The organism is Salinispora oceanensis (genome assembly GCF_000383575.1).
Classification (GTDB): Bacteria; Actinomycetota; Actinomycetes; order Mycobacteriales; family Micromonosporaceae; genus Micromonospora; species Micromonospora oceanensis.
Genome location: NZ_KB911579.1, coordinates 1106985 through 1163767 on the forward strand (window position 1 = coordinate 1106985; position 56783 = coordinate 1163767).

Annotated in this window: 54 protein-coding genes (2 of these 54 cut by a window edge); 20 read left to right on the forward strand and 34 right to left on the reverse strand. The window is 70.3% G+C overall.

Annotation, left to right across the window (positions count from 1 at the left end; genetic code table 11):
- Together SALPAC4_RS0104910 and SALPAC4_RS0104915 are read right to left on the reverse strand one after the other, a co-directional pair.
- On the reverse strand, positions 1 to 31 hold the start of the coding sequence (locus tag SALPAC4_RS0104910; protein ID WP_019869395.1) for an ATP-binding protein. It extends 1235 nt beyond the left edge of the window; only the first 31 of its 1266 coding nucleotides appear in the window; its start codon is at positions 29 to 31; its stop codon lies off the left edge, out of view.
- A gap of 84 nt (positions 32 to 115) precedes the next feature.
- Positions 116 to 517: an ArsR/SmtB family transcription factor gene (locus tag SALPAC4_RS0104915; RefSeq protein WP_027644398.1), complete on the reverse strand. Its 402-nt coding sequence runs from the start codon at positions 515 to 517 to the stop codon at positions 116 to 118.
- Between the two features lie 46 nt (positions 518 to 563).
- Between SALPAC4_RS0104915 and SALPAC4_RS0104920 the strand changes: the two genes are divergently transcribed.
- On the forward strand, positions 564 to 1328 hold the full coding sequence (locus SALPAC4_RS0104920) for an SDR family NAD(P)-dependent oxidoreductase (protein WP_019869397.1): 765 nt from the start codon (positions 564 to 566) through the stop codon (positions 1326 to 1328).
- A gap of 6 nt (positions 1329 to 1334) precedes the next feature.
- On the opposite strand, the gene purH is transcribed toward SALPAC4_RS0104920, so the two are convergent.
- Entirely contained in the window at positions 1335 to 2906 is a 1572-nt protein-coding gene (purH, locus tag SALPAC4_RS0104925; protein ID WP_019869398.1) for a bifunctional phosphoribosylaminoimidazolecarboxamide formyltransferase/IMP cyclohydrolase, read from the reverse strand.
- A complete protein-coding gene (purN, locus tag SALPAC4_RS0104930) occupies positions 2903 to 3523 on the reverse strand; it encodes a phosphoribosylglycinamide formyltransferase (protein ID WP_018729209.1) in 621 nt (206 codons plus the stop codon). Before purN ends, purH begins: the two co-directional genes overlap by 4 nt.
- A 215-nt stretch (positions 3524 to 3738) precedes the next feature.
- Here purN and SALPAC4_RS25065 point away from each other — a divergent pair, with 215 nt between their 5' ends.
- Positions 3739 to 4401 carry a DUF4190 domain-containing protein gene (locus tag SALPAC4_RS25065; protein WP_019869399.1) on the forward strand — a complete coding sequence of 221 codons (663 nt, stop codon included), beginning with the start codon at positions 3739 to 3741 and terminating at the stop codon, positions 4399 to 4401.
- 14 nt (positions 4402 to 4415) lie between these two features.
- Here the strand turns inward: SALPAC4_RS25065 and SALPAC4_RS0104940 are convergent, their stop codons facing one another.
- Positions 4416 to 5684, reverse strand: coding sequence for a cell division protein PerM (locus tag SALPAC4_RS0104940; protein WP_027644396.1), 1269 nt, complete (start codon positions 5682 to 5684; stop codon positions 4416 to 4418).
- A gap of 225 nt (positions 5685 to 5909) precedes the next feature.
- On the opposite strand from SALPAC4_RS0104940, the gene SALPAC4_RS0104945 reads away from it, so the two are divergent.
- Positions 5910 to 6161, forward strand: a complete 252-nt coding sequence (locus SALPAC4_RS0104945) for a hypothetical protein (RefSeq protein ID WP_019869401.1) — start codon at positions 5910 to 5912, stop codon at positions 6159 to 6161.
- Between the two features lie 61 nt (positions 6162 to 6222).
- Here SALPAC4_RS0104945 and sucD read toward each other — a convergent pair whose 3' ends face one another.
- From sucD to SALPAC4_RS0104960, 3 genes are all read right to left on the reverse strand, one after another.
- Entirely contained in the window at positions 6223 to 7110 is an 888-nt protein-coding gene (gene sucD / locus SALPAC4_RS0104950) for a succinate--CoA ligase subunit alpha (protein WP_019869402.1), read from the reverse strand.
- A gap of 2 nt (positions 7111 to 7112) precedes the next feature.
- Positions 7113 to 8291 carry an ADP-forming succinate--CoA ligase subunit beta gene (gene sucC, locus SALPAC4_RS0104955; RefSeq protein ID WP_018817095.1) on the reverse strand — a complete coding sequence of 393 codons (1179 nt, stop codon included), beginning with the start codon at positions 8289 to 8291 and terminating at the stop codon, positions 7113 to 7115.
- A 412-nt stretch (positions 8292 to 8703) separates the two neighbouring features.
- Complete coding sequence (locus SALPAC4_RS0104960; protein WP_018729203.1) at positions 8704 to 9108, reverse strand: cobalamin B12-binding domain-containing protein; 405 nt, start codon at positions 9106 to 9108, stop codon at positions 8704 to 8706.
- A 419-nt stretch (positions 9109 to 9527) separates the two neighbouring features.
- Here SALPAC4_RS0104960 and SALPAC4_RS0104965 point away from each other — a divergent pair, with 419 nt between their 5' ends.
- Complete coding sequence (locus tag SALPAC4_RS0104965; protein WP_033663807.1) at positions 9528 to 10241, forward strand: M23 family metallopeptidase; 714 nt, start codon at positions 9528 to 9530, stop codon at positions 10239 to 10241.
- Positions 10242 to 10513: 272 nt separating this feature from the next.
- Positions 10514 to 11350 (forward strand): M23 family metallopeptidase, encoded by an 837-nt coding sequence (locus tag SALPAC4_RS0104970; protein ID WP_027644395.1) that lies wholly within the window; start codon positions 10514 to 10516, stop codon positions 11348 to 11350.
- Positions 11351 to 11395: 45 nt separating this feature from the next.
- On the opposite strand, the gene pcrA is transcribed toward SALPAC4_RS0104970, so the two are convergent.
- On the reverse strand, positions 11396 to 13783 hold the full coding sequence (gene pcrA / locus SALPAC4_RS0104975; protein ID WP_027644394.1) for a DNA helicase PcrA: 2388 nt from the start codon (positions 13781 to 13783) through the stop codon (positions 11396 to 11398).
- A gap of 328 nt (positions 13784 to 14111) precedes the next feature.
- Here pcrA and SALPAC4_RS0104980 point away from each other — a divergent pair, with 328 nt between their 5' ends.
- Entirely contained in the window at positions 14112 to 14450 is a 339-nt protein-coding gene (locus tag SALPAC4_RS0104980) for a chorismate mutase (protein ID WP_033664561.1), read from the forward strand.
- A 74-nt stretch (positions 14451 to 14524) separates the two neighbouring features.
- Here the strand turns inward: SALPAC4_RS0104980 and SALPAC4_RS0104985 are convergent, their stop codons facing one another.
- The 7 genes from SALPAC4_RS0104985 to SALPAC4_RS0105020 form a co-directional block, all read right to left on the reverse strand.
- Positions 14525 to 15535, reverse strand: coding sequence for an ABC transporter ATP-binding protein (locus SALPAC4_RS0104985; RefSeq protein WP_018744211.1), 1011 nt, complete (start codon positions 15533 to 15535; stop codon positions 14525 to 14527).
- Positions 15528 to 16565 carry an ABC transporter ATP-binding protein gene (locus SALPAC4_RS0104990; protein WP_019869407.1) on the reverse strand — a complete coding sequence of 346 codons (1038 nt, stop codon included), beginning with the start codon at positions 16563 to 16565 and terminating at the stop codon, positions 15528 to 15530. Before SALPAC4_RS0104990 ends, SALPAC4_RS0104985 begins: the two co-directional genes overlap by 8 nt.
- Positions 16566 to 16570: 5 nt before the next feature.
- Entirely contained in the window at positions 16571 to 17512 is a 942-nt protein-coding gene (locus SALPAC4_RS0104995) for an ABC transporter permease (protein ID WP_027644393.1), read from the reverse strand.
- Between the two features lie 84 nt (positions 17513 to 17596).
- Complete coding sequence (locus SALPAC4_RS0105005; RefSeq protein WP_019869409.1) at positions 17597 to 18607, reverse strand: ABC transporter permease; 1011 nt, start codon at positions 18605 to 18607, stop codon at positions 17597 to 17599.
- A gap of 107 nt (positions 18608 to 18714) precedes the next feature.
- Entirely contained in the window at positions 18715 to 20334 is a 1620-nt protein-coding gene (locus tag SALPAC4_RS0105010; protein ID WP_019869410.1) for a peptide ABC transporter substrate-binding protein, read from the reverse strand.
- A gap of 242 nt (positions 20335 to 20576) precedes the next feature.
- Positions 20577 to 21263 carry a response regulator gene (locus SALPAC4_RS0105015; RefSeq protein ID WP_018735861.1) on the reverse strand — a complete coding sequence of 229 codons (687 nt, stop codon included), beginning with the start codon at positions 21261 to 21263 and terminating at the stop codon, positions 20577 to 20579.
- Entirely contained in the window at positions 21264 to 22514 is a 1251-nt protein-coding gene (locus SALPAC4_RS0105020; protein ID WP_019869411.1) for a sensor histidine kinase, read from the reverse strand.
- 197 nt (positions 22515 to 22711) lie between these two features.
- On the opposite strand from SALPAC4_RS0105020, the gene SALPAC4_RS0105025 reads away from it, so the two are divergent.
- The 3 genes from SALPAC4_RS0105025 to SALPAC4_RS0105035 all read left to right on the forward strand — a co-directional run bounded on the left by SALPAC4_RS0105025 (position 22712) and on the right by SALPAC4_RS0105035 (position 25741).
- Complete coding sequence (locus SALPAC4_RS0105025) at positions 22712 to 24043, forward strand: PspC domain-containing protein (protein ID WP_027644392.1); 1332 nt, start codon at positions 22712 to 22714, stop codon at positions 24041 to 24043.
- Entirely contained in the window at positions 24040 to 24309 is a 270-nt protein-coding gene (locus SALPAC4_RS0105030) for a hypothetical protein (protein ID WP_019869413.1), read from the forward strand. Before SALPAC4_RS0105025 ends, SALPAC4_RS0105030 begins: the two co-directional genes overlap by 4 nt.
- Positions 24310 to 24481: 172 nt before the next feature.
- The gene (locus SALPAC4_RS0105035; RefSeq protein ID WP_019869414.1) at positions 24482 to 25741 is read left to right on the forward strand and encodes a phosphatidylserine decarboxylase; all 1260 of its coding nucleotides are present in this window, start codon (positions 24482 to 24484) and stop codon (positions 25739 to 25741) included.
- A 67-nt stretch (positions 25742 to 25808) separates the two neighbouring features.
- Here the strand turns inward: SALPAC4_RS0105035 and SALPAC4_RS0105040 are convergent, their stop codons facing one another.
- The 3 genes from SALPAC4_RS0105040 to SALPAC4_RS0105050 form a co-directional block, all read right to left on the reverse strand.
- The gene (locus tag SALPAC4_RS0105040) at positions 25809 to 26768 is read right to left on the reverse strand and encodes a CDP-alcohol phosphatidyltransferase family protein (protein ID WP_019869415.1); all 960 of its coding nucleotides are present in this window, start codon (positions 26766 to 26768) and stop codon (positions 25809 to 25811) included.
- A gap of 432 nt (positions 26769 to 27200) precedes the next feature.
- Positions 27201 to 28163: an NUDIX domain-containing protein gene (locus tag SALPAC4_RS0105045; protein ID WP_019869416.1), complete on the reverse strand. Its 963-nt coding sequence runs from the start codon at positions 28161 to 28163 to the stop codon at positions 27201 to 27203.
- An 81-nt stretch (positions 28164 to 28244) separates the two neighbouring features.
- A complete protein-coding gene (locus SALPAC4_RS0105050; RefSeq protein WP_019869417.1) occupies positions 28245 to 29192 on the reverse strand; it encodes an NUDIX hydrolase in 948 nt (315 codons plus the stop codon).
- Positions 29193 to 29336: 144 nt separating this feature from the next.
- Here SALPAC4_RS0105050 and SALPAC4_RS0105055 point away from each other — a divergent pair, with 144 nt between their 5' ends.
- Entirely contained in the window at positions 29337 to 29615 is a 279-nt protein-coding gene (locus SALPAC4_RS0105055; RefSeq protein WP_018735867.1) for a PspC domain-containing protein, read from the forward strand.
- Positions 29616 to 29663: 48 nt separating this feature from the next.
- Here the strand turns inward: SALPAC4_RS0105055 and guaA are convergent, their stop codons facing one another.
- From guaA to guaB, 5 genes are all read right to left on the reverse strand, one after another.
- On the reverse strand, positions 29664 to 31217 hold the full coding sequence (gene guaA, locus SALPAC4_RS0105060) for a glutamine-hydrolyzing GMP synthase (RefSeq protein WP_019869418.1): 1554 nt from the start codon (positions 31215 to 31217) through the stop codon (positions 29664 to 29666).
- Positions 31218 to 31316: 99 nt separating this feature from the next.
- Complete coding sequence (locus tag SALPAC4_RS0105065; protein ID WP_019869419.1) at positions 31317 to 33011, reverse strand: GMC oxidoreductase; 1695 nt, start codon at positions 33009 to 33011, stop codon at positions 31317 to 31319.
- Positions 33012 to 33054: 43 nt separating this feature from the next.
- Positions 33055 to 34473 carry a M1 family metallopeptidase gene (locus SALPAC4_RS0105070; protein WP_019869420.1) on the reverse strand — a complete coding sequence of 473 codons (1419 nt, stop codon included), beginning with the start codon at positions 34471 to 34473 and terminating at the stop codon, positions 33055 to 33057.
- 49 nt (positions 34474 to 34522) lie between these two features.
- Entirely contained in the window at positions 34523 to 35686 is a 1164-nt protein-coding gene (locus SALPAC4_RS0105075; protein WP_018729180.1) for a GuaB3 family IMP dehydrogenase-related protein, read from the reverse strand.
- A gap of 29 nt (positions 35687 to 35715) precedes the next feature.
- Positions 35716 to 37278, reverse strand: a complete 1563-nt coding sequence (guaB, locus tag SALPAC4_RS0105080) for an IMP dehydrogenase (RefSeq protein WP_018729179.1) — start codon at positions 37276 to 37278, stop codon at positions 35716 to 35718.
- A gap of 205 nt (positions 37279 to 37483) precedes the next feature.
- Here guaB and SALPAC4_RS0105085 point away from each other — a divergent pair, with 205 nt between their 5' ends.
- Positions 37484 to 37891 carry a DUF5319 domain-containing protein gene (locus SALPAC4_RS0105085; protein WP_018729178.1) on the forward strand — a complete coding sequence of 136 codons (408 nt, stop codon included), beginning with the start codon at positions 37484 to 37486 and terminating at the stop codon, positions 37889 to 37891.
- A 4-nt stretch (positions 37892 to 37895) separates the two neighbouring features.
- Here the strand turns inward: SALPAC4_RS0105085 and SALPAC4_RS0105090 are convergent, their stop codons facing one another.
- Positions 37896 to 38702, reverse strand: a complete 807-nt coding sequence (locus tag SALPAC4_RS0105090) for a response regulator transcription factor (protein ID WP_027644391.1) — start codon at positions 38700 to 38702, stop codon at positions 37896 to 37898.
- A gap of 984 nt (positions 38703 to 39686) precedes the next feature.
- Between SALPAC4_RS0105090 and SALPAC4_RS0105095 the strand changes: the two genes are divergently transcribed.
- The gene (locus SALPAC4_RS0105095) at positions 39687 to 40199 is read left to right on the forward strand and encodes a GNAT family N-acetyltransferase (RefSeq protein ID WP_019869422.1); all 513 of its coding nucleotides are present in this window, start codon (positions 39687 to 39689) and stop codon (positions 40197 to 40199) included.
- Between the two features lie 213 nt (positions 40200 to 40412).
- Positions 40413 to 41225 (forward strand): hypothetical protein, encoded by an 813-nt coding sequence (locus tag SALPAC4_RS0105100; RefSeq protein ID WP_019869423.1) that lies wholly within the window; start codon positions 40413 to 40415, stop codon positions 41223 to 41225.
- A 241-nt stretch (positions 41226 to 41466) separates the two neighbouring features.
- On the opposite strand, the gene SALPAC4_RS0105105 is transcribed toward SALPAC4_RS0105100, so the two are convergent.
- From SALPAC4_RS0105105 to groES, 3 genes are all read right to left on the reverse strand, one after another.
- On the reverse strand, positions 41467 to 43062 hold the full coding sequence (locus SALPAC4_RS0105105; RefSeq protein WP_027644390.1) for a molybdopterin-dependent oxidoreductase: 1596 nt from the start codon (positions 43060 to 43062) through the stop codon (positions 41467 to 41469).
- 127 nt (positions 43063 to 43189) lie between these two features.
- The gene (groL, locus tag SALPAC4_RS0105110) at positions 43190 to 44821 is read right to left on the reverse strand and encodes a chaperonin GroEL (RefSeq protein ID WP_019869425.1); all 1632 of its coding nucleotides are present in this window, start codon (positions 44819 to 44821) and stop codon (positions 43190 to 43192) included.
- 72 nt (positions 44822 to 44893) lie between these two features.
- Complete coding sequence (gene groES, locus SALPAC4_RS0105115; RefSeq protein ID WP_018222648.1) at positions 44894 to 45208, reverse strand: co-chaperone GroES; 315 nt, start codon at positions 45206 to 45208, stop codon at positions 44894 to 44896.
- Between the two features lie 306 nt (positions 45209 to 45514).
- Between groES and SALPAC4_RS0105120 the strand changes: the two genes are divergently transcribed.
- Both SALPAC4_RS0105120 and ybaK read left to right on the forward strand, forming a co-directional pair.
- The gene (locus SALPAC4_RS0105120) at positions 45515 to 46735 is read left to right on the forward strand and encodes a class I SAM-dependent methyltransferase (protein ID WP_019869426.1); all 1221 of its coding nucleotides are present in this window, start codon (positions 45515 to 45517) and stop codon (positions 46733 to 46735) included.
- A gap of 9 nt (positions 46736 to 46744) precedes the next feature.
- Positions 46745 to 47227 carry a Cys-tRNA(Pro) deacylase gene (ybaK, locus tag SALPAC4_RS0105125; protein WP_019869427.1) on the forward strand — a complete coding sequence of 161 codons (483 nt, stop codon included), beginning with the start codon at positions 46745 to 46747 and terminating at the stop codon, positions 47225 to 47227.
- 146 nt (positions 47228 to 47373) lie between these two features.
- Here ybaK and SALPAC4_RS0105130 read toward each other — a convergent pair whose 3' ends face one another.
- The gene (locus SALPAC4_RS0105130; RefSeq protein ID WP_019869428.1) at positions 47374 to 48111 is read right to left on the reverse strand and encodes an ABC transporter permease; all 738 of its coding nucleotides are present in this window, start codon (positions 48109 to 48111) and stop codon (positions 47374 to 47376) included.
- Complete coding sequence (locus tag SALPAC4_RS0105135) at positions 48092 to 49003, reverse strand: ABC transporter ATP-binding protein (RefSeq protein WP_019869429.1); 912 nt, start codon at positions 49001 to 49003, stop codon at positions 48092 to 48094. The genes SALPAC4_RS0105130 and SALPAC4_RS0105135 overlap by 20 nt, the downstream gene beginning before the upstream one ends.
- 85 nt (positions 49004 to 49088) lie before the next feature.
- Here SALPAC4_RS0105135 and SALPAC4_RS0105140 point away from each other — a divergent pair, with 85 nt between their 5' ends.
- The 5 genes from SALPAC4_RS0105140 to SALPAC4_RS0105160 all read left to right on the forward strand — a co-directional run bounded on the left by SALPAC4_RS0105140 (position 49089) and on the right by SALPAC4_RS0105160 (position 54392).
- Positions 49089 to 49679, forward strand: a complete 591-nt coding sequence (locus SALPAC4_RS0105140) for a TetR family transcriptional regulator (RefSeq protein ID WP_019869430.1) — start codon at positions 49089 to 49091, stop codon at positions 49677 to 49679.
- A 197-nt stretch (positions 49680 to 49876) separates the two neighbouring features.
- Entirely contained in the window at positions 49877 to 50965 is a 1089-nt protein-coding gene (locus tag SALPAC4_RS0105145) for a sugar ABC transporter substrate-binding protein (RefSeq protein WP_019869431.1), read from the forward strand.
- A 106-nt stretch (positions 50966 to 51071) separates the two neighbouring features.
- Complete coding sequence (locus SALPAC4_RS0105150) at positions 51072 to 51887, forward strand: ATP-binding cassette domain-containing protein (protein ID WP_019869432.1); 816 nt, start codon at positions 51072 to 51074, stop codon at positions 51885 to 51887.
- Positions 51884 to 53146: a sugar ABC transporter permease gene (locus SALPAC4_RS0105155; protein WP_019869433.1), complete on the forward strand. Its 1263-nt coding sequence runs from the start codon at positions 51884 to 51886 to the stop codon at positions 53144 to 53146. The genes SALPAC4_RS0105150 and SALPAC4_RS0105155 overlap by 4 nt, the downstream gene beginning before the upstream one ends.
- A gap of 64 nt (positions 53147 to 53210) precedes the next feature.
- On the forward strand, positions 53211 to 54392 hold the full coding sequence (locus SALPAC4_RS0105160) for an ROK family protein (protein ID WP_027644389.1): 1182 nt from the start codon (positions 53211 to 53213) through the stop codon (positions 54390 to 54392).
- A 32-nt stretch (positions 54393 to 54424) separates the two neighbouring features.
- Here SALPAC4_RS0105160 and SALPAC4_RS0105165 read toward each other — a convergent pair whose 3' ends face one another.
- The 4 genes in view from SALPAC4_RS0105165 to tsaB are tightly spaced (at most 2 nt apart) and all read right to left on the reverse strand, a layout consistent with a single transcriptional unit that may run on beyond the window.
- Positions 54425 to 54679, reverse strand: coding sequence for a hypothetical protein (locus SALPAC4_RS0105165; RefSeq protein ID WP_018729162.1), 255 nt, complete (start codon positions 54677 to 54679; stop codon positions 54425 to 54427).
- Positions 54680 to 54681: 2 nt separating this feature from the next.
- Entirely contained in the window at positions 54682 to 55740 is a 1059-nt protein-coding gene (tsaD, locus tag SALPAC4_RS0105170) for a tRNA (adenosine(37)-N6)-threonylcarbamoyltransferase complex transferase subunit TsaD (protein WP_018729161.1), read from the reverse strand.
- Complete coding sequence (gene rimI, locus SALPAC4_RS0105175; RefSeq protein WP_019869435.1) at positions 55733 to 56236, reverse strand: ribosomal protein S18-alanine N-acetyltransferase; 504 nt, start codon at positions 56234 to 56236, stop codon at positions 55733 to 55735. Before rimI ends, tsaD begins: the two co-directional genes overlap by 8 nt.
- Positions 56233 to 56783, reverse strand: the 3' portion of a protein-coding gene (gene tsaB / locus SALPAC4_RS0105180) for a tRNA (adenosine(37)-N6)-threonylcarbamoyltransferase complex dimerization subunit type 1 TsaB (protein ID WP_018729159.1). Its footprint extends 127 nt past the window's final position; 551 of the gene's 678 nt are visible here — the last part of the coding sequence; its start codon lies beyond the right edge, outside the window — the gene reads right to left on this strand; its stop codon occupies positions 56233 to 56235. The genes rimI and tsaB overlap by 4 nt, the downstream gene beginning before the upstream one ends.

A 56783-nucleotide genomic window follows, 5' to 3' on the forward strand; every position in this document is an offset into this window, starting at 1 on the left:
CGGCGGCGTGGCGTGGGATCAGCTGAGGCACGCCTGATGATACCCCGGGGGTTTCGATCTGCGAGGCACTCGGCTTTCGATCCGCGGGGCATCTGACTTTCGATCTGCGAGGCCCTCAGCTTTCGATCTGCGGGGCTCCAGGCTTTCGATCTGCGCGGGCCTCGGGTAGGCCGTCCACGACGCCGACGTGGCCGCCCACGTCGTCACGGTGGGCGGCGTCGAGGACGGCGCCCAGCAGCCCGGGGAAGCGAGCGTCGAGGTCACCGCCACGAAGTTCGACGAAGCAGCGGGTGCCTTCCTGCCGAGTGCGGGTGATACCCGCGTCGCGGAGCACGCGCAGGTGATGGCTGAGGGTGGACTTGGCGACCGGCACGCGAAGTTCGCCCCACCCGCGTTCACGACCATCGGCGAGCACACGTACCAGGCCGACCCGGATGGGGTCGTTGAGAGCCCCCAGCACGTCGATAAGGGAGATCTCGTCGGGGTCGGGATGTCGTGCCCTTCTCATGGCGCCCATGCTACCTTGTTCGACGTTTCACGAACATCGAACAAGGAGATGGACTGTGAACGCCGGACCCTGCACCGATCTCACCGCACGAGTCGTTGTCGTCACCGGCGCCGGATCCGGCATCGGCCGCGCCACAGCACACGCGTTCGCCCGCGCGGGCGCAGAGGTGCTGGGTGTCGGCCGCCGCAAAGACGCCCTCGCGGAGACCGCCGCCGGACACCCCGCGATCGCCGTCCACCCGGCCGACCTGAACGACCCCGGCGCCCCGCAGGAAGTGATTGCCGCCGCAGTCGACCGCTGGGGACACCTGGACGTCCTGGTCAACAACGCCGGCACTACCAGGATCATGCCGCTGGCGCACACCACGGCGGCGGGCATCGCCGCCCTGTTCGACCTCAACGTCGTCGCGCCCAGCCTGCTGGCGCACACGGCCCTACCGCACCTGCGCCGAAGCCGCGGCTCGATCGTCAACGTCTCCAGCACCTACGGCCACCGGCCCCTACCAGGTGCCGCCCACTACGCGGCCGCCAAAGCCGCCCTCGAGCAGCTCACCCGGAGCTGGGCGGCAGAACTCGCGGCGGACGGGATTCGGGTCAACGCCCTCGCTCCCGGCCCAACCGAAAGCCAGGCGTTGGCCGCCGCCGGACTCGCCGACCCGGCCATCGAGGAGATCAAACGAGCAGAGGCCGCCCGCATCCCCCTCGGTCGCCGCGGTGAACCCGGAGAGGTCGCCGCGTGGATCCTGCGCCTGGCCGACCCGGCCAGCACCTGGCTGACCGGGCAGGTCCTCACTGTCGACGGCGGGCTGGAACTGACCTGAGCTCGGTCAGTGGAAGAAGTGCCGGGTACCGGTCAGGTACATGGTCACGCCGGCCGCCTTGGCCGCGGCGATGACCTCCTCGTCCCGGATCGATCCGCCGGGCTGGACGATCGCCCGCACCCCAGCATCGAAGAGGACCTTCGGACCGTCGGCGAACGGGAAGAACGCGTCGGAGGCGCACACCGCCCCCCGCGCCCGTTCGGCACCAGCCCGCTCCACCGCCAACCGGGCCGAGTCAACCCGGTTGACCTGCCCCATGCCCACGCCGACGGTCGCGCCGTCGCGAGCGAGCAGAATCGCGTTGCTCTTCACCGCTCGGACCGCCCGCCAGGCGAAGGCCAGGTCCCGCAGGGTCGCCTCGTCGGCGGCCTCCCCGGTCGCCAGCTGCCAGGCGGTCGGGTCGTCACCCGCGGCATCCACCCGGTCCCGTACCTGTACCAGCATTCCACCGGTGACCGGTCGCCACTCCGCCGCCGCCGGGGCGTAGGCCGGGGCGCGCAGCAGGCGCACGTTCTTCTTGCCCCGCAGCACCTCGAGGGCGTCGGGTTCGAAATCCGGGGCGACAACCACCTCGGTGAACACCTCCGCCACCTGCCCGGCGAGCTCGACGCCGACCGGTCGGTTCACCGCGATCACGCCACCAAAGGCGGACACGGGATCACAGGCGTGTGCCTTACGGTGCGCCTCGGCGACGTCCGCGCCCACCGCGATGCCACACGGGTTGGCGTGCTTGATGATCGCCACCGCCGGCTGGTCGGAGAAGTCGTTGGCGGCCCGCCAGGCGGCGTCGGCGTCAACGTAGTTGTTGTACGACATCTCCTTGCCGTGCAGCTGCTCGGCCTGGGCGAGCCCGGCGGGACTCGACGGGTCGGTGTAGAGGGCAGCCGGCTGGTGCGGGTTCTCCCCATACCGCAGCACGGCGTCGCGACGCAGCGCCAAGCCGGCAAAGCCCGGCCACGGCGCGTCCTCCTCGACCAAGTCCCGCGCGCACCACTCGGCGACAGCCACGTCGTAGTCGGCGATCACCGCGAACGCGCGGGCCGCGAGCGCCCGACGCTGCGCCAGGGTGAAGCCACCCGCCCGGACCGCCGCCAGCAGCTGGGGGTAGCCCGACGGGTCGGTCACCACGGCGACCGAGGCATGGTTCTTGGCGGCGGCCCGCACCATCGCCGGCCCACCGATGTCGATCTGCTCGACGCACTCGTCCTGCCCCGCCCCGGAGGCGACGGTCGCCTGGAACGGGTACAGGTTGGACACCAGCAGGTCGATCGCCCCGATGCCATGCTCGGTGAGCTGCCCAACGTGCGACTCCTTGCGCAGGTCCGCGAGGAGACCGCCGTGGATCTTGGGGTGCAGCGTCTTGACCCGGCCGTCGAGGATCTCCGGGAACCCGGTAACCGAGTCCACCGCGGTGACCGGCACGCCGGCACCGGCGATGGCCGACGCGGTGCTTCCGGTCGAGACGATCTCCACGCCGGCGTCGTGCAACGCCTGGGCCAGCTCGGCCAGACCGGCCTTGTCGTAGACGCTGACCAGCGCCCGCCGGATCGGGCGGCGCTCGTCCTGACTGGAACTCACGGAACCGTGACCTTTCTTCCGGTGATCGTCCAACCTGCACGGACCAGGCGACCCACCTGCTCAACGAGCTGGCGTCGCTCGGCCTCTTTGATGCGCTCGGTGAGCGTCTGCTCGTCGTCGCCGTCCCGGACCGGCACCGCGACCTGGGCGACGATCGGGCCGGTGTCCGTGCCCGCGTCGACGAAGAAGAGGGTGGCCCCGGTGATCTTCACCCCGTAGGCGAGCGCGTCGCGGGGCCCATGAATGCCGGGAAAGGCCGGCAGCAGGGTGTTGTGCGTGTTCAGATAGCGGTCGCCGAACGCGGCGAGGAAATGCGGGCCGACCAGCTTCAGGAAGCCAGCGGAGACGACCAGGTCAGGGGTGTGCTCGGCGACCCGCGCGGCAAGCGCGGCGTCCCAGTCGGAGCGAGTCGGATAGTCCCTCACCCGCTCAACGAAGGTCGGCACCCCCGCCGCCGCGGCCCGGTCCAGCCCGACGATGCCGTCACGGTCCGCCCCGACCGCGACTACCCGGGCCCCGTACCCGGGATCGGTGCCGGCGTCGAGCAGCGCCTGAAGGTTACTGCCGGAACCGGATACGAGAACGACGATGCGGGCGGCAGCTGCGGGCTCAGGCACCGGACAACCCTATCGGGGTGGTCCGGCCGCCGGTCCGCTGGGCGGCAAGCCGACGCTGCGTCAGCGACCGGACCAGGTACGCTGCCGGTCGCTTCCCCGCGCACCGGTAGCGACAGTTGTCCCGGTGTCGCACCCTGGTTCAAAGGAGTAGCGAGAGATGCAGCCCGGAATCCCGCCCCAGTCCTCGAACTCCTGCTGATCGACCGGGAGGACGCATGCAGCCCGACCCATCCAATCCGCAGCACGGTCCGTCCACCCCGCACGGTCCGTCCACCCCGCCGGCCGACCCGTACGCCCGACCGGTGGAGCCCCACGCGCCAGCGGCCGAGCCGTACGCCCCACCAGCGGACCCCTACCACCCACCTGTCGACCCGTACCACCCACCAGCGGACCCCTACCACCCGCCGGTCGACCCCTACCACCCACCGGTCGACCCGTACGCCTCGCCGGCTACCCCGGTTTCCCAGCAGCCGTACCCTCCGCCGCCGGTGAACCCGTACGCCATGCCCACCCCACCGCCGAACCCACCGCCGCCGAACCCGTACGCCACACCCGCCCCTCCGCCGTACCCGGGGCCCCACGGTGGGGTGCAGATGTACCCGAACGCGGGCTACCCGTTCCCGGCGGGCAAGCAGAACACGCTCGGACTGCTCTCCATGATCCTCGGCATCGTGTCGGTCCCGCTGGCCTGTGTCTTCTCTATCGGGCTGCTGGTGGGCATCGCCGCGGTGGTAACCGGATGGTTCGGCCAACAGAAGGTCGAGCAGGGGCTCGCGGACAATCGTGGCCAGGCCCTGGCCGGCATAACCTGCGGAACGATCGGCGCGCTGCTGAACCTCGGCTGGATGCTCCTGGAAGTCGTCGGGCTCGTCCTCTAGTCGCCTCGGTGGAGTCAGCCGCGGGACAGGAACCGGGCCGCTACCACGCCACCCAGCACGCCGGTCCCGGTCACCACGGTCGCCACCGCCGCCACCTGCCACGGCACCGGTCCGACCTCCGCCAGCCGGCCCGCACCCAGCGGGCCGGCTGACACTGCCGCCGCGCCCCCCACCAGTAGGCCCGCCACCGGGCCGGCGAGCACCGCCGGACGCAGCAGCGGCCCCCACTCTTCCCGGGCTCTGTTGCTGCCGGAGCGCAGCACCCGACGGGTCAACGACCAGCCCGCCAGCATCCCGACCAGAACCGGCACCGCGAGCAGGCCCGTGCCCAGGCCGTCCACCGGCCCACCGGGGAGGCCCGCCACCAGCGGTAGGGCCGGCAGCGCCCCCACCGTCACCTCGCTGGTCTGCACCGTGGTGTCCGTGCCAACCGCGAATCCGGGGCCGAGCAGGTAGCTGGTTGACCAGATCGCCGCGTTCGGGGCGTACGCCAGGTTGACCAGGGTGATCCCGGCCTGCCCCGCCACCCCGGTGTGGTAGGCCGCGATCAGGTCGGCCGCGTCACCGCCACCGGTCGCCACCGCCAGCCCCGCCACGCCGGCCCCCGCCGCAAGCAGCAGCAGCGCCGCGACCAGACCGGTCCGAATCCCCTCCCGCAGCGGTAGCGGCGCCCGCACGGCGAGCAGGTCACCGAGCCCGGTCGTACGAACCGCCCCGACGAGGGCAGCAACTGTGGCGACCGCGGCGAGAGTCAGGCCGGTCCGTACCGGCGACACGTCCAGCTCCCCGCCGCTGACCAGCAGGGCGGCGAGCACGCCGAGGATGGTGTACGCGACCCCGACCGCCGATGCGGCGACGAACGCGCGCTGTGGCGACCTGCTGCGCCGGGCACCGATGGCCCGGGTGACGTGCACCCCGGCCCGGATGAGTCGCCAGCCGGCGAGCAGGGTCACCGCCAGCGGAGCGAGCCCGAGCGGACCGGCGTTCGTCGTCAGCGGGACGCCGTGCCCGAGCAGCCAGCCGGCCAGCCCGACCTGGACCGCCCCGGGCAGGCTCGACGCACCCGCACTGAGCTGGAAGAACCAGAGCACCACTGCCACCGGCAGCCAGGAGGTGAGCGCCGCCCCGACCGCGGCGACGCCCGCGGCGACGGCCAGCGGCGGGCGACTCGGCGGTCCACCCGCCCGTGGCGCGGGGACCCGGCGAGCCGGCCCGGGTCGCCCCGGTGGGCGGGCACCCACCCGGGTGCGCCGGCCGGGCTGATCGGGGGTGACGGAGGACATCAGGTCCACTCTGACATGCCGCGGGGGCGGTGGCAGGTCGATAAACCCCCCGGGCGGGTTCGAGTTGCGTGATCCACCGTCTCCTGCCTCCGATCCGGTCTAGCCTCGGCCACAGGACGCCACCGCGGCCGACCGGTGGGTCAAGTGGGAACCTCCACCACCGGAGGTGTTGACCGTGGCCCCCTGCACCTCGGCGGGCGCGGCACCGATGCGAGGAGGCACGCCGTGACCGCTGCATATCCGCCGCCCGAGGCGGCGGCGGGAAGGGACCGGACGACGCTCTGGGGCGTACTCGGCATCGTCGTCGGCCTGCTCTGCTGCGGCATCCTCGGGATCGTCTTCGGCTACTTCTCGATCCGTGACGCTCGGCGCTTCGGCAACTCGCCGGTGCTCGGTTGGTTGGGCATCGCCTTCGGCGTATTCAACATCATCGCTAATGGGCTTCTCTACCTTGGCGGCAGTAACCCGTTCAGCTGAGTTGACGACTGGAGGGATCAGCCCGTGGATGGCCGATCCCTCCAGCTGTCGTCGCCGGGGCTCAGCCCGCGGACATGATCTCCCGCATCAGCCGGGCCGTCTCGGTCGGAGTCTTGCCGACCTTGACGCCGACTGCTTCCAGCGCCGTCTTCTTGGCCTCCGCCGTGCCGGCCGAGCCGGAGATGATCGCACCCGCGTGCCCCATCGTCTTACCGGGCGGTGCGGTGAAGCCAGCGATGTAGCCGACCACCGGCTTGGTGACGTTCGCCTTGATGAACTCGGCAGCCCGCTCCTCAGCGTCGCCACCGATCTCACCGATCATGACGATCGCGTCCGTGTCCGGGTCGTCCTCGAAGGCGGCCAGCGCATCGATGTGCGTGGTGCCGATGATCGGGTCACCACCGATACCGACACAGGTGGAGAAGCCGATGTCGCGCAGCTCGTACATCATCTGGTAGGTCAGCGTGCCGCTCTTGCTGACCAGGCCGATCCGGCCGGCACCGGTGATGTCGGCCGGGATGATGCCGGCGTTGGAGGCGCCCGGCGACACGATCCCCGGGCAGTTCGGCCCGATGATTCGGGTCCGCTCGCCCTGCGCCACGTTGTACGCCCAGAAGGCGGCGGTGTCGTGCACCGGCACGCCCTCGGTGATCACCACGGCGAGCGGGATGCCGGCGTCGATCGCCTCGATCACCGCGCCCTTGGTGAACTGCGGCGGTACGAAGATGACCGTCACGTTGGCGCCGGTCTCCCGCATCGCCTCGGCGACGTTCGCGAAGACCGGCAGCTGGGCGCCGTCGAAATCAACGGTGGTACCCGCCTTACGCGGGTTCACCCCACCGACGATGTCGGTGCCCGCGGCGAGCATCCGCCGGGTGTGCTTGGAACCCTCGGAACCGGTCATCCCCTGCACGATGACCTTCGAGTCCTTGGTCAGCCAAATCGCCATTGTCAGACCCCCGCAGCGGCCAGCTCGGCGGCCCGCTCGGCCGCACCATCCATCGTGTCGACCCGCTGGATCAGCGGGTTGTTCGCGCCGTCGAGAATCGCTCGACCGGCCTCCGCGTTGTTGCCGTCGAGGCGGACGACCAGCGGCCTGGTGACCTTCTCACCCCGCTGCTCGAGCAGGGCCAGCGCCTGCACGATGCCGTTGGCGACCGCGTCGCAGGCGGTGATGCCGCCGAAGACATTGACGAAGACGCTCTTCACCGCAGGGTCGGAGAGCACGATCTCGAGGCCGTTGGCCATCACCGCGGCGCTCGCACCGCCCCCGATGTCGAGGAAGTTGGCCGGCTTCACGCCGCCGTGCCGCTCACCGGCGTACGCGACCACGTCGAGGGTCGACATGACCAGTCCGGCGCCGTTGCCGATGATGCCAACCTCACCGTCGAGCTTGACGTAGTTGAGGTCCTTCTCTTTGGCGGCCTGCTCGAGGGGATCCACCGCGGCCTGGTCAACCAGCGCCTCGTGGTCCGGGTGCCGGAACGCCGCGTTCTCGTCCAGGCTGACCTTGGCATCGAGGAGGAGCAGCCCACCCTCGGCGGTCTTGGCGAGCGGGTTCACCTCGACCAGCGTCGCGTCCTCGGCGACGAACGCCTGCCACAGGTCCACCGCGATCTCGACGGCCTGGTCGGTAACCTCGGCCGGGAAACCGGCCTGAGTGACGATCCGCCGGGCCGTCGCCGCGTCCACGCCGACGTTCGCGTCGATCGGCGCCTTGACGACCTTCTCCGGCGTCTCGGCGGCTACCTGCTCGATGTCCATCCCACCAGCGACACTGGCGATGCAGAGGAAGGTGCGGTTCGCCCGGTCCAACAGGTAGGAGAAGTAGTACTCCTCCGCCACGTCCGCGGTCACGGTGATCATGACCTTGTGGACAGTGTGCCCCTTGATGTCCATGCCGAGGATGTCGGTGGCCCGGGCCACCGTCTCCTCCGCGCCCTCGGTCAGCTTCACCCCGCCGGCCTTGCCCCGGCCGCCGACCTTCACCTGCGCCTTGACAACCACCCGACCGCCGAGGCGTTCGGCGATCGCGCGGGCCTCCTCCGGGGTCGTGGCGACGCCGCCGGCGAGCACGGGCAACCCGTGCCGCTCGAACAGGTCCCGCCCCTGGTACTCGTACAGGTCCACGATTGCGCGTCCCGTCCCGTCTCCGCGGCGCGCCGTCGCGCCGCCACCAGCGTATGGAAAACAGTTTGACGCCTGTCATCAGTTGTAACAGGCCATTGAAGGCAGCCTAGCGAGGTCGACACCACCAACGACCAAGCGGGTACGTGGTGTGCGGTTCTACACAGCTGACTGGCCAGCACCCGCCGTTTGGCCGAGCGTCAACCTTCCGGACGATGTTTTCCCCGACACGTAACCCCGGGGGTCAGGCTTCGTTGAGTCAGATGTCGAAGCGCTGGTCAGCGCGGCGACAAGACGGCCGATGCCCTGTCGGTCGAGGGGTGGCGGCGGGGCATCGTGCATAGAGAGGCCGGGCGTGTGAGGGGTGCGTCCGGCCTCTCCCCCTGTCCGGCCCAGGAACTTCTCGGGCCGACCGTCAGGCGACGGCCTGCGCCACGTTCTCCCGAACCCAGTCCACGATCGACCCCGTGGTGGCGCCCGGAGTGAAAATCTTGGCCACACCAATCTGCCGCAGTTCCGGGATATCAGTGTCCGGAATGATGCCCCCGCCAAAGACGACGATGTCTCGCGCGTCTCGCTCGGCAAGGAGCTCCAACACCCGCCGGAAAAGGGTCATGTGTGCCCCGGACAGAACGGAAAGTCCGACCGCGTCGGCGTCCTCCTGGATCGCGGTCTCCACGATCTGTTCCGGGGTCTGATGCAGCCCGGTGTAGATGACCTCCATCCCGGCGTCCCGGAGGGCACGCGCGACGACCTTTGCGCCGCGGTCATGGCCGTCCAGGCCCGGTTTGGCGACGACGACCCGAACACGAGAGCTCATCTGCGCATCCCTTTCACCGGCTCCGCGGCTTGACCTTAACGAACGGTAACCCGCCCGGTCCGAGCCGAGGAATCCGGGCCGTCGCACGCGCCGCGGCCTCGACACCCACCCACCCACGGGAGAGCGGGACAACACCCGGGGCCGGTCAAGTCGGACGACTCCGCCATTCGGTCACCCTACGCGACGAACGGGATGAGATTGGGGACACCTTCACCGGCTCAACCCCTGGGCAATAGTGGATAGAATCGGACAAACATCACACCAATCTAGCGATGCGGCTTGTGACGGACGTGGCGGTTGGCTACCGTGTCCAACGGTTGTCATCAGGTCCATGGACGGGTGACGACGCGACCGGCGGAGTTCACCCAGCTCCACGAACCCGCCCGATCGCCTCGATACCCCGACAACGGAGGGTGTGCGTGCGCCAGCGCCTGTCGTCTGAGCCCGATAGATATCGCGGCCGCCGCCGCGTACCCACCCCACCGCGGAGCCGCTACGCCGCGGTGGTTACCACCGCCCTCGTCGGCGCCAGCGGAGTCGCACTCTTCGCCGGCAGCGCCCTTCCCGACGCCAAGAGCGTCAGCCCGACGGTCCTGGACGAGCTGAAGACGGCCTCCGCGCTCAGCGAGGACGCCGCGGAGCGCGCCAATGCCGCCGACCGCTCGTCGCGGGATGGCGAGCGGTTCAGCTTGGAGGCGGAGACCGGAGTCTGGTGCCTCCCACTCAAGGACTACGAGTTCAACTCCCCCTACGGCGTTCAGGGCGAAGAGCTCCACACCGGGGTGGACCTGGCCGCCCCGGAGGGCACCCCCTACGTCTCCATCCATGACGGCACCGTCACCAAGGCCGGTTGGTTTGGTGGATACGGATACACAGTGATCGTCGCGAACGCCGACGGCAGCGAGGCCATCTACGGCCACTCCTCCACCCTCAGCGTGCAGGAGGGCCAACAGGTCAAGGCCGGCGACCAGCTCGGTCTGGTCGGTAACACCGGCCTCTCCTACGGCTCCCACCTGCACCTGGAGGTCCATGTCAAGGGCGAACCGCTCGACCCGGTGCCCTGGCTGATGGAGCGCGGAGTGGACATCCAACTTCAAATGGAGCCTTTCCACAGCGAGGTAACCACCCCCTGACACAGGGTCACGCCCTACTGCCGCCCGGATCAAAGGATCCGGGCGGTTTTTTCACACCTCCAGCCCGCAAAGGTGTTTGAGGTCACCTCCAGCAGTGTGACCGAGCCCACGTGCGAGCCGAACCGCTGCCGCTGCCATTCGCGACAGGGACTGACAAAGTTCCAACGAACGCGTCGGACCGCGCCCACCCGAGAGCCCCTCGTCTCCAGCCGGCTCCAGGCGGACCTCAGGATGTCGGGGTCACGTGCCCCTACGAGCAGTGAAGGTCCGTTGTGCAGAACGACAGCCCCCGCTCGCGCAGGAACACCGCGCCGGCCCGCCATCGGCGACCGACCAGCACCCGGGGCCGGGTGTTGCGGACCGCGGCTGCCGCGGTAGCCGGACTCGCCCTCACCGGAGTCGCGGTAACAGCGATCACCGGAGATGACCAGAACGCCACCCCGCACGGTGCCGTCGACATCGACCTGCGAGCCCAAGCCGAGGCCCGGGCCCAGGCCGAGGCCGCCGCCCGCGCGGAAGCGGCCGCCCAAGCCGAGGCCGCGGCCCGCGCCGAGGCGGCCGCCCGCGCCGATCGCTCCGCCCGGGCGCCGGCGAGCAGCAGTCCGACCCCCAGCGCTTCGGCGAGCCCCACCGCGCAGCCCTCGGCCAGCGGGACACCGAAGATGACAGCCAACCGGACAACCACGACGACGACCACCGCGGCAACGCCGACCTGGGTCATCCCCATGGCCGACGCCGCCATCACCTCCTGCTACGGCCCTCGGTCGGGAATCCTGCACGCCGGCATCGACTTCGCGCTGCCCGCCGGCACCCCGGTCCGCGCCGCCTTCGGCGGCACCGTGACCAAGGCCGGCGACGTCGGCGACGGATACGGCATCTCGGTCGTCATCGATCACGGCAACGGCTATCTGACCCACTACGCCCACCTGAGCACCGCTAAGGTGACCGTCGGCGACCAGGTCAACACCGGTGACACCATCGGCCTGGAGGGCTCCACCGGCGACTCCACCGGCCCGCACCTGCACTTCGAGGTACACCAGGGCCAGCTGTGGAACCAGATCGACCCCGCGCCGTTCCTCCGCGAACGCGGCATCGACGTGGCCTGCTGACCGAGTGCCTCGCGGGGCGGCGGCCGAGTGGGGCCCGCCGCCGGCTCAGAGACGATCGATCGGTGCGTGCCGGAGCACCAGCCAGAGCGTCTGGTCGCCGAAATCGATCTGGGCCCGGGCGCCCGGGCCGTGCCCTTCCACCGCGAGCACGCGACCCAGCCCGTACCGCTGGTGGTTGACCCGGTCCCCGACCGCGACCCGCGGGGGTGCCGACGGCAACTCGCTGGCCGTGGCGAGGCGGCTACCGTCAACGCCGAGCCGACGCGCGAGCTGCGTGGCCTTCGGCGTACCCCCGGTGAAGCCGCCCTGCCCCCGGTCCGCGCGGCCGCCCACGCCCCCGCCACCGCCGGCCCACGAGGTGTACGAGCCCTCGGTGCGCTCCCAGCGCACCAACTCCACGGGCAGCTCCGCGAGGAACCGGGACGGCGCGTTGTAGGCCGGCTGGCCCCACGCCGATCGAGTGACCGCCCGGGACAGGTAGAGACGCTGCCGGGCCCGGGTGATCCCCACGTACGCCAGGCGCCGCTCCTCCTCCAACTCGTGGTTGTCGCCAAAGGTACGGGCGTGCGGGAAGACCCCGTCCTCCATCCCGGTAAGGAACACCACCGGAAACTCCAGTCCTTTGGCGGTGTGCAGCGTCATCAGGGTGACCACCCCCTGGTGCTCCGGGTCGTCGGCGGGCAACTGGTCCGCGTCGGCCACCAGCGCGACCTGCTCCAGGAAGCCGGCGACGGTGGCCCGCTCGCCCTCCTCGCCCAGGCCCTCCACCCGCTCCGTGTACTCCCGGGCCACGCTGACCAGCTCCTGGAGGTTGTCGACCCGGCCGGCATCCTGCGGGTCCAGGCTCTCCTCCAGCTCGGTCAGGTACCCCGACCGGTTCAGCAACGCCTCCAGTACCTCCTCGGGCGCGCTGGTCTCCGCGACCTCCCGGGCACCGTCGAGCAGCGCGATGAACTCCGCGATACCGTTCGCCGCCCGGGTGGAGATGCCCGGCGCGTCCTTGGCCCGGCGCAGGGCCGCGCCGAAGGAGATCCGGTCCCGGCTGGCGAGCGCCTCAACACACGCCTCGGCTCGGTCCCCGATACCCCGGCGGGGGGTGTTCAGCACCCGACGAAGGCTGACCGTGTCGTCCTCGTTGACCAACGCCCGCAGGTAGGCCAGGGCGTCCCGGACCTCCTTCCGCTCGTAGAAGCGGACCCCGCCGACGACCTTGTAGGGGAGGCCGACGCGGATGAACACCTCCTCGAAGACCCGGGACTGGGCGTTGGTGCGGTAGAAGACCGCCACCTCCCCCGGGCGGGTGTCGCCGTCGTCCACGAGCCGGTCGATCTCCCGGGCCACCCAGTCGGCCTCGGTGTGCTCGGTGTCGGCGACGTAGCCGACAATCGGGTCGCCGTTCCCGGCCTCGCTCCAGAGCCGCTTGGGCTTACGGGAGGTGTTTCGGTCGATCACGGCGTTGGCCGCGTTCAGGATGGTCTGGGTGGAGCGGTAGTTCTGTTCCAGCAGGATCGTCCGGGCGTCGGTGAAGTCCCGCTCGAACTCCAGAATGTTGCGGATCGTCGCGCCCCGAAACGCGTAGATCGACTGGTCGGCGTCACCCACCACGCAGAGCTCCGCCGGGTCGAGCCCGTCGGTGCCCGACACCAGCTCCTTGATCAACACGTACTGGGCGTGGTTGGTGTCCTGATACTCGTCAACCAGCACGTGCCGGAACCGACGCCGGTAGGTCTCCGCGACGTGCGGATGCGACTGGAGCAGGTGCACCGTCGTCATGATCAGATCGTCGAAGTCCAGCGCGTGCGCCTCCCGGAGCCGCCGCTGATAGAGCGCGTATGCCTCGGCGAGCGCCCGCTCGTTCGGCCCCTTGGCCCGGGCCGCGAACTCCTCGGGGTCGACCAGCTCGTTCTTCAGATTGGAGACCTGGGCGGCCAGCCCGCGCGCCGGGTAGCGCTTCGGATCGAGATCCAGCTCCCGGGCGACCAACTGCATCAGCCGACGGGAGTCGTCGGCATCATAGATCGAGAAGGTCGACTTCAAACCGGCGTGCTCGTGCTCGGCCCGCAGGATACGGACACACGCGGAGTGGAAGGTCGAGACCCACATCAACCGAGCCCGCGACCCGACCAGCTGGGCCACCCGCTCCTTCATCTCGCCCGCGGCCTTGTTGGTGAAAGTGATCGCGATGATCTCACCCGGGTGCACCTGTCGCTCCGCGAGCAGGTAGGCGATCCGATGGGTGAGCACCCGGGTCTTGCCGGAGCCGGCCCCGGCCACGATGAGCAGCGGTGACCCGGCGTGGGTGACCGCATCCCGTTGCGGGCCGTTCAGCCCGTCCAGCAGCGCCTGTGGGTCGAGGCGCGCCGGAGTGGGCCGTCGCGGCGGAGCAGGGTCGGGCGCGGACGAGGGCACGGGAATGTCAAAGAGAGGATGCATCGCACGGCGAGTCTATGCCGTCGCCCCGACGAATCCCTCCGGCCACAGCCCGGGTGTGTGCGACGGTGCGCTCGCCCACCGCCCCCGGTCCTCCCCTCCGGTGACACCCGCCTCTCTGGAGAGCTTTTCTTGCGGCCCACGGCGGAACAGGGCATACTCGGGCCCGTGTTCGATCAGCGCGACTACTTTTACTACGGCCCGGAGAGTCCGGTAGCCGTAGGTCACAGCTGATCAACAAAGACCTACGAAAAGGCCCCGGGCTCGCGAGCCCGGGGCCTTTTCGTCTCGGGATCCGGGCACCAGCGCCCGACACCCGAAGGGGACGACGATGATGACAGGCGTGGCGGAGCAGAGCGGCAGCACGGACGGAACGAATGGCGCGGAGGGCACCGCCGGTCGCGATGCCGGCACGAAGGAGCCACTGGCCGCAGCGCAGATCGCGAATATCCGGCAACGGATCGACGAGATCGACGGCACCCTGATCGAACTCTGGCAGGAGCGGGCACGACTCTCCCAGCAGGTTGGCGTGACCCGCATGGCCTCCGGCGGCACCCGCCTGGTGCTCTCTCGGGAGCAGGAGATCCTGGAACGCTTCCGGGCCGCGCTGGGGGCGGACGGCACCCAGGTCGCCCTCCTGCTGCTCCGCGCCGGCCGCGGCCCGCTCTGATCCGACGGCCCGGTGGTGAGACAGGATCGGGGCGTCGGCCAGGTCTGGCCGACGCCCCGATCGCTGTGGCGCTGTTACCGCTGCGCGTGCACCACGTCCCGAACCTCGGCGAAGTGGCAGGCGCTCGGGTGGTCCGAACTCTGCCGGACGGCCAGCTCCGGCTCCCGCTGAGCGCAGATCTCCTGCGCCTTCCAGCAGCGGGTCCGGAAACGGCAGCCGGAGGGCGGGTTGGCCGGCGACGGAACATCGCCGGTCAGCACGATCTGGTCCCGCATACCCCGCAGCTTCGGATCCGGCACCGGCACCGCCGAGAGCAGCGCCTGCGTGTACGGGTGGGTGGGGTTCTCGTAGATCTGGTCCTCGGTGCCGATCTCAACGACCCGACCGAGGTACATCACCGCGACCCGGTCGGCGATGTGCCGCACCACGGACAGGTCATGCGCGATGAAGATGTACGACAGCCCCAACTCTTTCTGGAGCTTCTCCAGCAGGTTGATCACCTGCGCCTGGATCGACACGTCCAGGGCGGAGACCGGCTCATCGCACAAGATGATCTCCGGGTTGAGCGCCAGCGCGCGGGCGATACCGATGCGCTGGCGCTGGCCGCCGGAGAACTGGTGCGGATACCGGTTGATGTGATCGGGGTTCAGACCGACCAGATCCAGCAGCTCCTGCACCCGGGCCCGCCGCTTCGGCTTCTCCAGCACCTCGGAGTGCACCTCGAACGGCTCGCCGATGATGTCGCCGACGGTCATCCGCGGGTTGAGTGAGGTGTACGGGTCCTGCATCACCAGCTGGATGTTGCGCCGGCCGCGACGCCGCTCGGCGCCGCCGACCTTCGCCATGTTCCGGCCCTGCACGAACAGGTCACCGGAGGTGGGGGTCTCCAGCCCCACCAACATCCGGGCCAGGGTCGACTTGCCGCAGCCGGACTCGCCGACGATGCCCAGGGTCTCACCCCGGCGCAGCTGCAGGTTGATCCCGTCAACCGCGCGGACCGCACCGATCTGCCGCTTGAAGAGGATCCCCTGGGTGAGCGGGAAGTGCTTCACCAGGTCACGGGCCTCCAGCACGATGTCAGACATCGGCCTGGACCTCCTTCCAGAAGTGGCAGGCGGAGCTTCGGGCCGGGGCCACCCGATGCAGCGGTGGCACCGGGTCCTGACGGCAGGCATCCTTCGCGTACCGGCACCGGGGGTTGAACGCGCAGCCCTTCGGGATGTCGGTCAGCAGCGGCGGCAAACCCTTGATGGCGGAGAGTTCCTGCCCCTTGAGGTCCAGGCGGGGAATCGACTCCAGCAGGCCCTTGGTGTACGGGTGGGACGGGCTCTCGTAGATGTCCCGGACCGGAGCCTCCTCAATGACCCGGCCGGCGTACATCACCGAGATCTGGTCCGCCACGTCGGCGACCACACCCATGTCGTGCGTGATCAGCAGCAGGCCCATGTTCCGTTCCTGCTGCAACTCGGCGAGGAGGGACATGATCTGGGCCTGCACGGTGACGTCCAGGGCGGTGGTCGGCTCGTCGGCGATCAACACCTCCGGGTCCAGCGCCAACGCCATAGCGATCATGACGCGCTGGCGCATACCACCGGAGAACTGGTGCGGGTACTCGTTCACCCGCTGCTTCGCCGCCGGAATCTTGACCAGGTCAAGCAGCTCGACAGCGCGCGCCTTGCTGTCCGCCCGGGACATGCCCCGGTGCTTGCGGAACAGCTCACCGAGCTGGAAGCCGACCGTGAAGACCGGGTTCAGCGCGGAGAGGGCGTCCTGGAAGATCATCGCGACCCGGTTGGCGCGGACCTTACGCCGCTGCTCCTCCCGAAGCTTGAGCAGGTCGACGCCGCGGTAGCGGATCTCCCCACCGGTGACGAACCCGGGTGGGCTGTCCAGGATCCCCATAATCGCCTGGGCGGTGACGCTCTTACCGCAGCCGGACTCACCGAGAATCGCTCGGGTCTCGCCGGCCCGCAGGCTGAAGCTGACGCCGTTGACCGCGCGGGCGATGCCGTTGCGGGTACGGAACTCGACGTGCAGATCCTTGACCTCGAGCGGCAACGCATTTGAGTCAAGGCCGGGCAGGGCGTCCAGCTTGACGTTCACATCAGTGCTCATGGCGCTCACCGGAACTTCGGGTCGAGGGCGTCACGCAGGGCGTCACCCATAAGAATGAAGGACAGCACCGTGCCAATCAACAGCCCGCAGGGGAAGAGCAGCAGCCACGGGTCCTCCAGGAAGTAGACGTCGTGGGCCGAGATCATGATGCCCCAGGACTGCGCCGGTGGCTGGAGCCCGATACCGAGGAAGGTCAGCGTGGCCTCCGCGGCCACGAACGAACCCAGCACGATCGTGGCGTACACCAACATCGGCGCGATCGCGTTCGGCAGGATGTGCCGGAACATCAACCGACCATTGCCCGCCCCGACCGCCCTCGCGGCCTGCACGTAGTCCAGGTCCTTTGAGGAGATGACGCTACCGCGGATGATCCGGGCGATCGTCGGCCAGCTCAGCAGGAACAGCACCAGGGCGATGGTCACGACGTTCTGCTGCTTGATCAGGGTCAGGAAGACGATCGCACCGAGCAGGAACGGCAGCGAGAAGAAGATGTCCATCAACCGGGAAATGATCCCGTCGACCCAGCCGCCGTAGTAGCCGGCGAGGAGTCCCATCAGGCCGCCGAAGAGCACGATGCCCCCGGTTGCCATGATCGCGATCACCATCGATGGCCGAGCGCCGTAGATGGCGTGCGAGTAGTAGTCGCAGCCCTGAATGTTGAAGCCGAACGGATGTTCCCAGCTCGGCGCGAGCCGGGACTGGTCGGTGTCACACGCCCGGGGATCCTGACTGGTCCAGAGCTTCGGGAAGGCCGCCATCGTGCCGACCACGAAGATGTACAGGATGGCGATCATGAAAACCGGGTCGCGGACCAGCTGCCGGCGGGCATCCGCCCACAGGCTGGCGTTGCGCTCCTTGCCGCTCCTGCTCTTCTCTCCCGGGGCCCGGCCGTCGCCGGAGCCCGGGGCACCGCCGACAGCGGTGCCGGCACTCGTCGCATCACTCATGTCCACACCTCGTTTCGCTTCGCCCTGCCGCGGATCGCCGGGATCGCCGGGATCGCCGGCCACCGGTTACTGACCACGGTGCCGTCACTCATAGCGGATCCTCGGGTCGAGCACGGCGTACAGGAGGTCGACCAACAGGTTGACGAGCAGAATGACCAGCACCAGCATGGTCACCACGCCGATGATCACCGGTGATTCCCCGGTACGGGCGGCGGCCGTCACCAGCCGGCCGATACCGGGCACGTTGAAGATGGTCTCGGTGACCACCGCGCCGGCCATCGCCGAACCGATGTCGACGCCGAGGTACGTGATCACGGGAATCAGCGAGTTACGCAGCGTGTGCACGCCGATGACCCGCTTGTTCGCCAGGCCCTTTGCCCGCGCGGTCCGGACGAAGTCGGCGCGGATGTTCTCCATGATGCTGGTCCGGGTCAGGCGCGCGGTGGTGGCGAGCGCGACCGAGCCGAGCACCATGCCGGGGATCAGCAGGCTGGCGAAGGGGTAGTCCGGCTTGAACCCGGGGCTGAAGAACCCGTACGCGATGACGTCGGGGATCCACTCCTGATCACGCAGGACGTTGCCGAACTTGACCCCGACGAACTCTCGCACCACCACACCGAGCACGAAGATCGGCACAGAGATCACGAAGACGGTGCTGATCTTCACCAGGTTGTCGGCGAAGCTGCCGCCCCGCAGACCCGCCCACACGCCGGCCGCGATACCGACGGCGGCCTCGAAGATGATCGCGATCAACAAGAGCTTGAGGGTGAACGGAACGGCGTTGGCCACCAGCTCGGTGACCTCCTGCCGCCGCATGTTGATGCCGAAGTCAAAGTGCAGGAAGACTCCACTCACCCGGTCGAGGAAGAGCCCGAAGCAGGGGTTGCCCTTCTGCTCGAGGCAGGGGTCACCGTAGCCGAGTCGCTCGGTGACCGCCTGGAGCAGGGCCGGCGGTGGGGTCCGGTCGCCGAAGAGCGCCCGGACCGGGTTACCGCTGAACTGGATCGCCAGCGAGGTCATGTAGTGGAGCAGGAACATGGTGCCCAGCACGGTCGGGATGAACTGGAGCAACCGTCGAATGACGTAGCGCCCCATGTCGGGGTCTCCTCTCGGCGCTGATATGGCGACAACGATCACCCTGGTGGGGTGACCGTTGCCGCCACATCCTTCTTACGGCTGGATCAGATGGCTGAAGCGCGGTTCTACTTCAGCGAGGTCGCACCGTAGTCGGCGCCAGCGACCTGGTTCCAGACGAAGGTGTCGACGTTCTCGCTGTAGATCGCCGCCTCCTTCCGCCAGAACATCGGGATGACCGGCAGTTCCTCAGCCAGGACATCCTCAGCCTGCTGGTAGAGGGCGAGCGCCTCGTCGATGGTCGCGGCGGAGTCACCCTGCTTCATCAGCTTGTCGAACTCGGGGTTGCTGAAGGTGGTGTGGTTGCTGTGGGCACCAGTGCCGTAGATCGGAGACAGGTAGGTCTCCAGGTACGGGTAGTCCGGGCCCCAGCCGAGCCGGAACGGGCCGGTGAGCTGCTCGTTGTCGGCCGTCTCCAGGTACTCGGGGAACTGCAGGTTGACCTTCAGCTCGTAGTCGATCCCCAGCACGCCCTTGATCTGGTCGCCAACCGCCTGCAGCCAGGCCTCGTGGCCAGCACCCGCGTTGGCCCACAGGACCAGCTTGTCGCCCTTCCAGCCGCCGGCCTCGGCGAGCAGCGCCTTGGCCTTCTCGACGTCCTTCTGGCAGTAGGTGCAGACACCCTCGCGCGCGCCCTGGTAGCTCGGCGCGACGAAACCGGTAGCCGGGGCGTACCGGCCGTCAAAGACCGCGTCCACGATCGACTGGCGGTCGATCGCCAACGAGAGCGCCTGCCGGACGCGCTTGTCCTTGAAGTTCTCGTTGTACAGCGGCAGGCCGACGTAGTTGAAGCTGTCACCAGCCTGCTCGTACAGCCGATCGCCGTAGCTGGCCTTGGCGTCCTTGAATCGCGCCGGCGGGATCGTGTACATCACGTCCAGCTCGCCGGCCTGGAAGGCGGCGTAGCCGCTGTCCACGTCGGCGAAGAGCCGGTAGTTGATTCCGTCGGGCTTGCCCGGCTCACCGTTCCAGCTGTCGCTGCGGACCAGGTTGATCTCGACGTTGCGTTCCCAGGTACCGTCGATCTTGTAAGGGCCGTTGCCGATCGGCGTCTCGTTGCAGGTGTCCGCGTCGTCGATGCAGGCCTGCGCCATCGGGAAGAAGCCGACGTAGCCGACCGTGGTCGGGAAGCCGGTGAACGGCTCGCTGAGCTCGACGGTGAAGGTCAGGTCGTCGACCTTCTTCAGGCCGGACATCGTCTCGGCCGTCGGCGCCGGGGCCTTCTCCGGCCCCTCACCGTCCGGGTCCTCGGACGTGACGTCGCCGAAACCGGCGATGCGCTTCATGAAGTAGCCGTTGTTCTGGGCGTTCGGCCCGTAAGCGGCGTAGTTCCACGAGCGGATGAAGGAGTCGGCGTCGACCGGCTCACCGTTGTCGAAGGTGTAGCCGTCCTTCAGCTTGACCGTCCAGAGCTTCTGGTCCTCCGACTCAATCGAGTCGGCCAGGTCGTTCTCGACTTCACCAGTCTCGGCGTTGTACTTGACCAGGCCACGGTAGAGCTGACGGATCACGTAGATCGACGGCTCGTCGTTGCCATTCGACGGCAGTAGGAACGCCGGCTCCGACGCGTAAACGCGAAGCGTGCCACCGGCATCACTGCCGCCATCGCCCGAGCCGCTGCCACAGGCGGTGGCCAACATAGCGGTGGCGGTCGCCGCGACCGCCACCTTCAGGAATTTCCCGCGCATTGGGAGTGCCTCCTCAGGGCGCTCAGCTCACGAGGGGGTGTGAGGTGCCTGCCACTGTGACACCGGACGCGCGCTAGCGGGAAGGCGTGTTATCAACCCGATATCTGGCCGGGACGGTGTGTACATCCACCCGGAGGTGGGTTCATCGACTCCAGGCAAGCGTGGTAAGAGCTGCGGAAACAACATCGACAACGACAAACACCGGCACCTGCTCGCCCACACCGGCAACACTGGCGGGCGGCTCAGATGAGCCGACGATCCGCCGCCCAACGGGACAACTCGTAGCGGCTGGACATCTGGAGCTTGCGAAGCACGTTCGACACATGCGTCTCGACCGTCTTGATCGAGATGTAGAGCTCCTTGGCGATCTCCTTGTACGCGTACCCGCGAGCGAGCAGACGCAGCACCTCCCGCTCCCGGTTGGTCAGCTGGTCCAGCTCCGGGTCGGAGACCGGCGCGTCCGGGCGCGCGGCGAAGGCGTCCAACACGAAACCGGCCAGCCGAGGGCTGAAGACGGCATCGCCCTCGGCGACCCGGCGGACCGCCGCCGCCAGCTCGTCCGGTGAGATCGTCTTGGTGACGTAGCCACGGGCGCCAGCGCGGATCAGCCCGATCACGTCCTCGGCCGCGTCCGAGACGCTGAGCGCAAGGAACCGCACGTGCGGGTGCGTGCGCCGGATGGCCTCGAGCACCGCCCGGCCGCCCCCCTCCGGCATGTGCACGTCAAGCAACACCACGTCGGGTTCGGTGGCGGCGATCCGACTGACCGCCTCCCCCACCGTGCTCGCCTCGCCCACCACGTCGACATGCGCACCCAGCTCGACGCGGACTCCGGCCCGAAACATCGCGTGATCGTCAACGAGGAAGACGCGCAACCGCCGTGCGGCGGCCCCGCCTTCCGCCGCTGCGCCTGGTGCCTGCTCCGCCATTCACCTACTCCTCTCCGCCGTGGACCCGTCGCGGGAGATCGGCAGGATCAACCGGATCTCGGTCCCCTCCCCGGGCTCGGAGCGGAGCTCCGACCGGCCACCGTGTCGCTTCATCCGCCCGATGATCGAGCCCCGAACGCCGTGCCGGTGGTCCTCCACCGTAGTCGGGTCGAAGCCCCTCCCCCGATCCCGGACGAAGACGCTGACCTGCTCGGGTTCGACCTCGGCGTAGAGCGAGACGGTCTGCACCCCAGCGTGCCGGGCCGCGTTTACCAGCGCCTCGCGGGCGGCGGCCACCAACGCGCCGACCCGCTCGTCGGTCTCCCGGTCACCGACGACCACCGTCTCCACCGTGATCCCATACGTGTCTTCCACCTCGGCCGCCGCCTGCTCCAGCGCCGCCGCGAAGCGCTCCGTCGGCGAAGCCGTCGGCCGGTAGAGCCAGTTACGCAGCGAGCGTTCCTGGCCCCGGGCCAGCCGCGTCACCATCTTCCCGTCGCTGGCGTTTCGCTGGATCAACGCGAGGGTGTGCAGCACCTGGTCATGCACCATGGCGGCCAGTTCCGCCCGCTCCTGCTCCCGGATCCGTCCCTCCCGCTCCGACCGGAGCTGGTTCCAGGTGCGCCAGAGCACCGGCGCGGCCACCACCCCGACACCTGCCAGACCGACCAGGGCAAAGATCACGCCGTTGAGCACCGCGTCGAAGTTCTGCGCCGGCGAGTACACCGCCGCCACCCCGATCGCCCCCACCGCGACCAGGATTCCGCCGCCGATGAATCGGAGCACGAACGCCCGCCGGTCGCTCTCCTCCACCACCGCGCTCAGCCAGGGCACCGGCAGCGTCCCGCCCCACTGTCGTCGCCGCTGCGGTGCGGACTGGTGCCAGATCAACCCGGCCCCGACCGCGATGATCGTGACCAGCCAGCCGGCGGTACCGGCCACACCGGTAGCACCCGCCGAATCAAAGAGGATCATCTGGAGGATCAGCACCACCAGGCCGATCGCCACGAACGGCAGCAGCTGAGCCACGTCGCGACGGGGCGGGGCGGCGGTGTCCCCCGGCCGCACCGGCACCACCGCCCAGAAGGCCGCGTACAGCAACAGCCCGAGGCCGTTGAAGCCGAGCAACACCAGGAACGCGACCCGGACCCAGAGCACCGGAATGCGAAGGTGCCCGGCGATCCCCGCCGCCACCCCAGCAGCGATCCGGTGCTCGCGGGCGCGATAGAGGCGCGGCGACGAGTTGATCACGGCACTGATCGGGGGCTCCCTAGCTAGTCGCGGCGGGTTTCGCCGGCGAGCGGCACGCGCCGCCGGTTCCGATCGTCACACGCCAGGTCACCGCTCGACCACGGGGGCGTCCCGGAGATCCTGCTCTCCGGATCTCAGGGTGAGGTCAGGGTCTCCGCCGGAGGCCGGCCAGGCGACGAGGGAGCAGGATCGAGGCCATGACCGAGGAAGCCGCCCAGCACCAGCCAACCGGGGCGACGTCACCATCCGCAGCGCCGACGGGGGAGCCGCCGCCCGGGGGCCCGCCCGGAGGCCCACCCCCTCCGCCGTCCGGGGGCCCGCCCCCTCCGCCGCCCGGAGGCAGCGGCTTCACCTCGCGGTACGGGCTGGTCCGACCGCACGACGGCCGCTACCTGGCCGGCGTCTGCGCGGCGATCGGCCGGGCGACGAACACCGATCCGGTGCTCTGGCGGGTGCTGCTTGCGGTGCTCGGCTTCTTCGGCGGCATCGGCATCCTGGTGTACGTCTCCGCCTGGCTGGTCATCCCGGGCGAGGGGGACACCGCCTCACCGGTCGAGTCGATGCTGGGCCGGGGACGCTCCAGCATGTCCCCGGTCACCGTGATCGTGCTCGGCATCCTGGTGGCGGTCAGCTTCGCCTTCATCGTCACCGACACGTTCCGGGCCGTGCTGCTCGGCGCGGCGATCCTGATCAGCGGCGCGCTGCTGCTCAACCGGGAACGTCCGGGCCGGTCCAGACCGCCCGTTGCACCACCGCAGCCCTGGCCGACCTGGGCCCCACCGCAGGCACCGACAGCGCCCGAGGCTCCACCCGGCGGCTTCCGCCCCCCGTTCGCCCCGCATGGGCCGTACGCCTCGCCGCCCCCACCGCCGGCGCCACCGCCGGCCCCCCGGCCGGAGCGAAAGCGACCGCGGGAACGGTCCGCGCTCGGCGGGGTGACCTTCTCGCTGGTCTTCCTCATCCTCGGGCTGCTGGCCGTACTGGACCTGACCGGCGTACCCGCCCTCGGCGCGTCCGCGTACTTCGCGGCGGTCCTGGCCACCATCGGCCTCGGCCTACTCGTCGGCGCCTGGTTCGGCCGGGCCCGCTGGCTCATCGCGCTCGGCCTGATCACGGCCGCCGCACTGGGGGTGGCCACCGTAGCCGAGTCCGACCGGTTCCACGCAGTGAACCAAGCGGTGACCTGGGCTCCTGCCAACCACGCCGAGCTCGCGAGCCGGTACGAGAACAGCGTCGGAAGCTCCCTGCTCGACCTGCGCTCGGTGGACTTCACCGGGAAGCACAGCGAGATCACGGTGGCGGTCACAGCCGGGGAGGCCACCGTGGTACTGCCCCCGAACGTTGATACCACCGTCACCGCGACCGTCAGCGTCGGCGACGCGGTCATCTTCGACCAACGCGTCGACAAGCGCGGCGCCTCCACCGGTGTGCTACGCGAGAGCACCGATCTGGGGGCGGACGGCCCCGGCGGCGGGACGCTGCGCCTCTTCGTTCAGATTGATGTCGGCAAGCTGGAGGTGACCCGATGAAGGCCCACCGCACCGACTTGGTGTCTCTGATCTTCGGACTGCTCTTCCTTCTCTTCGCCGCCTGGTGGCTGGTCGCCCGGTTACTCGAGTTCACGCTCCCCCCGGTGGGCTGGTTCCTGGCCGGAGCGCTGCTACTCATCGGCGTGCTGGGCTTGGTCGGGGCGCTTCGCGCGGCCCGTTCCGGCAGCCCGGCCGCTCCGGCGACGATGGCCCCGCCAACCGGGGCGATGCCGGAACCCGGTCCGGCGGAGGGGGACCGGCGCTGAGCGCGACGCGGGGTCGGCACGACTCGGGGCATATGCTGGCCGGTGGCGCCCGCCCCCACCGCGCACTCGCCGACTCGGTCCCGGCAGCCCACCCGCGGGGACGCCGACCCGACGCCCGATCGCGCCGATTTCACCAACCCGTCGTCCCGACCCCGTCAGGAGCCTGTCCGACATGACCCAGTCCCCCGCCGTGCTTCCCACCGGTCGCTCCGGTCCGGTCCGCATCGGCGAGCGCGCCGCCCGTGTCCTCGTCGCGGAACTCGCCCGGATCAACGCGCCGAAGGCTGCCCTGCTGGTTGACGCCAGCCCGGAGTCCCCGGTGCTCGCCGCGACGATCGCGGCGCTGTTGCCCGGTGACACGCTCACCGTCGTGCCGGCCGGGTCGTCGGACGCCGGGATACTGCGCGAGCACCTAGCCGCGCACGGGCCCTGGGTAGCCGACCGGGTCCGGGTCGTTGACGCGCTGGCCGACGCCGAAGCCGAGGCCGCGGCAGTGGCGATCATCGGCGAACCGCTCACCGGGACGGTGGAGGAGACTCGCGCCACCCTCGACGGGCTTGGCAAGTACCTCGACACCGGAGCCACGTTAAGCGTCGCCACACCCGCCTTCACCAGGCGCACCGGCGACGCGGGCGATGAGTTGGAGCGCCAGGCCGCGCTACACGGCGTCGGTAGCGACCTGCTGCTGCGCAACAACCCGCCGCTGCGGGTCTACCGACTCCGCTTCAGCCCGGCCAACGCGGCGGCGGCGGTGGGGATGGCCCCGGCGTACCGGCCCTCCAGCGTGCCGCTGACCCGCACGATGCACATCGACAGCAACGGGGTGGCTGCCGCCGGAATCGCCCTCGGGCTGGCGGCGGTGGCCCGCGCCGCCCGGCCAACCTCGAAGCTGTGGCTGCTGCCGGCCCTCGCCGCCGCACCAGTCGCCGCCTTCTTCCGGGACCCGGAGCGGGAGGTGTCAGCGGATCCGTCCGCGGTGGTCGCCTCGGCCGACGGCAAGGTGCTCTCGGTACAACGGCTCTCCGACGAGCGGTTCGGCGACGGCGAGTGGCTGCGGATCGCCGTGTTCCTGTCGGTGCTCGACGTCCACGTCAACCGCTCCCCGGTGGCGGGCAAGGTGGTCGACTACTTCGTAACCGACGGCGGCTTCGCCAACGCGATGAAGCCCGATGCGGAACACAACGTCGCCGCGTACACGGTGTTGGACACCACCAACGGAACGGTGGTTGTAGCGCAACGTACTGGTTTGATCGCCCGACGAATCGTGCAGCGGGCACCCGTCGGGTCGCTGCTCGCCAAAGGCGAGCGGTTTGGGTTGATCAGGTTCGGCTCACGCACCGACGTCTACCTGCCGGCCGATGGGGCGCAGCCGCTGGTCGGGCCCGGCGACCGGGTCATCGGTGGGTCGTCGGTGATCGCCCGCTGGCACTGACCGCGACGGGGGACGGAAGAGGCTGCCCGGGACGCCGTGACACCACGGCGTCCCGTCGCGTAACGGATCAGATGGTGCGGCGCTGTCGCAGCCAGAGCACCGGACCGCTGAGCAGGTAGCCCGCCACGACCAGGGCGAAGGTGAGCCGGATGTCGACCAGCGCACCGACCACCGGAACCAGCCACACCCAAGGCGGCAGCTTCACCAGGCGAGCGAGCTTCGCATACGGAAAGCTGGAGACCATCGCGAAGGCGAGCAGCGCCACCCCGCCGAGCAGGACCAGCCCGGACACCGGCAACCCGATGGCGACGGTCAGGGCCAGCATCGCGGCGGCCATGGTGGTGGGCACACCACAGAAGAAGCGGCCGTCCTTCGGCGAGACATTGAACCGGGCGAGGCGGATCGCGGCGCAGGACGCGACGAGCGCGCAGGCCACCGCGGCGGCGGCCGGCGGCACCGAGCCGGCCAGTGAGGCGTAAACCACGACCGGGGCTGCGAGGCCGAAGGAGCACATGTCGGCCAACGAGTCCATCTGGGCGCCGAACGGGCTGGCTACGCCGAGTCGGCGGGCGAGGGCGCCGTCGAGACCGTCGAAGGCGACGCAGGCGATCAGGCAGAGGGCTGCTGGCCGCACCTCGCCCTGCATGGCCAGGAAGATCGCCAGCATGCCGAGAGTAAGACTGGCGAGGGTGCAGCCGTTGACCAGCACGAATTTCATTCGCCGGGCCGCCGTCCGCGCGCCGGGAAGGAGCGGGATCGCGATCGCCACCGCCTCGTTCACCGGCGGGGCCGGGAGGACAGCAGGGCTGACCGGGACGACCGCCGCCACTTCGTCCACCGGCGGGGCCGGGACGACAGCAGGGCTGACCGGGACGACCGCCTCCACCTCGGCGTCGTACCGCGGGTAGCGGCGCTTCGGGAACCGGCGCTCGATCAACGGCCGGTCAACGGCGGCACGGAGGCCACCGTCATGGCGACCTGCCCGGACCCACAGCACCTGACGGGCGATCGTGCCGCTGCGCCGCAACGGCCCTGCCCATCGACGCCCTGCAGGACGTGGACTGTCTGTCGTACGACGCCGGCGCCAGGGGGCTCTCGGCACGTTCCCTCCATCACCGGACCGGCACACCGCCGTAACGGCGGGGCGTCCGGCTGTCTCGTGCCGGACCCTCCTGGCCCAGCAGCCGTTTTGCGGGCTACACCATCGCACAGGCAAACGGGGCTTGGCGATAGCTGCCGGTGGTACTTAAAACTCCCTTAAACCGCGCGAACCGCCCTCTTACTCTCAACCCGGATCGCATCGCCCGTTACACCGTTAACTCCCGCACCCAAATGTACCGGAGCCCAGCGGCACCACCATGACGAGAGCTCTTCGGCACCCGCAATGCCCCAATTTCGGAAACCGGGGCGTCGCGCATCCACCTGATCGGCCACCCAGGCCGCCGCCGAACCAGGATGCTCAGCGGAGCTCGGCCACCATCCGGGCAGCGATATCGCTAAGCCGCAGCCCCGCGAGCTCAGCGACGGTGAACCAGCTCGCCCGCGCGGTTGACCCGCCGGCTAGCTCCAGCACCCGCGCCTCGGTCGGCTCGTCCACCACGACCGTGTAGATGACCCGAATTGTTTGCCAGTCCAACGGGCGGCCCTCCGGTCCGATCACCCCCGGGTGGTGGAGGCTATCCACCCCGACCAGCTGGACCACCCGGCCGACCTGACCGGACTCCTCCGCCAGTTCGCGGAGCAGCCCTGTCTCTGGCGCCTCACCGTAGTCGGTGCCCCCGCCGGGCAGGTGCCAGCTGCCAGCGCCCGGGTAGCCCTCCGCGATCAACGTCAGTAGCACCCGACCAGCCGGGTCGGTGACCAGCCCGTACGCGCCGAACCGGCGCCGCCGAGGGATCGACGCCGGAGCAGTCGACGGCGGACCGCCCGATGCCGGAGCGGCTGACGCGGGGTTGATCGACGCCGGAGCGGTTGACGGCGACGGCAGCACGTGGGACAAGCTCGGCGGCAAAGGTGTGCCCAGCAGGCCGAGTAGCTCCGCCGTGAACGGCATCACGGGAACCGCCGCCGCGTCGGGCGGGAACCAGCCCAGCCCGGCGCCGCCCTGCTCTGGCGGGACCGCTTCCCCCGTCGTCACGGTCACGTCGAACACCAACCGGTCGGTGTGCAGCCCGGCTCCGGCGGCGGAGGTGGCCAGGTCCGCTACCGCCGCCCGGATCCCGGTCACCATCACGACCAGCCCGGTCTCCTCGGCGAACCCGCGGACGACCGCGGCGGCGGGATGCTCAGCGTGCCGAACCCCCCCGCCCGGCAGCCGCCAGGCATCCCGGCCCGGGTGCCCGTCCGAGCTCCGTACGAGTAGCACCTGCCCGCCGTCATCCCGCAGCACCCCATGTGCCGCTATCCGCCGCTGCTGCTGCACCCTGCCCCCGCTCTGCACCGCACCGATGAGACGTTGTCACCGCGGTCCGACGATAGCTCCGAGAACGCCCGGCTGGGGCGGTCAGGTCAGCCGGGCGGCCTGGACCGCCTCGGCCGTAACCTCGGTCAGCCGATCTACCGGGAGGGCGCCCAGCTCCTCCTTCGCGAACCAGCGAGCCTCACAGGTTGATCCACCAACATCGATCACGGTGGGCGGGGCGGGGCGGTCAACCACAACCCGGTAGAAGGCACGGACCCCGTGCCAGTCGATCGGGTAGCCCTCCGGACCGAGCGAGGCGGCGTCCCGGTGACTCGCCACGCCAAGTAGCTCCACCAACCGCCCGGTCTGCCCAGTCTCCTCGACCAACTCACGGATGAGGGCCGCGCCCGGCTGCTCACCGTAGTCCGTTCCGCCGCCCGGCAGGTGCCAACAACCGGCACCCGGATATCCGTCCGAGACGCGGGTGAGCAGGACCCGCTCGTCTGGGTCGGTGACTACCGCGTACGCGGCGAAGCGCTGCGCCCGGTGCAGGCCGTCCGGCCCCTCGACCGCGTAGAAGGAGGGAAACTCGGGCGGCTCGTCCGGAACGATGTCCGCCGACGAGGCGGGCAGGCCGAGAGCCCGCGCCGTGAACGAGCGCAGGGGCAACTCGCGGGCCTGCTCCGGGGTGAACCAGCGGGCCAGGTCGGTCGGCTGGTCAGCGCGGTCGGCGAGCGTCCCGCCCCGCACCGACACCTGGTAGAGCAGGCGGTCGGTGTGGATCGTGATGCCCCGCTCAGGTAACGCGCGCATGTCGGCGAGCACGTCGGTGAGGGTGGCGACGCTGACCGACAGCCCGGTCTCGGCGGCGGTTTCCCGCACGACCGTGTCGCAGGGGTCCTCACCGTGGTCCACCGCGCCCCCGGGCAGCGACCAGGTACCGGGTGTGCCGGAACGCTGCGAGGCACGGACCAGCAGCACCTGACCGGCCGAGTTAGTACAAACCGCGTACGCCGCAATCCTACGAAGCGGCTCCAGCATGAGGGTCACAGAGCTAAATTCTCCCCGCTCCCCGCCACCGACGCCGAAAAGGGTCGGATTCATGACTCCCGGCTCGCGAACGAGGGGCAGCTCAGGGTAAGGCCCCGGGAAATCACCGAGGTCGCCCGGAGTGGGGCGAGCCACTATGAGGAGATGACCGGCACCGGAACTCCCCAGCCCCCGTACAAACAGCTCCGTCGCCCCACCACCGACCGGATAGTCGCCGGGGTGGCCAGTGGTGTCGGCCGCTACCTCAACGTCGACCCCACGCTGGTTCGGGTCATCTTCGCGGTGACCGGCCTGTTCACCGGCGGGATCGCGGTGCTCGCGTACCCGATCATGTGGTTCCTGATGCCGGCGGAGCCGGCGGGCACGCCGGCCTGGCCGCACCCGGCTACCCCCGGGGCGACGACCACCGCCACCCCCACCTGATCGGGGCCGGGGCCGCAGCCCCCGGCTCCCCCGTCAGATGAACGCGGCTCACTCCCACTCGATGGTGCCCGGCGGCTTGCTGGTGACATCCAGAGCCACCCGGTTCACCTCGGCAACCTCGTTGGTGATCCGGGTGGAGATCCGGGCAATCAGGTCGTACGGCAGCCGCGACCAGTCGGCCGTCATCGCGTCCTCGCTGGAGACCGGGCGCAGCACCACGGGGTGCCCGTAGCTGCGTCCGTCTCCCTGCACACCCACACTGCGTACGTCGGCCAGAAGAACCACCGGGAACTGCCACACGCCCCGGTCCAGGCCCGCGGCGCTGAGCTCCTGCCGGGCGATGAAGTCGGCCCGGCGGAGCACGTCGAGCCGCTCGCGGTCCACCGCACCGATGATCCGAATGGCGAGCCCCGGCCCGGGGAACGGGTGCCGCCAGACCATCGCCTCCGGCAGGCCCAACTGGAGGCCGAGTGTCCGAACCTCATCCTTGAAGAGCGTACGCAGCGGCTCGACCAGGGAGAATCCGAGATCCTCCGGAAGCCCGCCGACGTTGTGATGGCTCTTGATGCTGGCCGTGCCCGCGCCGCCACCGGACTCCACGACGTCCGGATAGAGGGTGCCCTGCACCAGGAACTCCACGTCGCCGTGGGCGGCGATGTCCCGGGCAGCGGCCTCGAAGGTCCGGATGAACTCCCGACCAATGATCTTGCGCTTCCGCTCCGGATCGGTCACCCCGGCCAACGCGGTCAGGAACTGGTCCGCCGCGTCAACCACCCGCAGCTTGATTCCGGTGGCGGCGACGTAGTCCTTCTCCACCTGCTCGGCCTCGCCCGCCCGAAGCAGACCATGGTCAACGAAGACGCAGGTCAACTGGTCGCCGATGGCCCGGTGCACCAGCGCCGCGGCGACCGCGGAGTCAACGCCGCCACTGAGGCCGCAGATGACCTCCTTGGCACCGACCTGCTCCCGGATCCGGGCCACCTGCTCGTCGATGATGTTCTCCGGCGTCCAGGTGGGCTCGATGCCGGCGATGTCGTAGAGGAAACGGGTCAGCATCTCCTGGCCGTGCGCCGTGTGCCCGACCTCCGGGTGGAACTGAACCCCGGCCCGGCGCCCCGCCCGATCCTCGAAGGCCGCCACCGGGGCGCCCGCTGACTCGGCGGTCACCGCGAAGCCAGCCGGCGCCTCCGTCACGCAGTCGCCGTGGCTCATCCAGACCGGAAGATCATCAGGGAGGTCACGCAGCAGCACGCCGGCCTCCGGCCGGGGCCGTAGCACCGTGCCGCCGAACTCCCGGTTGCCGGTCTGCGCGACCGTGCCCCCGAGTGCCTGAGCCATCGCCTGGAAGCCGTAACAGATGCCGAAGACCGGCACCCCGGCCTCGAACACGCCGGCGTCGACACCGGGCGCGTCGGGTGCGTAAACGCTGGACGGGCCACCCGAGAGGATGATCGCTGCCGGGTCCTTCGCCAGCATCTCGGCCACCGGCATCGTGTGCGGGACGATCTCCGAGTAGACCCGGGCCTCCCGTACCCGCCGTGCGATGAGCTGGGCGTACTGGGCTCCGAAGTCCACCACCAGGACAGGGCGCGGGGTGCTCATGTGCAGAAAGCCTACCCACCGACACGCCCGACGCGGACCCGGGACCCGAGTCGGCGCAGCGGCCCCGCCTACCGCGCCGCGCCGCGGTCTCCCCCGGTGCTACCGCAGCGCACCGGGAGCATGCGCCGGCACCGCCGGATGGCGCGGTGCCACCGGGGCCAGCCGAACGTACGGGGAGCCGAGTGGAGGGCGGGGATCCGGGTCCCCCTGGTTCGGCCAGTACGACATGGCCCGCTCGGCCTGGGCGGTGATGGTCAGGCTCGGGTTCACCCCGAGATTGGCCGAGACCGCCGCGCCGTCGACGACGTGCAGCCCGGGGTGCCCGTACACCCGCTGCCACGGGTCCACCACGCCGTCCTCCTCGGTGGCGCCGATCACCGCGCCGCCCAGAATGTGCGCGGTGACCGGAACATTGAACGGTTCGGTGAGCGCACCACCCGGCTCCCCGTTGATCTCCTCCGCCAAGAGCCGGACCGCCCGGTTACCGGCTGGTATCCAGGTCGGGTTCGGCGCTCCGTGACCCGGTTCACAGACGAGTCGTCGACGACCGCCGATCCCACGGCGTAGCCGTGTGGTCAACGAATTGTCCGCCGACTGCATGACCAGGGCGATCACCGTACGCGCAGACCAGTTGCGGACCGACAGCATCTGCGCCGCCGCACGCGGCCGCCGCACGAGGGTGCCCAGCCAGCGGCGCACCCGGCGTGGGCCGCCATCCACCAACAGGGTCTGGAGCAGCCCCATCGCGTTCGAGCCCCGGCCGTAGCGGACCGGCTCGATGTGGGTCTGCGAATCAGGGTGGAACGAGCTTGTGATCGCCACCCCCTCGGTGAAGTCGACCCCCGCCGCCCGCGCCGCCCGCCGGGGCACCGACGCGCCGAGAACCGCCTCCGAATTGGTGCGGGTCAACGCGCCGAGGCGGGACGAGAGCCGCGGCAGCGCCCCCGCCACCTTCATCCCGTGCAGCAGCCGCTGGGTACCCAGCGCACCGGCGGCGAAGACCACCTGGTCGGCGTGGATCACCTGCGAGTGCCCCCGCAGCCAGGAGCCGGTACGCCGGGTGTGCACCGCGTACCCGCCCCCCTCGACCGGCGCGACGGCGGTCACGGTCGTCAACGGATGCACCTGTGCACCGAGCCGCTCGGCCAGCCACAGATAGTTCTTGGCCAACGTGTTCTTCGCGCCGAACCGGCAACCCGTCATGCAGGCGCCGCAGTGCGTGCAGCCGGTTCGCTCCGGCCCCGCCCCGCCGAAGTAAGGATCGGGCACCCGCTGTCCCGGCCGGCCGAGGTGCACGCCGACCGGGGTGGCCCGGAAGGTGTGCCCGACCCCCATCCGCTCCGCCACCGCCCGCATCGCCCGGTCCGCCTCGGTGGTTTCCGGGTACGTGGTGACGCCGAGCATTCGCTTCGCCTGATCGAAGTGGCGGGTCAGCTCCTCCCGCCAGTCGGTGATGTCCCGCCACTGCGGATCCTGAAAGAAGGCGTCCAGCGGCTCGTACAGCGTGTTCGCGTAGACCAGGGAACCGCCGCCCACCCCGGCGCCGGAGAGCACCAGCACGCCACCGGCCCGGCGTCGGCCCGCCCGTAGCAGGGTGATCCGCTGCAGGCCGTAGCAGCCCAGTCGTGGTGCCCAGACGAAGCGACGCAGTTGCCAGGACGTCTGTGGGAAGTCACCGTCGGCGAAGCGGCGGCCCGCCTCCAGGACCCCGACCCGGTAGCCCTTCTCGGCCAGCCGCAGCGCGGCGACGCCACCACCGAAGCCGGACCCGATGACGACCACGTCGTACCGCATTGACCCATCATTACCGACTGGTAGCAATCGCGCCAGAGGCAGCTCAGGCCGGTTCGGGGAGCGCGGGCCGGGTGGTGCCGGAGAGCCAGGCGTCGAAGAGACCGTCGAGTTGCTCGCCGGCGACCCGCTCGGCCAGTTCGACGAAGTCGTCGGTGGTGCCGTTACCGTCGCGCCGCTCGGCGGTCCAGGCCCGCAGGATGGCGAAGAAGGCGTCGTCGCCGACCGTCCGCCGCAGGGCGTGCACGGTCAGCGCCCCGCGCTGGTAGACGGCGGTGCCGAACATCTGCTCCAGCCCCGGGTCCAGGGCCGGCAGCGACCAGTCTGTCACCGCGTACCGGTCCTCGAAGGTACGCTGCACCGACCGACCCCCCTGGTGCTCCGCCCAGAGCCACTCGGCGTAGGTGGCGAACCCCTCGTTCAGCCAGAGGTCCCGCCACCGGGTCACCGCCACGCTGTCGCCGAACCACTGGTGCGCCAGTTCGTGGACGACCACGTCGAAGTTGGGCCGCCCGCTGCGGAAGAAGGCGGGGCCGTAAACGGGACGGGACTGGGTCTCCAACGCATACCCCACCCGTGGGTCGGCGACCGCCACCCCGCCGTAGGAGTCGAACGGGTACGGCCCGAAACGGTCGGCCAGGAAGTCGGCGATCTCGCCGGTACGGGCCAGCGAGACGGCCTCCGGGCTGGTCTCCGAGAGCTGCTCCGGCACGGCGGTGACGATCGGCTTCCCGGCGTGGGTGCCGGTCTCCACCCGGTAGGCGCCGATCACCAAGGTGGTCAGATAGCTCGCCATCGGGGCCCGCTGCGCCCAGCGCCAGGTGGTTCGGCCGTCGGCGCTGCTCTGCTCCCCGGGCACCCCGTTGCTGAGCGCGGCGAGCCCGTCCGGGACGGTGACCTCGATGTCGTACGTCGCCTTGTCGCTCGGGTGGTCGTTCACCGGGAACCAGGTGGCGGCCGAGTAGGGCTGGCCGAGCGCGATCGCACCGTCCTCGGTGTGCAGGAAACCGCCGCCGCCCAACGGACCGTTCGGCCGGGTGCCGGGGCGGCCGGCGTATTCGACCGCGACGGTGAAGCGGCTGCCCTGGGCCAGCCCCCGCGCCGGCGTCACCACCAGCTCGTCGCCGTCGCGGCGGTGGCGGGCCCGGTCCCCATCCACCCCGACCGCCGTGACCTCCAGACCCTGCAGGTCCAGGTTGAACCGGGACAGGGGTTGGGTGGCGACGGCGGTGACCGCCGCCTGCCCCCGGAGCCGGTCGCTGGCCGGGTCGTAGTCGACGGCGAGCCGGTAGTGCTCCACGTCATATCCGCCGTTGCCCGCACCCGGCACGTACGGGTCGCCCAGGTCAACGGCGCCCGGACGGAAGTCGCCGCCCGGATTCGCCGACGAGCAGCCGGTGAGCAGGGTCGCCGCCACCACGACGGCGGCGAGGCCGGGTCGAGCCCGGGCGGAGGTGGACCGCACCGGTCGAGCCTAACCACCCGACCGGCGCGATGACGCCCCTCCGCGCCGCTTAACGATCCAGGACCAGGCCGACCTTCTGGAACTCCTTGAGGTCGCGGTAGCCGCACTTGGCCATCGCCCGGCGCAGCCCACCGAAGAGGTTGAGCTGGCCATCCGGCTCGTCGGCCGGGCCGTACAGCAGCCGTTCCATCGAGCCGACCGGCTCGCCGGCGGCCTCAAAGGCACCCCGGGGCAGTGCCGGGTGGCTGGCGGCCGAGTGCCACCAGGCACCACCGGCCGGCGCCTCCGGGCAGAGCGAGAGCGGCTCACCCAGCATCACCGCGTCGGCGCCGCAGCCAAGTGCCTTGGCGATGTCGCCGGACGTCCGGATGTCACCATCGGCGATCAGGTGGACATAGCGGCCGCCGGTCTCGTCCAGGTAGTCCCGGCGGGCCGCGGCGGCGTCGGCGATCGCGGTGGCCATCGGCACCCGGATACCCAGCACCGACTCGGTGGTTGACCAGTCGTCACCGCCGATCCCCACGATCACCCCGGCGGCGCCGGTGCGCATCAGGTGCAGGGCGGTCTTGTAGTCGGTGCAGCCGCCGACGACCACCGGCAGGTCGAGGTCGGCGATGAACTCCTTGAGGTTCAGCGGCTCGTCGGTGGTGGAGACGTGCTCGGCGGAGACGATGGTGCCCTGGATCACCAGGATGTCCACCCCGGCGTCGAGGATCACCGGGGCGAGCGCCAGGGTGTGCTGCGGCGAGACCCGTACCGCCACCGTCTGGCCGCCGGCCCGCAGCTCACGAACCCGCTCGGCGATCAGGTCCGCGCGGATCGGCTCGGCGTACACCTCCTGAAGCCGCCGGGTGTGGTGCGGCCCGGTCGCGCCGGTGCGGGTGGGGCGGGGCGACGGGTTCGTGCCGTCCTCGCCCAGGCTGGCCAACTCCGCCAGCACCTTCGCCGGGTTCTCGTATCGGGTCCAGAGACCCTCCACGTTGAGCACACCGAGGCCACCGAGCTGGCCGAGCCGCACCGCCGAGGCCGGGCTCATCGTCGCGTCGGAGGGGTGACCGACGCAGGGGATGCCGAACGGGTACGCATCGAGCTGCCAGGCCGTCGACACATCGTCAACATCGCGGGTACGGCGGCTCGGCACGATCGCGATGTCGTCCAGGTGGTAGCCGCGCTGCGCGGTCTTGCCCAGCCCGATCTCGACCACGTCACGCATGGGGACTCCAGACGGTAGGGGGTGGTGGGTCAGCGGGTGTGGTAGTTGGGCGCCTCAGCGACCATCTGGATGTCGTGCGGGTGGCTCTCCTTGAGCCCGGCCGCGGTGATCCGAATGAGCTGTCCGCGCTGGTGCAGCTCGGCAACGCTCTCCGCGCCGGCGTACCCCATCGCCAGGCGCAACCCGCCGACCAGCTGGTGGGCGACCTGGGCGAGCGGGCCGCGGTACGGCACCTGCCCCTCGACGCCCTCGGGGACGAGCTTCTCGTCGCTGGTGACATCCTGCTGGAAGTAGCGGTCCTTCGAGTACGACCGGACCTGGCCCCGGGATTGCATCGCGCCTAGCGAGCCCATCCCCCGGTAGGCCTTGTACTGCTTGCCGTTGATGAAGATCAGCTCACCGGGACTCTCCGCGCAGCCCGCGAGCAGGCCGCCCAGCATCACCGTGTCCGCACCGGCCACGAGCGCCTTGGCGATGTCGCCGGAGTACTGGATGCCACCGTCACCGATCACCGGAACGCCGGCCGGCCGGGCCGCCCGGGCCGCCTCCATGATCGCGGTCACCTGCGGCACGCCGACACCGGCCACGATCCGCGTCGTGCAGATCGCCCCCGGCCCGACCCCCACCTTGACCCCGTCCACGCCGGCCTCGACGAGCGCCTTCGCCCCCGCGTAGGTGGCGACGTTACCGCCGACGACATCGACGCGGACGTCCTTCTTGATCCGGGCGACCATCTCCAGCACCGCCCGTTGGTGGCCGTGCGCGGTGTCCACGATCAGAACATCCACGCCGGCGTCCACCAGGGCGCGGGCCCGCTTGTACGCGTCCTCACCCACACCGACGGCGGCGGCGACGCGGAGCCGACCGGCGGAGTCCTTGGTGGCGTTCGGGTACTGCTCGCTCTTGGTGAAGTCCTTGACGGTGATCAGGCCCCGCAGCTTGCCGGTGCCGTCAACGATCGGCAGCTTCTCGACCTTGTGCTGGCGCAGCAGGCCGAGGGCGTCGTCCTTGCTGACCCCGACCGGGGCGGTGACCAGCGGGGTCCGGGTCATGATCTCGCGGACCGGCGTGGCCGGGTCGGAGACGAAACGCATGTCGCGGTTGGTGACGATGCCGACCAGTTGCCCGTCGCCGTCAACCACCGGCACACCGGAAATCCGGTACTGCCCACAGAGCGCGTCCACGTCTTGCAGGGTGTCGTTCGGGCCGGCGGTCACCGGGTTGGTGATCATGCCGGACTCGGAGCGCTTCACCAGGTCGACCTGGAGCGCCTGGTCCTCCACGGAGAGATTGCGGTGTAGCACGCCGATCCCGCCCTGGCGGGCCATGGCGATCGCCATCCGGCCCTCCGTCACCGTGTCCATCGCGCTGGACAGCAGTGGGATGTTCAGCTCGACGTTGCGGGTCAGCTTCGTGCGGGTGTTCACCCGACTCGGCACGACATCCGACTCGCCCGGCTGGAGCAGCACATCGTCGAAGGTCAGACCGAGTGGAACCACCCGCGCCGAACCGGCGGGCAGCTCCGGCAGATGGCCGCCCAGCTCACCGCCATCTGCGTCGGTCGGTTGAACTGTGCTGGGCGAATTTTCCACGATTGCTCCCCTGAGCTGCTCGAACGGGCTTCAGCGAGGTGGCGCGGGCGGGCACCGGCAGAAACCGGGTAGCGGCGCTTGGCCCATCGTACCCATCGACTGGCCGCGCCCCCGCTGCCGGCGGGCAGGTCACGTACGCCCAGGGCAGGCAGGTCACCTCGGCCCAGGGCAGGCGGCGACCGGGCGTTGGGTCTACGGTGAGGGGGTGCACGACGAGCCCATCGATCCCTTCAATGGAGAGCCGGCCGACTCGACGGCGGGCCAGCCCGATTCCGGCGACGCTGAGCTCGATCCGCTGAGCGACGCCGAACGGCAGGAGGTGCTGGAGGACCTCGCCGACCTGGAGATCTACCAGGCCCTGCTGGCGCCGATCGGGGTACGCGGTCTGGTGATCAAGTGCGAGGACTGCCGGGAGCCGCACTACTTCGGCTGGGATCTACTTCGCGGCAACCTGCGTCACCTACTCAGTTCCGGGCACCCCCGAGTGCACGAGCCGGCGTACGACCCCGATCCGGATCACTACGTGACCTGGGACTACGCCCGCGGATACGCCGACGGGGTGCACGACACCCTGAGCGAGGGCAACGACGAGGAGCCGAACTCCAACCGCTGATCAATCAGGCGACCAGTCCGGCGCGGAAGCCGGCGGCGACCGCGTGGGCGCGGTCCCGGGCGCCGAGCTTGCGGAAGAGTCGCCGGGCGTGGGTCTTCACCGTGTCCTCGGAGACGAACAGCTCCCGGCCGATCTCGGCGTTGCTCTTGCCCTCGGCCATCCCCAGGAGCACCTGTAGCTCCCGCTCGGTCAGCCCGACCGCTGGCCGCGACTCCCGAGCTGGGCCGCCAGCTGGGACCACGGCGGGCTCACCCGCCGGGTCGGCGGGATCGTCGCCGCGCTGCACCGGTACGACCGTGGGCCCTCCACCGGATCCCTCGGCGGCCCCGGCCGGCCAACCCGACGGTGGGTCGGCGGGCGCCCGGCCGCCGGGAGTAGCGCGAGCCGACCCGCCCACCGAAGCCGCGTCCCGGGCCGGATCGACCCGGTGACGGTTGGCCCGCCCGGGGGCGGAGAGCAGCAGCAGCGCCTTCGCCACCGAGCTGGTGAGGTCGTGGTCGGCGCCCTGAATCAGCCCCCGGGCACCCGCGCTGATGGTCGCCGCCGCCGACTCGGACTCCTCAACGCCCAGCAGCACCACCGCCGCCTGCGGTGCCCGGGCCAGGACCCGGCGAACGAACCCCGCACTGTCTGGCCGGGTCAGCGCCGTATCAACAAGCACCACGTCGGCGGGGCGTTCGGCGAGTCGCAGCATCACCTCCGGGTCGGAGACGGCAGTTCGCACCGCCCCAGACAGCCCCAGCCGCGCCGCGGCGGAGGTCAGGTGTTGCGCCGCCAAGGGCGTCCGAACGCACACGAGAACCGTACGCACAGTGGTCTCCTCTCCGTCAACGAGCAGACCATGACGGAGTCCGGTCGGGAGGGGGTTCCCGCCAATCCTTCGAACTTTTCCGACAGTTGGGGCATTTGCCGCGAGTTGTCCGAGGTTACCGTTCCTAGGGACGACCAGATGGACAGGCAACGCGATCAACCGGGCCACACCGAGGCGCTGGCGCGGTTGGCGGCGAGTGACCGGGGCGGGGGGTCGGGGGTTCGCCGTGAACGTCCGCCGTCCGGGCGTCCGCCCGGTTCAAGGGATGCGCCGAAGCGAGCGCAGTTACTACTTCGTGGGCTGACGGGTTCCGGGGCAGTCGCCCCGGCCGCCCATCGCCGTGTGTGGTGGGCAAGAGCTGCCCGGCCTCACACCGACCCGGGCACCGCAGGCTGGGCACTGCGACTGAGGCGACATAGCTGGGCTCCCTTCTCAGCTGAACCACCGGGAGGGCGTGCCAACCGGACCGTCGACACACCCGGGCCCGGCTCCGGGCCCTCCACCGGCAGCTGAGCTTTCCCCCGCACGGTGGCGTAAACCCCGCCAACCGCGGCGAGGTCCAGCGGTAGTACCCGACGATGGCGGCCGGGTGCCACCATCGGTAGCGATCCACCCGCAGCCCGGTAGAACGCGCTTCGCGGGAGTTGCAGCCGCGGCACAGCACTTCTCGGATCTGGCCCGGTAAGTATCCTTGATTGCTTGCCAAACTATTTTGAGTTGACCGCGGCCGCACCGCAAATCAAAGTTGCAATGGTCCTCAATCTGGGGCGCCCGCAGTCCTGGCGGAAAAACCAACGGATATGACTGACCCACGGAGACGCAAGGGTCGACGATCATCGCAGTGATGATCTCCACTATATTCACGGTGGATTTGTTCGGTGAACGTAGTGGAGGACACCGCCGATCCTGTCGCGTGCTGATACCGGCATCATCTGGGCGGTTAATGTGTTGCGTCGGTCGAAAGGGGCGGTAAGGATTACCGACATGCCGCAGGTGGAGATCGAGATTCGGCCCTACACCAACGACGACTGGGATGCGATCGCGCGCATTCACGACGCCGCGCGACGTGACGAGTTACGCGGATCCGCCGGGGTCGAGGCTTTCCTGACCCTTGCGCAGACCGCCGAGCGAGAAGGGCTTTTCGACGGGCACCTGTGGGTGGCGGAGGCCGGTGGCAACGTAGCCGGCTTCGTCGCACTCGACGACGACGAAGTAACCTGGCTGTACGTCGACCCGCAACGCTACCGGCAGGGAATCGGCAGGGCGCTGCTGGGCCACGCGGTCGCCGCAGCCGGGCCCCGGGTCGAGGTCACCGTGCTCGACGGTAACCCGGCCGCCGAGGCGCTCTACGCCAGCGAGGGGTTCACCGTCACGCAGACCCGGACCGGTCCGCTGGTCGGGAACGAGACGTTCACCGCCACCGGTCACATCATGCACCTCGACAAGTCCGACGCGGCACCGGACGAACGTCGGATGCCGACCGTCGACACGGTGTGACCGGCCGACCCTCCGCCGGGGCGCACCGTCGCCCGCCGGCTTACGGGCGCGAAGTGACACCGAGCCAAATCAGTTTCCGCCTTGCGCCGCCACTCGTACCCTGGGCCGAACAAACTGCCACAGCCGGTCTCGACGCTGGTCGGACCAGGGCTGCTGATGCCGACCGGCGGCATGGTGGCAAGTAACAGTGAGTAATTCGACAGGGAGCGATTTGTGGCGAAGTCCAAGCCGCTGTTCGGGATGCAGGCGATGCTCCGGCTGGAACGCGGCACCGCGAGCGCCATGGAAACGCTGCGGCGATACGCCCCCCTCGCCGACGAGATCGGCGCCGACGGGATAGACGTCGATGACGAACGCGCGTACCTGCTGCTGTCGGAATCTCTCGTCGCGGTGAGCGAGGAACATGCCATGCACGCCATGGCACGCCCACTACTGCACCGCTTCGGCTGGCCTGAACAGGACTTCGTCTACTCGCCGAACGTCCGCTACGCGGAGACCTTGGGCCCCCCGTCCGGCCTGCCGGCCACCCGGCTGGTGATCGACCGGGCCGGCCAGGAGATGGGCTGGGAAGGCGCCACCCACGGTACCGGCCGCACCCCCGACCGCACCCTGGACATCGGGCCGGCCGAACCCGACATCGTCGGCCGGCTCTTCGTCACCGTCCCGGCCACCACCATCACCGGAACCGTGGCGGCGCTGGAGCCGTGGCTGCCCCGCGTCGAGCCCAGCGGCGCCTGCGTGGATCCGGGCCGGGCCGCCCTGTTGTATGTCGCCCGCGCCGGCCTACGAACCGAGGCGGAGCGGCTCGGCCTGGGCCCGGTCGAGACCGGCCGCATCGAGGGGGACGCCGACCATGTCATCGAGACCGCGACGGCCGCCGACGGCACGGCCCTCTGGCTGCGCCGTGGCACCGACCCGGTCGACCGACGCTGGCCCGGAATCATCGAGATCCAGGAGATGGACCCCCCGTTACCTTGTTATGGTCCCGACTGGCCGGGGCCTGCTCGGTCGCCCGGCCCGGGATGACCTACCGCCCTGAACAGCCACCACAACCGGGCAGTCACCGTCGAGCAAGCTAACGGGCTGCTCGCCGCGCTCCTTACCGCAGCACCCCCACCGGCTTCTGACCGCCGGGCTTTCAGCCGGCGCACGCCCAGACAGAAACCCGGCGCATCCAGGACATTTAGCTGGCGCACAACACGATCGCTCCCGACCGGCCTGCGCCGGTACCGGGAACGACTCCGCGGCGAGACGGCGTACTGGCGGGTCAGCCAACCGTGACGCGCACCGTGTGCCAACCGGTAGCGCCGTCCGGAGCCACCGGCGCGCTCCGGCCGGTCTGCGTCTCACCGGTCACGTCGGTGGCCCGAACCTGAAGCGTGTGCTCCCCCGGCGTCGCATCCCACCGCCACGACCACTGCACCCAGGTATCCACCGAGACCGTCGGCGCGAGGTCCGCCTCCCGCCAGGGCCCCTCGTCCACCCGGACCTCCACCCGCCGGATGCCCCGGTGCTGCGCCCAGGCGACACCGGCGACCACCACCTCCCCCGCCACCAGCCGGCTCCGCCGCCGGGGCGTGTCGATCCGCGACTGGGTCTTCACCGGGCCCTGCGCCGACCAGCCGCGCGGCACCCAGTACGCGTCGAAGTCCGCGAAGCTGGTCAACTCCAGCTCGGTGACCCACTTACAGGCCGACACGTAGCCGTACAGGCCCGGCACCACCATCCGGACCGGGAAGCCGTGCTCGACCGGCAGCGGCTCACCGTTCATACCGACCGCCAGTAGCGCGTCCCGGCCGTCCCGCAGCACCGCCGTGGGGGTGCCGCAGGTCCAGCCGTCAACCGACCGCCCAACAACCTGATCCGCGCCCGGCAGCGGATCCGCCTCGGCCAACAGCTCCCGCAGCGGCACCCCCAGCCAGCGGGCATTGCCGATCAGGTCACCGCCGACCTCGTTCGACACGCAGGCCAACGTGACATACCGCTCGACTAGCGGCCGGGCCAGCAGGTCGGCGAAGCTGAGGGTGATCGGGTTACGGACCCGGCCGTGGATGCGCAACTGCCAGGTGGCCGGATCAACCTGTGGCACCACCAGGGCGGTGTCGATCCGGTAGAAGCCGGATCTGGGCGTGACGTAGGAGGCGAGCTGGGGCAGGTCCAGGTCGGCGCCGGCCGGCACCGCGGCGGCCGGCGAGGCCGGGGCCGGCAGCACGACCGCCGCCCGGGCCGCCGACACTCCCCGGCGGCCGCTCAGCCAACGGCCGCCGACACCGGCTGCCCCCGCCGCACCGAGCAGCAGCCCACTCGCGGTGAGGAACCGTCGCCGGGACTCCGGACTCGGCCCCACGGCCTGCTCCTGGGCAGCCGACCCGGAACCCGGCGCACCGGAATCGGCCGGCGGGGTGGGGGCGGACCAGGGCCAGGGATCCAACTCCAACGGGCCCTGGATGAACGCCCAGAGCACCAACCCACCGAGGCTGCCCCCGGCCAACGCCGGCAGAGCGTCGGCGAATTCCGCGCCGGCCCGGGTCAGGGCGGCGAATGCCCCCAGCGCCGTGAACGCCGTGACACCGGCAAACCCGTACGCCAGGTGCCGCCGGGACAGGACGCCGAGCAACGCGGCGAAGCCGGCCAACAGCAGGGCCGTACCGACCAACAGCGCGACCTTGTCGTAGCTGCCGAATAACGCGATGCCGAAGTGTTTGAGTGGCTCCGGCACGGTGTCGACCACCAGCCCGCCGACGGCTACCAGGGGAGCGGAACGGGGGCCGGTCAACACCGCGACAAGCTCCGCCGAGCCGATCGCCACCGCAGCGGCGATCATCCCGGCCAAAGCGGCGTGGCGACGGGTCGTACTGGTCACGCGGACCAGTGTTTCCAATCTCGGTCCGCGTCGGTAGTCACGTCAGCGTTCCGTAAGCAGTCCGAAAGACGCGTCGGGGCGCGTCGCCACTGTGGACGACGCGCCCCGACCGAGCGTCCGGCGTGGGTCAGAAACCCGGGCCGTGCTGGTGGCCGTGGCCGTGGCCACCCGCGGCCGGCTCCGGCTCCTGCGGCTTGTCCACCACGAGGCTCTCGGTGGTGAGCAGCAGGCCCGCGATCGACGCGGCGTTGGCGACGGCGTTACGGGTCACCTTCACCGGGTCGAGAATGCCAGCCTTGGCCAGGTCGACGTACTCGCCCGTGGCCGCGTCGAGGCCGTGGCCCCAATCCTTGTCAACGACCTTCTGCACCACCACGTAGCCGTCGTGGCCAGCGTTCTGGGCGATCCAGCGCAGCGGCTCGACCAGCGCCTTGCGCACGATCGAGACGCCGACCTTCTCGTCCCCGGTGAGGCCGAGGTCACCATCGAGCGCCGGCAGGACCTGGGCCAGGGCGGCACCGCCGCCGGGCACCGTGCCCTCCTCGACCGCGGCCTTGGTGGCGGCGATGGCGTCCTCGATGCGGTGCTTGCGCTCCTTCATCTCGACCTCGGTCGCCGCACCCGCCCGGATCACGGCGACGCCGCCGGAGAGCTTGGCCAGCCGCTCGGCGAGCTTCTCCCGGTCCCACTCGGAGTCCGATGCCTCGATCTCCTTGCGGATCTGGGCGACCCGGTCCGCGGCGTCGGTGGCCTTGCCGCCGCCGTCAACGACGGTGGTGTTCTCCTTGTCGACCACGACCCGCCGGGCGGTGCCGAGCACCTCCAGCCCGACCTGGTCAAGCTTGTAGCCCAGCTCGGGGGCGACCAGCTCGGCACCGGTCAGGATCGCCATGTCCTGCAGCATCGCCTTGCGGCGGTCGCCGAAGCCGGGAGCCTTCACCGCGCAGACCTTCATGGTCTTGCGGAGCGCGTTGACCACCAACGTGGACAGCGCCTGGCCCTCGACGTCCTCGGCGATGATGAGCAGCGGCTTGCTCTCCTGGAGAACCTTCTCCAGCAGCGGCAGCAGCTCCTCGATCGCCGAGATCTTCTGCGTGGTGATGAGGATGTACGGGTCCTCGAGGACCGACTCCTGCCCCTCCGCGTCAGTGACGAAGTTGGGCGAGATGAAGCCCTTGTCGAACTGGAGACCCTCGGTCACGTCCAGCTCGGTGGCGAGGGTGGAGCCCTCCTCAACGGTGATGACACCGTCGCGGCCGACCCGCTCCATCGCCTCGGCGATGAGCTCACCGATCGTGGAGTCCTGCGCGGAGACGGTCGCGACGTGCGCGATCGCCGCCTTGTCCGACACCTCGACGGCCTTGGCGAGCAGCGCCTCGGAGACCTTGGTGGCCGCCGCGTCGATGCCCCGCTTGAGGCCGGTCGGGTTGGCGCCGGCCGCCACGTTGCGCAGGCCCTCCCGGACCAGCGCCTGGGCCAGCACGGTGGCGGTGGTGGTCCCGTCGCCGGCGACGTCGTTGGTCTTGGTCGCCACCTCCTTGACCAGCTGCGCGCCGAGGTTCTCGTGCGGGTCGGTGAGCTCGATCTCCTTGGCGATCGTCACGCCGTCGTTGGTGATCGTGGGTGCACCAAACTTCTTGTCCAGGACGACGTTGCGCCCGCGGGGGCCGAGGGTGACCTTGACCGCATCCGCGAGGGCGTTGACACCGTGCTCCAGCTGGTGCCGAGCGTCGTCCGAGAAGCTCAGGATCTTCGCCATGAATGTCCCTTCGAAGCGTCGTCGCCCCGGCCCGGCGAGCCGGACCGGGGCGACGACACTGCTCTCGGTTACCTACTTCTCGATGACCGCGAGGACGTCGCGGGCGGAGAGCACCAGGTACTCCTCGCCGGCGTACTTGACCTCGGTGCCGCCGTACTTCGAGTAGAGGACGGTGTCGCCGACCTTGACGTCGATCGGCACACGGTTGCCCTTGTCGTCGATCCGGCCCGGGCCGACAGCGAGGACAGTGCCCTCCTGCGGCTTCTCCTTGGCGGTGTCGGGAATCACGATGCCCGACGCCGTGGTGGTCTCAGCCTCATTCGCCTGGACCACGATGCGGTCCTCGAGCGGCTTGATCGCAACCTTGGTCGCGGTAGTCACGGGCATACCCTCCTGGGGTACTTGGTTTCGTTGCCGACCGGTAATCGGCCAGCTCAATCTGCCACATGCCACCGGGCGGGGCCGTCGTCGCGGGTGCCGGTCCGCCTGGCGTTAACCTGCCGGGCACCAGGGCCCGGAGGTTGGCACCCTCAGGTCGAGAGTGCTAATCGCAGGTTATTCCTCGGCTAGCACTCCGTCAAGGAGAGTGCCAACGAACCGCCCAACGCGTCGCGCGGACGAGTGAGGTGGGCCGGCGCACGCCCGGCGGCACCCCGACTCCGGGCCCCGCGTACCAGCCGGAAGAATGGCGGGGTGGACCTGGGACAGCTGGCGCGGCTGCGTACCCCCGCGGGGTCGGCAGCGCTCGCGGCGGCGACCGCGGTGGCCGGGGGCGACCCACTGGCCGCGGCGGCGGCACTTCGCTCCGCCGGGCTTCCGGCCGACCTGGCCGCGGCGGCGCTGACCCAGGCCGAGCTGCGCCGTCGTGCGGTGGGCAAGTTCGGTCCGGGAGCCGCCGACCTGTTCTTCACCCGGGCCGGCCTGGAGCAGGCCACCCGTCAGGTGGTGGCACGGCGCCGCGCCGAACGGGTGCGCGCCAGCGGCGTCCGCGCCCTGGCCGACCTCGGCTGCGGAATCGGCGCCGATGCGCTCGCCGCCGCCCGGGCCGGGATCCGGGTGTACGGGGTGGAGGCCGACCCGCTCACCGCCGCGACCGCCACCGCGAACGCCGAGGCCACCGGCCTCGCCGAACGCTTCACCGTCACCCAGGGGGACGCGACCACCTTCGATCTCAACCAGGTGGACGGGGTCTTCTGTGACCCCGCCCGCCGGGCCTCCGGTCGACGGATCTTCAACCCGAACGCCTACTCCCCACCCTGGGACTTCGTGCTCTCCCTGACCGAGCGGGTGCCACGGACGGTGGTCAAGGTGGCACCCGGCCTGGACCACGCACTGATCCCACCCGACGCGGAGGCGGAGTGGGTCAGCGTCAACGGCGACCTGGTCGAGGCCGCCCTGTGGTGCGGCGAGTTCGCGACGGTGGCCCGCCGCGCGACCGTGCTGCGAGAGGAGCCGCCAACCGCCACCACCGGCCCGGTCGGACCCGCCACGAGGGTGCACGAGCTGACCGGCTCCCGCGTCGCCGAAGCCCCGGTCGGGCCGGTTCGCCGCTACGTCTACGACCCGGACCCGGCGGTGGTCCGCGCACACCTCGTCGCCGAGCTGGCCGGCGCCCTCGACGCCACCCTCGCCGACCCGACAATCGCCTACCTGTACGCCGACACTCCCACGCCGACCCCCTTCGCCCGCTGCCTGGAGATCACCGACGTGCTGCCGTTCTCGCTGAAGCGGCTTCGCGCCCTGCTGCGCGAGCGGCGGGTCGGCCGGGTGGAGATCCGCAAGCGGGGCTCGGCCCTCGAGCCGGAGAAGCTCCGCCGCGATCTGCGGTTGACCGGCGACCAGCCGGCGAGCCTCGTGCTGACCCGGGTGGACGGCGCCCCCACGGTGCTTATCTGCCGTCCGGCCACCAGCTAGCGTGATGGTGTGGCACGACGACAGGCTACGCCGGCGACCACGCTGCTGAACCAGCGGAAAGTCAGGTACCGCACCCATCCGTACGACGTCCCGGCGGACGCCCCGAACTACGGAGCACTTGTTGCGGCGACGCTCGGCCTGCCGGCGGACCGCGTGTTCAAGTCACTGGTAGCCGTGGCCGATGGCGCGCTCACCATCGTGGTCGTCCCGGTGACCGGCGAACTCGGCCTCAAAGCCCTGGCCGCCGCGGTGGGCGCCAAACGGGCCGGGCTAGCCGACCGGGTCACGGCCGAACGTGCCACCGGGTACGTGCGCGGCGGCATCAGTCCGCTCGGACAGCGACGCAACCTGCCGACCGTGCTCGACGAAAGCGCCCTGCACCACGAGACCATCTACGTCTCGGCTGGCCGCCGGGGGCTCCAGCTGGAACTGGCCCCGCAGGACCTGGTCGCCCTCACCAACGCCCGTACGGCACGGGTCGCCGCCACCTAGCCCAGCGGCCAACCCGCACTCTGGCCTGGGGCCCTGGTCGGATGCGGGCTGATCGCACCACTCTCCCGAAGCGCCGGCTACGTCCGACGCGGCCTAGCGGCTTGCCGCCCAGGACTGGCCCCGAGTGGACCGGCCACCGGCCTGGCTCAGGCTCGCCGGATCATGATGTGCAGGGTGGCGGCGAAGCCGAGGACGCACCACGCGACCAGGACCGCGTACGGCCCGGCCGGGACGCCTTCCGGGCCGGCGGTGAGGGAGTCGCGGACCACCTGCGCCATGTGTTGGAACGGCAGCACCTGATGGACCGTCTGGAGCCACTCCGGGAGCCGGTCGGCGGGAAAGTTGATCGGCGAGAACATCAACGCGATGAAGACGATGAGCTGGGTCACCATGTTCGTCACCGGTGGCGCGGCCGCGTAGGCGATCGCGAGGCCGACGGTGGTCGCGGCGAGCGCGACCAGGACCGCGGCGGGTACGGCCAGCCAGCTCACTCGAAGGGTGAGATCAAAACGCAGTACCGCGACCAGTAGCCCGAGGCGCAGTCCCGGCGCCCCGACGACCAACCAGGTGGTGACCTCCGAGACCACCACCGCGGTCCGCGGTACGGGCAGTGTCTGGTGGTAGGTGAAGGTGCCCTCGGTCTTCGCGGTGGCGACCAGTTGCGGCGCCATCACCATCCCGATCGTGATCAGGCCCAGGGTCGGCGCCCCGGTGGCGAGGTAGCGCGCGGTGGCCGAGTCGATCTGCGGCAGCAGGAAGGCGAACCCGAGGACGATCCCCACCGAGAGGAAGATCTGGACGACCAGCACCAGCGAGAGCAGGTAGCGCAGCCGGATCGCCGACCAGCGCAGCAGGAGCAGGTAGCTACGAAACCAGTGTCGCATCAGGGTTGGTCTCCGGGTTCGCGGTCAGGGTGAGGTAGAACTCTTCGAGGCCGACGGGGTTGAGCGAAAAGCGGCTGGTCATTGACGCCGCCCAGGCCACCGCGAGCTGCGCGTTCTCCGCGGCGAGGGTGATGGTGAGCCGGCCGTCCGCCCGGCTGGTGCGCAGCGCCCAGGCCGGCACCGTCGGTGCGGCGGTCCCGATCACCTCCAGGCGCAACTGTCGGTCCGGGGCCAGCGCGGCCGGCGGGCCGGTGGCGGTGACCCGGCCGTGGTTGAGGATCATCACCGTGTCGATCACCCGTTCGGCCTCGGCGATGTTGTGGGTGACCAGGACGACTCCGTGCCCCGCCGCGGCCAGTTCCCGAACCTGTGCCCAGAGCAGGCGCCGACGGGCCGGGTCCACGTCGTTGGTGGGTTCGTCCAACATGATCAATTGACCCGGCTCGACGACCGCCATGCAGAACGCGGTGAGCCGCCGCACCCCGCCGGAGAGGCGTTCGCCGGGCTGGTCCGCCCACCGCTCGATGTCCAGGGCGGCGAGCAGTTCGGTTGTCCGGCGTCGTACCGCCCGGCGGTGACCACCGCGGATCCTGCCGATGCTCTCGATCGCCTGGCGGACGGTGACACCGGTGAGTGGGGCGTGGGCCTGCGGCTGGAACGAACAGACCGCGCGCGCCCAGGCGGGTTCGGCGACCGGGTCCCGGCCGAGCAGGGTGATCGTGCCGCCGGTTGGTCGAGCCAGGCCGACGACCTGGTTCAGCAGGGTGGTCTTGCCGGCGCCGTTATGTCCGAGCAGGCCGAGGGTTTCGCCCGCGGCCACCGCCAGGCTGATGCCGTCGTTGGCGCGCACCCCACGGCGATAGACCTTGGTCAGGTTGTCGAGGTACAGCATGAGGACTCCGAATACCGATTAGTATCTGGATACCAGACGGTATGCAAGTACTGGGGCGTATGTCAATGGGGTAGGTTCGGTACCCATGGCGGAACGACTCACCCGGGCACAGCGACAGGAACTCACTCGGGCCCGCCTACTGGACGCCGCGGAGGCCCGGTTCGGCGACCGCGGGATTCACCAGACCTCACTGGATGAGATCGCCGCCTCCGTCGGCCTGACCAAGGGCGCCATCTACGCGAACTTCAGCAGCAAGAACGACCTCATCGCGGCGATCCTGGAGCGCAAGGTCGGCAGCCCCGAAGAACCGCTCCCGATCCAGTCCCTGGCCACCTGGGCGGCCCGCCTCGGCGACAGCTTTGAGTCCAACGCGGATCGCGCTGAGACGCGTCGCTTCGCGCTGGCACTCATCGAGTTCTGGCTCCACGGCATGCGCAACGAAGCCACCCGAGTGCTCCTGGCCCAGTGGCTCCGGACCGTCCGCGAAGCCAACGCCCAGGACGCCGCCACCCTGACCGGCGCCGACCTCCCCCTCCCCGCCGACCAGCTGGCCACCCTGCTCCTGGCGCTCGACATCGGTGTTGGCCTCCAACGTCTACTGGACCCCGAGGCGGTACCGGCCGAGGTCTACACCGCCGGCGTCGAGGCGATTCTGGGGCGCGAACACCCGAAGTGACCCATGCCGGTGACCACACCGGGCAAGGACCCGGCGGACCGGACCCCGTCACAGCTCAAGACCACGACGTTGCCGAATTGTTACTGCCGGCAACAAACTCATGACCTCGCCACTCTTGTGTCCTCCAGGGATCGCGGAATAGGTTGCCGGGCACAACAAACCATCCCCCAATCCCCCACCTGGAAAGGACCCTGCAGATGCGCAAGGGTTTCCTCGCCGCTGCGACCGTCGGCCTCCTGGCCACCGGCAGCATGGCGGCCTGTGGCGACAACTCCGACGAGGAGTCGGCCGGCACGACCCCCAAGGTCGGCGTGATCCTCCCGGACAGCAAGTCCTCCGCCCGCTGGGAGGGCGCGGACCGCAAGTTTCTGGAGGACGCCTTCAAGGAGGCCGGCGTGGAGGCCGACATCCAGAACGCGCAGGGTGACAAGACCGAGTTCCAGACCATCGCCGACCAGATGATCACCCAGGGGGTCACCGCCCTGATGATCGTCAACCTGGACTCCGGCACCGGCAAGGCCGTCCTGGACAAGGCCAAGTCGCAGGGGGTCGCCACCATCGACTACGACCGTCTGACCCTCGGCGGCTCGGCGGAGTACTACGTCAGCTTCGACAACGAGGCCGTCGGCAAGCTCCAGGGCGAAGGCCTGATCAAGTGCCTCACCGACGGCGGGGTGCAGAACCCCTCGATCGTGTACCTGAACGGCGCGCCGACCGACAACAACGCCACCCTGTTCAAGAACGGCTACGACTCGGTTCTCAAGCCGAAGTTCGACGCCGGCGAGTACCAGCAGGTCGCGGACGACTCCGTACCGGACTGGGACAACGCGCAGGCCGCCACCATCTTCGAGCAGCAGCTCACCAAGTCCGGCGGCAAGATCGACGGAGTGCTCGCGGCGAACGACGGGCTCGGCAACGCCGCCATCTCGGTGCTGAAGAAGAACAAGCTCAACGGCAAGGTCCCGGTCACCGGCCAGGACGCCACCCCGCAGGGCCTACAGAACATCCTCGCCGGTGACCAGTGCATGACCGTCTACAAGGCGATCAAGCAGGAGGCCCAGGCCGCCGCCGAACTGGCCATCTCGCTGGCCAAGGGGGAGCGGAAGGAGACCGGCCAGACCGTCACGGACCCGGAGAGCGGCCGGGATGTGCCCGCCGTGCTGCTCACCCCCCAGGCGATCTACAAGGAGAACGTCAAGGACGTCATCGCCGACGGCTTCGTGACCAAGGACGAGGTCTGCACCGAGGCGTACGCCGAACTCTGCGCGAGCGCCGGCATCAGCTGACCTTCGCCGCGGCGACGTCGCCCGGCACGGGCCACCCCGTGCCGGGCGACGTGTCGCCGCATCCGGTGGTACGACGACCTCCCCTCACGTGCGTTAAGGAGTCCCCGTGTCCGCGACCCCCCTGCTGGAGCTGCGCGGGATCGACAAGAGCTTCGGTCCCGTCCAGGTCCTGCGTGATGTCGCTCTCTCCGCCTTTCCCGGACAGGTGACCGCGCTGGTCGGCGACAACGGCGCCGGTAAGTCCACCCTGGTCAAGTGCATCAGCGGCATCTACCCGACCGACGCCGGTGAGTTCCTCTTCAACGGTCACCCGGTGAGCATCCACAACCCCCGCGACGCCGCCGCACTCGGCATCGAGGTCGTCTACCAGGACCTCGCGCTCTGCGACAACCTCGACATCGTGCAGAACATGTTCCTCGGCCGGGAGAAGCGGCACGGCCTCGTGCTCGACGAGCCGACCATGGAGCAGATGGCGGCGGACACGCTCGCCGGGCTCTCCGTCCGCACCGTCAAGTCGCTCCGCCAGCAGGTTTCCAGCCTCTCCGGAGGCCAACGGCAGACCGTGGCGATCGCCAAGGCGGTGCTCTGGAACAGCAAGGTCGTCATCCTGGACGAGCCGACCGCCGCGCTCGGGGTCGCGCAGACCGCACAGGTGCTCGAGTTGGTTCGCCGGCTGGCCGACAACGGCCTCGCGGTCGTACTCATCTCCCACAATATGAACGATGTCTTCGCCGTCTCCGACCGGATCGCCGCGCTCTACCTGGGCCAGATGGTCGCCCAGGTGAAGACCACCGACATCACCCACGCCCAGATCGTTGAGCTGATCACCGCCGGCCGCTCCGGTGCGCTCGGGTTCAACGCGGGCAACGGATCGAACGACACCGGCGGGGAGCCCGCCGCCGCCCCGGGAGCCGCCCGATGACCAGCACCGCCCTCCCCGACCAGGAATCCGTGGCCACCCCCGCCGCCGTACCCACCCTCACCAGCCACGTGCGCGGCTACCTCAGCCGGGTGCGCGGCGGGGAGATCGGTGCGCTACCCGCCGTCCTCGGCCTGATCGTGCTCTGCACCGTCTTCGCGATCATGCGGCCGTCGTTCCTCACCACCGCCAACTTCGCCAACCTGTTCACCCAGGGGGCAGCGGTCACGCTGATCGCCATGGGGCTGGTCTTCGTCCTGCTGCTCGGCGAGATCGATCTCTCCGCCGGCTTCGCCAGCGGAGTCTGTGCCGCGGTGCTGGCCAACGTGGTCACCGTCCTCGGCTACCCGTGGTACTTCGCGGTGCTCGCCGCTGTTCTCACCGGAGTGTTGATCGGCAGCGTGCTCGGCATGCTGGTCGCGAAGATCGGTATTCCGTCCTTCGTGGTCACCCTCGCCGGCTTCCTCGCCTTCCAGGGCATCGTGCTGCTGCTGATGGAGGAGGGCAGGAACATCTCGGTCCGCGACCCGGTGCTGGTGGCGATCGCGAACCGCAACCTGCCACCGGCTCTCGGCTGGGCCCTGGCCGGGCTCGCCGTCGCCGGCTACGCCGCGATCCAGGCGATGCGGTACCGCAGCCGTGCGGCCCGGGGCCTGGTCACCGACCCGCGCACCGTGGTCCTCGCCCGGGTTGTCGGGCTGGCCGCCGTGCTCGGCACGACGGTCTACCTCCTCAACCAGGAACGCAGCTTCAACGTCCTGATCAATTCACTCAAGGGCGTACCGATCGTGGTGCCGCTGATCGCAGTACTGCTGATCACCGGGACCTTCGTACTGCAGCGCACCAGCTACGGCCGGCACATCTACGCGGTCGGCGGCAACAAGGAAGCAGCCCGCCGAGCCGGCATCAACGTTGACCGGATCCGCATCTCCGTCTTCGTGATCTGCTCCGCGATGGCCGCGATCGGCGGCATTGTCGCCGCCAGCCGGGCCAACTCGGTCGACCCGAACACCGGTGGCAGTAACGTACTGCTCTACGCCGTCGGCGCGGCGGTGATCGGTGGCACCAGCCTCTTCGGTGGCAAGGGTCGGGTCCTCGACGCGGTGCTCGGCGGTGCGGTCGTCGCCGTGATCGACAATGGGATGGGTCTGATGGGCTACAGCTCAGGGGTCAAGTACGTGGTAACCGGGGTGGTCCTACTCCTCGCCGCCAGTGTGGACGCGCTGTCCCGGCGTCGGGCCGCCGCCAGCGGCGGCCGCTGACCGGGCCGGCCCGACCAGACCAACGACGCCGCCCCGCCACCGCACTGAGGAGCAGTACGCCGCGATGCGCGCAGGACCGAGCCAGGATGAGATCCGTCGGCAGAACCTCGGAGCGCTGCTGCGGTACGTCCACATGCACGGGGCGACGTCCCGGGCCGAACTGACCACCACGCTGGGGCTGAACCGCAGCACCATCGGCGCACTCACCACCGACCTCGCCGCGGCCGGCCTGGTGAGCGAGGGGGCGCCGAAGGAGACCGGCCGGGCCGGACGACCGTCGCTGGTCGTCCGGCCCGAGTCGACCCGGGTGCACGCCTACGCGTACAGCATCGAGGTGGACCGGCTGCGGGCCGCGCGGATCGGGCTCGGTGGCGGGGTGCTCGACCGGCGGGAACTGGCGCGGCCACGGGGCATCACCGCCGCCGAGGCCGCGCCGTTGCTGGCCCGGGCAGCGCGGGAGATGCAACAGTCCCTGCCGGCCGATGCGATCTGCATCGGCGCGGGCGTCGCCGTCTGCGGCCTGGTCCGCCGGGACGACGGACTGGTCCGGCTCGGCCCCACGATGGGCTGGGTGGACGAGCCGATCGGTGCGGCGATCGGCGCCGAGCTGGGGCCGGACGTTCCGGTCGTCGTCGGCAACGTCGCCGACGTGGCGGCCTTCGCCGAACACACCCGCGGCGCCGCCACCGGCTGCGACAACCTGATCTACCTCTACGGCGATGTCGGCGTCGGCGCCGGCATCATCGCCGGTGGGCGTCGGCTGACCGGACACGGCGGCTACGGCGGCGAGGTCGGACACATGGTGGTCCGGCGGGACGGCACCCGCTGCGAGTGCGGGTCGCGGGGCTGCTGGGAGACGGAGATCGGCGAACACGGTCTGCTGCGGGCCGCCGGCCGCTCCGACACCCAGGGCCGAGACGCGTTGCTGGCTGTCTTTGAGGCCGCCGACCGGGGCGACGCCCAAGCCCAGACCGCGGTCCGCACCGCCGGAGACTGGCTCGGCTTCGGCGTGGCCAACCTCGTCAACATCTTCAACCCGGAGTTGGTCATCTTCGGCGGTGCGATGCGGGACCTCTACCTGGCCGCCGCCGCCCAGGTGCGCAGTCGACTCAACGCCAGCGCCCTGCCCGCCTGTGTGGAGCACGTCCGGCTGCGCACCCCCGAACTCGGCGACGACGCCGCCCTGATCGGCGCGGCCGAACTCGCCTTCGAACGGCTCCTCGCCGACCCGCTCGACGTCAGTTAAGCCCGTCCTCGGGGGACTGATCGGCGCGGGGATCAGCGATCGACCGGCGTGAAGTCCCAGGAGTACGGGGGACGCGCGACCAGGGTCACCGGCGCGTCGGGCAGCGGACGGGGGTTGCCCCGCCACTTCGAGATCACCACGACCCGGTGATCGGTGGAGGAGAAGACCTCGCTGGAGACGTGCAACGGGTCGTGTTCGAACTCCGGCAGGGCGGTCTCGCACACCCAGGTAATCAGGTCGGCCATCCCGTACGGCTCGGCCCGTACCTCCCACATCCGCACGATCATGTCTACTCCTCCCCGGTAACACTGACTGTCGTCAGTGGCATCGCCGAATCGGCGGGCAGGTCCAGGCGGCTCGGCGCGACACCGGCGGCGACCAGGTGTGAGCCGAGCGCGGCGACCATCGCGCCGTTGTCCGTACACAACTTCGGGCGGGGCGTTCGCACCCGGATGTCGTACTTGGCCGCGCGCTGCTCGGCCATCGCCCGCAGCCGCGAGTTGGCCGCCACTCCGCCCCCGATCACCAGGGTCTGCACCCCGCTGGACCGGCAGGCATCCAGTGCCTTCCCGATCAGCACGTCGCAAACCGCCTCTTGGAAGGAGGCGGCGACATCGGCGACCGGGATCGGCTCGCCGGCCCGTTGCCGACGCTCCACCCAACGCGCCACCGCGGTCTTCAACCCGGAGAAGGAGAAGTCGTAACGGTGCGCTGCCAGGTCCTTGGCCGCGGTCAACCCGCGGGGGAACGCGATGGCCGCCGGGTCACCGGCGCCCGCCGCTCGATCGATGTACGGGCCACCGGGGAAGGGCAGCCCGAGGAGACGGGCGACCTTGTCGAACGCCTCACCGGCCGCGTCGTCGATCGTGGCGCCGAGCGGGGTGACGCCGTGGGCCAGGTCGTCAACGAGCAGCAGCGACGAGTGCCCGCCCGAGACCAGCAGGGCGATCGCCGGCTCGGGTAGCGGCCCGTGTTCCAGGGTGTCCACGGCGACGTGCGCCGCCAGGTGGTTCACGCCGTACACCGGCTTGTCGGCGGCGACCGCGTACCCCTTGGCCGCGGCGACCCCGACCAGCAGCGCCCCGGCCAGACCGGGGCCGGAGGTTACCGCGATGGCATCGACGTCAGCGAGCGTCACCCCCGCCTCCGTCAACGCCCGGTCCATCGTCGGGACGATCGCCTCCAGGTGGGCCCGACTGGCCACCTCCGGCACCACCCCGCCGAACCGGGCGTGCTCCTCGACGCTGCTGGCCAACGCGTCGGCGAGCAGGGTGTGTCCCCGGACAATACCGACCCCGGTCTCGTCGCAGGACGTCTCGATCCCCAGGACCAGGGGTTCGTCAGCCATCGGTCAACTCCTCGTCCCGGCGCATGACCAACGCGTCGGTGTTGCTCGGCTGGTAGTACCCGCGCCGCACCCCGATCGCCTCGAAGCCATGCGCCGCGTAAAGCTTCTGCGCCGGGGCGTTGTCCGCGGCCACCTCCAGGAGAATGCCGCGGACCCGCAGTCGCGCCGCCTCGGCCAACAAGGCGCGCAGCAGCAGCCGCCCGACCCCCCGCCGCTGCGCGGCCCGGCAGACGGCGATGTTCTGCACCCACGCCTCCTCGCCGCCGACTGCGGTGAGGCCCGCGTAGCCGAGCAGGGCTCCCCCCTCGGTCGCCACCAGGTAGTGGTGCCCGTTGGCGAGTTCGTTCCAGAACATCGCGGCCGACCACTGCTCGACACCGAAGAGGTCCGCCTCGATCGGCAGCACCTCGGCGATGTGCCACCAGCGAAACCGCTCCAGCTGAATGCCGCTCCCGCCGCCAGCCGGTTCGCCACCCCGGTCCGCTCCCCCACTCACGGCAGGACCGACTTGCGGCCCGCCGCGGCGACCGCGTCCGGGCGCCGTAGGTAAAGCGGGGTGAGCGGCTCACCGGGGGCACCGGCGGCGATCCGCTCCGCCGCGAGCCGCGCCAGGGCCACCGGCAGCGGGTAGCGGGGCTCATCGGCGACCGGCAGCTCCAGCGTCGCCGCGTACCGGTGCGCGCCGTCGCCGATCGCGGCGACAACCGCCAGGTCACGGGCGCGCGCGGCGGCGACCGCCGGAGCCGAGACCTCGGGGCCGACGATCCGTTGGCCGGCCCCGTCGTACACCGCCCAGTAGATCTCCCGGCGGCGCGCGTCGGTCGCCGCCAGGACCGGCTCGCCGGCGGCGGCCGGGAAGCCGACGGCGTCCAGCGAACAGACCCCGTAGGTCGGCAGGCCGAGCGCCTGCCCCATTGTGGCAGCGGTGACCAGCCCCACCCGCAGCCCGGTGAACGGGCCCGGCCCGAGGCCGGCGACGATCGCACCGAGAGCGGAGGGGCGCGCACCGAGGTCGGCCAGGACCGCGTCAACCTGTGGGGCGA

Coding starts and splice junctions, on each gene's coding strand:
- SALPAC4_RS0104995 (WP_027644393.1), bottom strand. CDS start 17,512: ATGAGTGATGCGACGAGTGCCGGCACCGCTGTCGGCGGTGCCCCGGGC.
- SALPAC4_RS0105145 (WP_019869431.1), top strand. CDS start 49,877: ATGCGCAAGGGTTTCCTCGCCGCTGCGACCGTCGGCCTCCTGGCCACC.
- tsaD (WP_018729161.1), bottom strand. CDS start 55,740: ATGGCTGACGAACCCCTGGTCCTGGGGATCGAGACGTCCTGCGACGAG.
- SALPAC4_RS0105030 (WP_019869413.1), top strand. CDS start 24,040: ATGAAGGCCCACCGCACCGACTTGGTGTCTCTGATCTTCGGACTGCTC.
- SALPAC4_RS0105160 (WP_027644389.1), top strand. CDS start 53,211: ATGCGCGCAGGACCGAGCCAGGATGAGATCCGTCGGCAGAACCTCGGA.
- SALPAC4_RS0105155 (WP_019869433.1), top strand. CDS start 51,884: ATGACCAGCACCGCCCTCCCCGACCAGGAATCCGTGGCCACCCCCGCC.
- SALPAC4_RS0104990 (WP_019869407.1), bottom strand. CDS start 16,565: ATGAGCACTGATGTGAACGTCAAGCTGGACGCCCTGCCCGGCCTTGAC.
- SALPAC4_RS0105025 (WP_027644392.1), top strand. CDS start 22,712: ATGACCGAGGAAGCCGCCCAGCACCAGCCAACCGGGGCGACGTCACCA.
- SALPAC4_RS0105165 (WP_018729162.1), bottom strand. CDS start 54,679: ATGATCGTGCGGATGTGGGAGGTACGGGCCGAGCCGTACGGGATGGCC.
- pcrA (WP_027644394.1), bottom strand. CDS start 13,783: ATGCATCCTCTCTTTGACATTCCCGTGCCCTCGTCCGCGCCCGACCCT.
- SALPAC4_RS0105010 (WP_019869410.1), bottom strand. CDS start 20,334: ATGCGCGGGAAATTCCTGAAGGTGGCGGTCGCGGCGACCGCCACCGCT.
- SALPAC4_RS0104960 (WP_018729203.1), bottom strand. CDS start 9,108: ATGAGCTCTCGTGTTCGGGTCGTCGTCGCCAAACCGGGCCTGGACGGC.
- SALPAC4_RS0105055 (WP_018735867.1), top strand. CDS start 29,337: ATGACCGGCACCGGAACTCCCCAGCCCCCGTACAAACAGCTCCGTCGC.
- SALPAC4_RS0105140 (WP_019869430.1), top strand. CDS start 49,089: ATGGCGGAACGACTCACCCGGGCACAGCGACAGGAACTCACTCGGGCC.
- SALPAC4_RS0105135 (WP_019869429.1), bottom strand. CDS start 49,003: ATGCTGTACCTCGACAACCTGACCAAGGTCTATCGCCGTGGGGTGCGC.
- guaA (WP_019869418.1), bottom strand. CDS start 31,217: ATGAGCACCCCGCGCCCTGTCCTGGTGGTGGACTTCGGAGCCCAGTAC.
- SALPAC4_RS0105035 (WP_019869414.1), top strand. CDS start 24,482: ATGACCCAGTCCCCCGCCGTGCTTCCCACCGGTCGCTCCGGTCCGGTC.
- groL (WP_019869425.1), bottom strand. CDS start 44,821: ATGGCGAAGATCCTGAGCTTCTCGGACGACGCTCGGCACCAGCTGGAG.
- SALPAC4_RS0105130 (WP_019869428.1), bottom strand. CDS start 48,111: ATGCGACACTGGTTTCGTAGCTACCTGCTCCTGCTGCGCTGGTCGGCG.
- SALPAC4_RS0104980 (WP_033664561.1), top strand. CDS start 14,112: ATGATGACAGGCGTGGCGGAGCAGAGCGGCAGCACGGACGGAACGAAT.
- sucD (WP_019869402.1), bottom strand. CDS start 7,110: ATGGCGATTTGGCTGACCAAGGACTCGAAGGTCATCGTGCAGGGGATG.
- SALPAC4_RS0105015 (WP_018735861.1), bottom strand. CDS start 21,263: ATGGCGGAGCAGGCACCAGGCGCAGCGGCGGAAGGCGGGGCCGCCGCA.
- SALPAC4_RS0105065 (WP_019869419.1), bottom strand. CDS start 33,011: ATGCGGTACGACGTGGTCGTCATCGGGTCCGGCTTCGGTGGTGGCGTC.
- SALPAC4_RS0105095 (WP_019869422.1), top strand. CDS start 39,687: ATGCCGCAGGTGGAGATCGAGATTCGGCCCTACACCAACGACGACTGG.
- groES (WP_018222648.1), bottom strand. CDS start 45,208: ATGCCCGTGACTACCGCGACCAAGGTTGCGATCAAGCCGCTCGAGGAC.
- SALPAC4_RS0105005 (WP_019869409.1), bottom strand. CDS start 18,607: ATGGGGCGCTACGTCATTCGACGGTTGCTCCAGTTCATCCCGACCGTG.
- SALPAC4_RS0104985 (WP_018744211.1), bottom strand. CDS start 15,535: ATGTCTGACATCGTGCTGGAGGCCCGTGACCTGGTGAAGCACTTCCCG.
- SALPAC4_RS0104940 (WP_027644396.1), bottom strand. CDS start 5,684: ATGTCCTCCGTCACCCCCGATCAGCCCGGCCGGCGCACCCGGGTGGGT.
- SALPAC4_RS25065 (WP_019869399.1), top strand. CDS start 3,739: ATGCAGCCCGACCCATCCAATCCGCAGCACGGTCCGTCCACCCCGCAC.
- SALPAC4_RS0104915 (WP_027644398.1), bottom strand. CDS start 517: ATGGGCGCCATGAGAAGGGCACGACATCCCGACCCCGACGAGATCTCC.
- SALPAC4_RS0105075 (WP_018729180.1), bottom strand. CDS start 35,686: ATGCGTGACGTGGTCGAGATCGGGCTGGGCAAGACCGCGCAGCGCGGC.